This window comes from Leisingera sp. SA215, assembly GCF_055902035.1.
On record NZ_JBVVXU010000002.1, the window covers coordinates 168,149 to 223,017 of the forward strand.

Below are 54,869 nucleotides of genomic sequence, written 5' to 3' on the forward strand. Positions count from 1 at the left end.
GCGCCCGCGGCTGACCGGTTGCTTCTGAAAGTGGAACAGGGCGGTGCTGCGAAGCACCGCCCATGTGTTTTGGGACGCTTCCGCCGGATGCGGGACGTTCAATCCCAGCGGCCATCCTGCAACTCCCGGTGCATGTCCTTGGCGGCCTCTGCCATGTCAGGATTGGGATGTTCGCCAAGCGCAATGAGGGATTTCTCCATCCAGCGCATCACCGAAGGGGCATCGCTGCCGCAGCGGGCAATCGGCGGAAAGGCGCAAGCCAGCAACTGCGGCGCTGTCACTGGCGGCACGTTGACATTGGGATAGGTGGCCTCGCGGGCGTCACTGACCCCATCCGCAGGTGTGTTTTCCCACAGCAGCCGTTCCAGCCGGCCCATGACCTCAACCGCTGTTCCGGGATCATTGACACCGGGTGACAGCGCCTTTTGCGCGGTTTCGGCCAGCAGCGACAGGCCAAAGGACGGGTCCTGATCAAAGCTGCGCACATCGCCTATATCGATCGCGGCAGAGGCCGCCTTGCTGAACTTGTTGTCCCCGGCGGTGGCCCAGGCCACCGGCTGGCCGCGTAGAATGTACTCGCCCGGTGCCCGCGCCAGGGTGATCTGCACCTTGGCTTCGGCGGCCAGCTCATCCAGCTGGGCGAGCCCGGCAAAGCGTACAAAGCCGCTTTCGGCGGCGGGAATATCCACTGCGTCATCGGGTTTGGAAGCTTCCAGCGCGCATACCCCGCCCAGGCAGGGCTTCTTTATCCGGGCGCGCAGGCTGGCGCGGGTGCGGTCCTCAATCAGCCGCAGGGTATGGTCCATGCTGCCAAGGCTCGACAAGTGATCAATCCAGCGCACGATGGCGCCAACAATCAGGATCACCACGATGATTGTCAGCCCGAAGACCACCAGCGCGCCCTCAGGCGTATAATACCGCGCCCGGAACAGGATCACTGCACTCAGCGAATAGATGAACCCGCCCACAAACGTGGCCAGAACCCGGTGGGTGATGGTGTCTTCCAGCAGCAGCCGGTAAACCCGCGGAGTGGCCATCGAGGCCGCAGTACGGTAGGCGCTGACCATGACGTTAAGGGAAAATGTCGTGACTGCCAGCATGCCGGAGGCAAGGATTGTCAGCACCGGCAGCACTGCTTCACGCCCGAAATCTTCGCTAAGACCGTTCGGCAGCAGCGGTTTTGCCAGCGGTGCCAGCAGCAGAAGCAACAAGGAAAAAAGGGAAATCAGTACAACTCTGAACCAGAGCTGCCGTGCAATCCGGCCGAGGTGCAATAGCGCCTTTTCTAACATGCCCCCGAGACTACCCGGCGGGCGCCTGTGCTGTCGATCAGTTCATCAAACAATTTGCGTTCGGCCGCCGTCACCGGCTGGTGCCGGGGATAGCGCGGCGCGGCCCGGTCGTTCAGCACAGGGGCGTCCCAACCATCGGTGGTTGCGGCAAAGCCCTGCAATCCAGCCTCGCCAAAGACCCGCAGATAGCCCTGCAGCACCACATCCAGATAGCTGAGCAGGATGGGATGCCTGTCCGTAACACCTTTCTGCTGTCCCGGTGCCACGGCATAAACGGATACTTCCGGCGTCCCCGCCAGCCCATGCAGAACCCTGTCTGAGGCGGGCAGCCGTTCGTAGGCAAATTCCCGTTCGTCCAGCGCAGCCCAGTCTGCCTCTGGCACCTCTGCGATCAGCCCGTCAATCACGCTGTCCCGGCAAGGCACAGCCGACAGAAACGCCACCTCTCGCAGGTCCGTATGCACCCAGGCGCGGCGCCAGCCGCGCAGCTGCGCAGGCCGGGCGCCGCCATAGTCATGCGTTGCCGTGTTCACCAGGCTGCCGTAGCCAAAGAAATAGGGGGCTGTCATCCGCTCCGCCTTTCTGCCGTGTTTCCGGGTATTGATGTATGTCAAACCGCTTTTTCCCGCCATGTGCAATAAGCGATGCACCATAGCTGCGGGAGCGACCCATGCGCATTACCAAAAGGACCAACATTGCCGTGCGGCTGCTGATGTATTGTGCCGCGCATGAGGACCGCCTGGTCACCAAGTCCGAGATTGCCGAATGCTGCAACATCTCGGAAAACCACTTGGCGCAGGTGATCAACCAGCTGAGCCAGCTTGGCTATCTGACAACCCTGCGGGGCCGCAACGGCGGCATGAACCTCGGCAAGCCCGCAGTCGAGATCCGGATCGGCGATGTGTTCCGCGATGTCGAAGGCAGCCTGCCGATGGTGGAATGCTTTGCCGACGCGGACAACACCTGCCCGCTGACCGATGCCTGCCGTCTCAAGGTGGCACTGGCCGACGCGGCGCAGGCGTTTTACACCGCGCTGGATGCCATTACCCTGGAAGCGCTGCTGTGCGGCAACCACGACCTGATGCGCATCCTGCAGCCGGTGTCCTGCGGCGCTCGCTGAAGCCGCCGCCGCAGGTCCGGTTACTCTCTGGCGCGCAGGATGCGGGCAGGCTTTGCTGCCAGCGGGCGCATGGCAAAGACCAGCCCGGCCAGAAGGGTTGTCAGAATGCCGCCTGAAACCACCATCAGCGCATTGGGCCAGATCACTGCATAGCCGGTCTCAAACACATAGGCATTGATCGCCCAGGCCCCGGCAATGCCGGCCGCCAGCGCAACCAGCCCGGCTGCCGCTCCCAGCAGGGCGGAGCGCAGCGCAAAGCTCAGCAGGATCTGCCTGCGCGGCGCCCCCAGCGTTTTTAAAAGTGCGGCCTCGTAACGGCGGGCAGGCTCTCCGGCAGCCGCAGTCCCCAGCAGCACCAGGAAACCCGTCAGCAGTGTCGCCGCAGCGCCATATGCGGTGGCGGCCGCGAGCTGCCGCAGAATGTCAGAGACCCGGTCAATGGCGTCGCGCATCCGGATCGCAGTGATGTTGGGCATCTCGCGCGCCAGATCGCGCAGGATCGCGGCTTCGGCCTGTTCATCGGCATAGACGGTGGCAATGAAACTATGCGGCGCACCGGCCAGTGCGGCCTCGTTCAGAACCATCACAAATCCCATGCCCGCAGTGGAGAAATCCACGTTGCGGAAGCTGGTGATGGTGCCGGTGATGTCCCGGCCCAGGATGTTCAGGGTCAGCGTGTCGCCCAAGGACAGCCCCAGTTCTTCTGCCTCTTCCGCGGCAAAACTGATTTGGGGGTCGCCGGTATAGTTCGCTGGCCACCATGTGCCGGCAGTCACTTCGGTTGCCTCCGGCCGGGCCGCGGCATAGGTGATACCGCGGTCGCCGCGCACCACCCAGTGATCGCCCGCAACCTCGGCAGCGGACTGGCCATTGATGCGGGTCAGCACCCCGCGCAGCATTGGCGCATTCTCTACCCGGTTCACGGCCGGATCATTCCCGACCCGCTCCAGGAAGCCGGGCATCTGGCTGCGCTGGATGTCGACAAAGAAATAGCTCGGTGCCACATCCGGCAGGTTGCCGGCAATCGCCCGGCGCATGTTGCCATCGATCTGGCCGATGGCGGCCAGAACCGTCAGCCCCAACCCGAGCGCCAGCACCGCCGGCACTGCGCCATCCCGCGCGCTGCCGATGGAGGACAGCGCCCAGCGAAGAGCAGGGCGCCCGCGCGAGGCAGCGGTGCTGCGGCGGGCCAGGAACCCGATCCCCAGCGCGGAAACCAGCAGTACCATCAGCGCCCCCATCAGACCGCCTGCGGTCCACAGCGTCAGCTGTGCCGAGCCGCTGAACCAGGCCGCCAGCCCCACCAGCGCCGCCAGCGCCAGCGCAGTGGCCAGCAAGTAGCGCGGTGCCGGCAGCCGGGTGCGGCTGGTAAAGGCATCGCGGAACAAGGAGGCCGCGCGGATGCGCTCGGCCCGGGCCAGCGGCCACAGGGCAAAGATGAAAGCGGTCAGCACGCCATAGAGTGCCGCCTCTGCCAGTGCCGACGGGTAGATCGAAAACACTGCTGGAAACGGCAGCTGCGCCGCAATCAGCGGCCCCAGCAGCATCGGCCCCAGCCCGCCCAGAACCAGCCCGATGCCGACCCCGATCAGCGTCAGCGCGCCGATCTGCAGGAAGTAGGTCAGGAAGATTGTCTGCCGCTCGGCCCCCAGCGTGCGCAGGGTGGCGATGGTGGCGGTCTTGGTTGCCAGATAGGCGCGCACGGCGGCGGAAACGCCAACCCCGCCCACCGCCAGCCCGGACAGGCCCACCAGCACCAGAAACCCGCCGAGACGTTCCACGAATGAGGCGATCCCTGGCGCCCCGTTCCGGGCATCGCGCCAGCGCATGCCGGTGGTTTCAAACAGACCCTCGGCCTCGGCCTGCAGTGTGTTCAGATCGCTGCCCGCCGGCAGCTCCATCCGGTATTTGGTGTCAAACAGCGTGCCGGGCGCCAACAGGCCTGACGCCGCCAGATCCCCGGTTCTCACCATAGTGCGCGGCCCCAGTTCAAAACCCGAGGCCGCGGCATCCGGTTCCAAGGCAATCACCGCCATCAGGCGGAAATCCTGGGTGCCCAATCGGAAGCTATCGCCCGGCTGCAGCCCCAGCCGGTCGGCCAGCACCCGGTCCATCACCCCGCCGGGCAAGCCCTCCGCTCCGGCCAAGGCGGTCTCCAGCGGCATCTTCGGCGCGAGGTCCATCGCTCCCTTCAACGGGTACAGCCCGTCCACCGCCTTCACCTGGGTCAGCCCGCGTTCCTCACCCACCGTGGCCATTGAGCGGAACTCGGCAATCTCGGAATAGCGCAGCGCGTTCCGGTCCAGCCAGGCACGTTCATTTTCATTGGCAAAGCGGTAGGTGAAATTCAGCTCGGCATCGCCGCCCAGGATCGTTGCCCCTTCACGCGACAGGCCGGTTTCGATCGAGGCCCGGATCGAGCCGATGGCGGCAATCACCCCGACGCCCAAAGCCAGACAAGCCAGAAAAATGCGAAACCCCTTCAGGCCGCCGCGCAGTTCACGCAAGGCAAACCGCCAGGCGAGACGAAGTCTGCCGGCATTCATTCGGCAGCCTCGCGCGCGGCCTCTTCATCGATCCGCCCGTCACGCAGCCGGATCACCCGGTCGCAGCGGGCGGCCAGTTCCGGCGCATGGGTGACCATCACCAGCGTCGCGCCAGAGCGGTCGCGAAGGCCGAACAGCAGGTCCATCACCGCGGCGCCATTGGCCTCGTCCAGATTGCCCGTCGGCTCATCCGCCAACAGGATCGCGGGCCGCGGCGCCAGCGCGCGGGCCAGCGCCACCCGCTGCTGCTCGCCGCCCGACATCTGCGCCGGGAAGTGGCCGGCGCGATGGCCAAGACCAACCGCCTGCAGCTCCGCCTGGGCGCGCTCAAACGCGTCCTTGGCGCCCGCCAGCTCCAGCGGTGTGGCGACATTCTCCAGCGCGGTCATTGTGGGGATCAGGTGAAAGCTCTGGAACACCACTCCCATGTTGTTGCGGCGGAACCGCGCCAGCGCGTCCTCGTCCATCACGGTAAGATCCTGGCCAAGCGCTGTGATTGTGCCGCCGGTGGCCTGCTCCAGCCCGCCCATCAGCATCAGCAGCGATGACTTGCCCGACCCGGACGGCCCCACCAGCCCCAATGTCTCCCCTTGCCGCACATCCAGCGAGATGCCGTGCAGAATCTCTACCGGGCCGGTATTGCTATTCAGGGTCAAAGACGCATCTAACAGATGCAGAGCGGGATTGTTATTGTCGGTCATCTGGCCTGCCTGTTGGGTCCATCTAACGGATATGGAGTGTTTGCGGCGATGCACAAGATACTGGCGCTGTTGAGCTTGCTGCTTTTTTCAAGCTCCGCCTGGGCTGAAACGCTGCGGATCACTGTATTGGGTGACAGTCTGGTGCAGGGCTACGGGCTGCCGCAGGACCAGGGCCTGGTGCCGCAGCTGGAGCGCTGGCTGAACGGGAATGGCGCCGAAGTGCGGCTGCAGAACGCCGGTGTGTCCGGCGACACCACCGCCGGCGGGGCGGAGCGCGCCGAGTGGACGCTGTCAGACAACCCTGACGGTTTGATCGTGCTTTTGGGCGGCAATGACCTGTTGCGCGGCTTGGCGCCGGAACAGGCGCGGGCGAATCTGGCCCTCATCCTGCAGGAAGCCGGAACCTTGGGAATTGAAACCCTGCTGATTGGCATGAAGGCGCCGGGCAATTACGGGCCAGAGTACAAAACCGCCTTTGATGCAATCTACCCCGGTTTGGCTGCCGAATTCGGGGCAGTGCTGCACCCGGATGCCTTTGCAGGCGTTGCAGCCAAGGCCGGAGGGGATCCGGCTGCGGCGCAAGTCTATATGCAGGACGACGGCATCCATCCCAATCCCGCCGGCGTTGCACTGAACGTCGCGGCGCTGGGGCCAGCGGCCTTGCAGCTGGTCAAAACAATACGTCAGTGAAAACAGCCCCGTCGGGCAGGGCTGTTTGAACGCTGTCAAGCGTGATCAGAAGATCGGATCAGGAGGCCAGTGCGATATCAACCGCGGACTCGCGGCCGTCCCGGCCGGCTTGCAGTTCGTAAGTCACTTTCTGATTGTCGGCCAGGCCGGTGAGGCCGGATCGCTCAACTGCGGAAATGTGGACAAAAATGTCCTTGCCGCCATCATCGGGTGCAATAAAGCCGTAGCCTTTGGTGGTGTTGAACCATTTGACGGTGCCAGTCGCCATCGTCGTATTCTCCTAAGTCGTCTCAATTCTCTGCCCGCTTTATGCGGCAGAACGGCAACGGTCTGCCGAGGGTCATGACCGCGCCGGTAAGGCAACAATGATGATACTCGCGTTACGCTGCGATGACAGATTTGAGTAGGAATCACCCGTGGTGCAAGAAAAATACGGAGTGACGCGCGGTTTTCGGGCTGATTCCGGCGGGACCGTGCCTAAAGAACTGTCACAACCGTACCGAGCGGAACCCGCTGATACAGGTCCATGACATGCTCATTCATCATCCGGATGCAGCCGTTGGATACCGAGTGGCCGATGGTCTGCGGCTGGTTGGTGCCGTGGATGCGGAAATAGGTATCGATGCCGTTCTGGAACAGATACAGCGCCCGCGCGCCGAGCGGATTTTCCGGACCTCCCGGCTGGATGTAGTCGTTGTCGACGAATTTGGCATAGGCCCGCGGATCACGTTCGATCATCTCGTCGGTCGGGCGCCAGGTGGGCCAGACCTTCTTGCGTTCGATCACCGCTTTGCCGGTGAACTCCAGACCGGCCTTGCCGACACCCACGCCATAGCGCATCGCCTGACGCTTGCCGGTGACAAAATAAAGGTAGTAGGAGCGCGGCAGCACCAGAATCTGCCCCGGGGCAAAATCCTTGCGGATCCGGACCTCCTGCGGGGCGGGATCAAAAGGGGCTGGTTCTTTCTTGCGGGCCAGCGCGGGCAGCGGAAGCAGGCTTGCCGCGGCCGCTGCGGTGCCAGAGCTCAGAATTTTCCGGCGTGAAATCATGGGTAAATCTCCGGATGTCTGTTGTGTCTCCTTGCCATCTTCCAGCGCGGAATACGCTGGGTCAACGGGATTCCGCAGACGGGCCGGCAAGTGTTGCAAGCGTGGCAGCAGCCGGGGTGCAATCGGCAATCCAGCCAAAGTATCGCAATTTCCCGGCCAGCAGCCCCGGCCAAGGGTTCGGCGCATTGCGCCTTGCATGCCCTTGCAGGTGAAGCAGCGGCCTGACGCCCCCCAATGCGGATTACAGGTTTGTGAAGCTCTGGCTGCGTCCCTTGCGGCTTGGCCGCCGTCGTCTATATCTGGGCAAGATTGAAGCAAAGGAGCCATCATGGGCGCCAAGACCCTGACCTGCCTGGCCTGTGCGCAGCTGAACCGGGTGCCTGAGGACAAGCTGGGCAAAGGCCCCAATTGCGGCAGCTGCGGCGCGGCACTGATGCCGGGCAAGCCGGTGGACGTGAATCCGGCCGTATTGCAGAAAGCGGCGCAAAATGACGATCTGCCGCTGGTGGTTGATTTCTGGGCGCCCTGGTGCGGGCCCTGCCGGACGATGGCACCGGAATTCGCCAAAGCCGCCAAGGCGCTTGGCGGCAAGGCGCGGCTGGTCAAGCTGAACACCCAGGATCATCAGTCCGCCGGCGCGCGCTACCGTATCCGCGGCATCCCGACCCTGGTTGTTTTTGAGCGCGGCAAGGAGAAAAAGCGCCAGGCCGGCGCGATGCGGCAAGGCCAGATCGTCAGCTGGCTGCGCGGTTAGGCGCGGTTGCCGCAGGCTTGCCCGAGGGCCGGCTGCGACTGCATCCAGCAACGCAGGGAAAGCCCCGCAATCATCAGAACGGTCGCGCCCAGACCTGCTGCCGGATACAGCATCAGGCTCTTCCACAGCGGCAGCGCGGCCGCGAAAAACCCATACGCCGTGGCGCACATCCCGGTGATCATACCTGCGAACAGTCCAGCCCAAACCATGGCAACTCCTCCTCCGGGAGCAATCTAGCCTGACCGCCCCCGTGTCTCTCAAGCCTATCTTGCGGACAATTTTGCTGAAAAAAGGTTCAAAAAGTGTCAATAGGCTGAGCGGCGCTGCGCGAAGGGAGGGGGCAGGATTACTTTGAGGTCAGCGCCACGCCGTCCTTGGCCTTTGGCATCTTGCCCTTGCCCTGTTGCAGCACATGAGTCAGCTCATGCGCCAGCAGGCCGGTATCCTTGGCGAATGCGGGCTTCATCACATAGATATTGTTGCCGACGGTAAAGGCCTTGGCTTTCAGCTCCTTGCAGACGTCCTTGGCATTGCCGCCGACATGCACCCGCACTTTGCCCAGATTGCCGCCGAAATGCGCCTCCAGCCCTTTACGCAGATCGCCGGGCAGTTTTTTCTCGGTGGTGCCTTCTGGTTCGGTCTTGAGCTTCTTGCGCTTGGCCTTCTTGCCCTTTGTTGCCTCGACCTGTGCCTTCACCTCTTCCGGTTTCAAAGCCATGCGGGGATCCTTTCCAATGCACAAACCAACAGTGGGCGCCAGGGCGCCCGCCGTGATGGTAGCGCAGAGTTGGGGAAAGGGCAAAATGGAGAGGGTCTATCCCTTTGGGAGGTGGCGCGCAGCGGCCCGGCCCGCGCCTGACCTTCCGTCACGCCAAAGGCGTGCTTTCCGCATGACGAAGGCGCATTCGCACCTCCCCAAGGTCAGGCGCGGGCTTTGTGTTGCTTATCAGCTGGCAAAATAGGAAGGGCGGCCAATGGCCGCCCAACTTCAAAGGAACAATCCGATGATAGTCAGCAAGAGTGCAATGGTTCCGATTACGTCACCATATGACACTCGCCCTTCCAACTTGAATGAAAACCGCATTAGCCAAAAGCCTCTAGCGATGCTCATCCGGATGAGCGTTAAAGTTCGCTCAGTAGATTATACTGCCCTTTATAGCAGTTTGGCCTGCTCCTATGATCACTTGGAGCAACCTGTCGGCGGTTGTCCACCAGCATCCCGCTAGTGGGCCACCTTAGCAAAGCCGGGCTAGGGCTTCACATAGCACCGCTAAGCGCTGACCTGCAAAAGGGTTGCCGCCAAGGCGGGCCTTGTGCAGGCTTCGAACAATATGGGAACATCAGCCTGTTCTTGCAAGTGGCAATTCCTGCTAATCTAAAGAGCTGCCCCCAATGCAGGGCCGCTCTTCACCAGCGCTTACCGCACAAACTTCTTGTGCTTCAACCGCTTGGGCTCCAGCGCGTCCGGTCCCAGACGGCGCTTCTTGTCCTCTTCGTAATCCTCGAAGTTGCCCTCGAACCACTCCACATGGGCGTCGCCCTCGAACGCCAGGATGTGGGTGCAGATCCGGTCGAGGAAGAAACGGTCGTGCGAGATCACCACCGCGCAGCCGGCAAAATCGACCAGCGCGTCTTCCAGCGCCCGAAGGGTTTCCACGTCCAGGTCGTTGGTCGGTTCGTCAAGCAGCAGCACGTTGCCGCCTTCTTTCAGCAGCCGCGCCATGTGGACCCGGTTGCGCTCACCGCCCGACAGCAGAGACAGTTTCTTTTGCTGGTCGCCGCCCTTGAAGTTGAACGAGGAGCAATAGGCGCGGGAATTGACCTGCGCATCGCCCAGTTCGATGATCTCGGCGCCGCCGGAGATCGCTTCCCACACGGTGTCGCCATCGTTCAGGTCATCGCGCGACTGATCCACATAGGACAGTTTCACGGTATCGCCATAGGTGACAGTGCCGGCGTCGGGCTGCTCCTGGCCGGTCAGCATGCGGAACAGGGTGGATTTACCGGCGCCGTTGGGGCCGATCACACCGACAATGCCGCCGGGCGGCAGATCAAACGACAGGCCCTCGACCAGCTGCTTGTCGCCGTAATGCTTGGAGATGCCCTCGACGTCGATCACCTTGGATCCCAGACGCGGGCCGTTGGGGATGACGATCTGGGCGCGGGTCAGCTTTTCACGCTCGGACTGGCTGGCCAGATCGTTATAGGCGTTGATCCGGGCCTTGGACTTGGCCTGGCGCGCCTTGGCGCCCTGGCGCATCCATTCCAGCTCGCGCTCCAGCGTTTTCTGCTTGGATTTGTCTTCGCGGGCTTCCTGCTGCAGGCGCTTGGCCTTCTGCTCCAGCCAGGCGGAATAGTTGCCCTCGTAGGGAATGCCGCGGCCGCGGTCCAGCTCCAGGATCCAGCTGGTGATGTCATCCAGGAAATAGCGGTCGTGGGTGACGCAGAGGATGGTGCCCTTGTAGTCGATCAGGTGCTGCTGCAGCCAGGCGATGGTCTCGGCATCGAGGTGGTTGGTCGGCTCGTCAAGCAGCAGCATTTCCGGCGCTTCCAGCAGCAGCTTGCACAGCGCCACGCGGCGGCGCTCACCGCCCGACAGGTTGGCGATCTCGGCATCGTCCGGCGGGCAGCGCAGCGCCTCCATCGAGACGTCGATCTGGCTGTCCAGATCCCACAGGTTCTCGGCGTCGATCTTGTCCTGCAGCTCGGCCATCTCCTCGGCGGTCTCGTCCGAGTAGTTCATCGCCAGCTCGTTGTAGCGGTCCAGAATGTCCTTCTTGGCCTTGACGCCCAGCATCACGTTTTCCCGCACGGTGAGGCTCTCGTCCAGCTTCGGCTCCTGCGGCAGGTAGCCGACCTTGGCACCCTCGGCGGCCCAGGCCTCGCCGGTGAAATCGGTATCGAGGCCGGCCATGATTTTCATCAGGGTGGATTTACCGGCGCCGTTGACGCCGACCACACCGATTTTCACACCGGGCAAGAAGGACAGGTGGATGTTTTCAAAACATTTCTTGCCACCGGGGTAGGTCTTGGAGACACCCTGCATGTGGTAGACGTACTGATAGGCGGCCATGTGACTGCTCCATGATGGGGGAATTCTAGCTGGCTGGTGTGATAACGGATGGGCGGCGGCGGGGCAATGAGGGATGCGGAGGGCAGGAACCGGCGTCCGAACCGTGCCTCTTGCCCGACTCACCCGTCCTGCCCCACACTGACGGGTACCGGAAACTTCGGGGCGCCCCGGCTTGCCGCTTGCTGCGCCCAGACCTGACAACGCCGCCCTTTCAGTGATCGCAAACACATCAGCGGCGTCCCAGACCTGCGCTGCAGCGGCCGGGGGCCCCTCCTAACACAGGAGGACCCTTTGATGATTGCCTCACGCCTGAAACATCATCTGGAGGCACAAGGCCTGCCATTCGGCACGGTCCGCCATCCCTATACTGCCACGTCCGCCGAATGCGCCGAAAGCGCCCATGTGCCGGGCGACCATCTGGCAAAATCAGTGCTCATCCACATGGAGGAAGGCCCGGTGCTTGCCGTGCTGCCCTCCAATCAGACCGTTGATCTGCACGCGCTGCAATCGATGATGGACCGCCGTCTCGGCCTGGCGCCGGAATATGAGCTGAACCAGGTCTTTGACGATTGCGATCCCGGTGCTGCCCCCTGCGTGGGCCAGGCCTATCATGTGCCGACGGTAATCGACGACAGCCTGAGCGGCCTGGACAAGGTCTGGTTCGAGGCCGGCGACCACAAGACATTGGTGGAAATGAAGGGCAATGATTTCGACACTTTGATGAAGGATGCCAAACACGGATCCTTCTGCATCATGCATTAGCCCCCCGTGCCAATGGCCTGCCGCCACCGCGTCACCGGGGCGGCGGCAGATGCGGGTCAGAAATCGAACAGATCTTCGAGAAAGTTCTTTTTCTTCTTATAGGGCTTTTTGCCATAGCGCGGATCGTAATCGCCGCCCCGGTCGTCATACCGCTGCGGCTGCTGCTGGGCTGCAGCCCGGACCGGCTGGGCAGAGCGTTCGATGATCTTGTCCAGCTCGCCCCGGTCCAGCCACACGCCGCGGCATTTCGGGCAATAATCAATCTCAACACCGGCGCGGTCGCTCATGACCAGCTGGGTTCCGTCAGTCGGGCACTGCATTTGCGTCTCCTTGCACAACTCATACGGCTCAGGTGGGCAGCGCCGCTGGCTTGCGCAAGGCACCGGCGCCGCAAATTCGGGTAATTTGCAGAATTCCGCCCATTCCCAAGGACCTGACCCATGGTAAGCTGCCTGCAAACCATGGAGGCGCACATGAGCAGCAAAACCATCCAGGCCGGTTTCCTGGCCCTGATCCTCGCCAGCACCCCCGCCTTTGGCGGCGAAGGCGGCGGCGGTGGCGGCAACCGGGACAGCGGTGCAAGCAGCGGCGGCGGCCAGCGCAGCGGGCTGAGCTCGCGGGCGACAAAGACCGTTGTCACCACCCTGACCCGCGGTTTTGACCGCTGCGGCACCTTGCCCAAGGTTTACAGGTTCGACTGCTTCCGGCACACTTACAAGCTGGCGGTGCAGCAGTTGGACGGCAATCATTCCTATGCCGAGGCAACCCAGGCGCTGGAACTGGTGCAGGACACCCTGACCCGGGGCGTTCAGAATAACCTGGACCCGGCCCAGAAACCCAAGCGCAAGGGGCTGAACCTCTACCGCGCGGTGAAACCCGCCGCGGTGCCGCAGATTCAACGGCAGACCGAACGGGCGATGAAACAGGCTGAAACCATCCTGCTGCGCTCTCCCGCGGACAAGCAGGTGCATTATGCCCGTATCGCCGAAGCGGTGAATTCCAACAAGGTGCTGCTGCGTTCAGCCATGCTGCCGGGGGCGGCGATCCGGCTGGCCTGGACGCTGCTCAAGGCGGCGGTCCCGGCCTGACCGGGGCGGTGTCAGCGCACCACATGCACCGCGCAAGCGGCGTGGCGCACCACATGGCCTGAGGTAGACCCCCAAAGCAGGTCCTGCATCGAAGGGCGGTGCGAGGCGAGGACGATCAGATCCGGCTGGTTCTGTTCGGCCCAGTCCAGAATGGTGCGCCCTGAATGCCCTTCGATCAGCATGCCTTGGGCATTGGGCAGCGTCTTTGCCAGCCCGTCCAGCTCGGCCTGCAGCGCGCTGCGGGTGCCTTCCATGAAATCTGCCGGGATATAAGAAATCGCATATGCCGGAACCTGTTCGATCACATGCAGCAAGGTTACCTGGGCTCCGGGTGCGGACAGCAGCCGCGCCACTTTCAGCGGCCCGGTCACATCCCGCTCCGGATCAAATGAAATCGGCACCAGGATATTATGGTACATAGCAAACCTCCATCGGTTGATGTTCCTGTCAAGAATAGCCCTGATGGTGGCAGCCTGCCATGACCGGGGTCAAGGCAGGTGCCGTTCCGGGTGGAATTGGAAGGCGCTAGGTGCCGAACACCTCCGCCACGTCATACATCACCGGCTCGAAACTGCGGCACAGTTCATTGATCTTGCGGTTGCGCTCACGCATTTCAGGGCTGCGCAGCATTGCCATGAAATCCTCGCGGCGGCGCCATTGCGAGTAATTGGCGATACGGGTCTGCGCATCGTTCACATGCAGCCCGGCCGCAACAAAGCCGGGTTGTTTCGAGATGAACTCCGCATAGGCGTCCTGCAACGCCTCCAGCAGGTCCTGGCAGGTCCCGGGCGACATCTCAAATGTGGTGATAACGGTTTGGATATCAGCGGTTTTTGCTATTTTCGGCATTGGCCCCTCCGTTGACTTTCCCCAGCCTACGCCCGTTCGCGCATAAAGCGCACGACCTTTTTTCGGGCAGCAATCAGTACGTGTTCTGTTAAAATTTAATACAACCTTAACTATAAGTCGAAACCCTTGCCGAACTGTTCTGGGGGTTTTGGGATGAAACCTGTCTGTGCCGTCTGTCTTGCCCTGGCGCTGGCCCAACCAGCGGCTGGCGGCGCTTGGCTGGAGCCGCCGGGCAGGGGGTTTGCCTCTGCCAGCGCCACCTACCGGCAAACCGGCGGTGAGGCCGCGCAAGAGCTGAGCTTTTACGGGGCGATTGGCCTGACCTCCGAACTCTCCCTTGGCATTGACCTGAACCGGAATTCGGCTGGCTCCGGCCATGCCTTGATCTTCGCCCGCCTGCCGCTGCACACAGGATCCCGCTACCGGCTGGCGGCAGAGGCCGGGTTCGGCGGCAATCATTACCACGGGGGTTGGCAGATGATGCAAAAGACAACCCTGTCTTACGGGCGCAATTTCGAGACCGGCCAGAATACCGGCTGGCTGGCGGTGGATGCCGCCTATGAGCTGCGAAACCACGGTCTGGAGGCGACCTGGAAACTGGACGCCGCCATCGGCCTGAACCGACCCGGCAAGATGGCGCCGATGCTGCAGGTAGAGACGTCCAAGCCGGTGGGCGGCCGGTTTTCTTATGCGCTGACCCCGGCCCTGCGGGTTCCGCTGGACAGCAGCCGGGAGCTGATCCTGGGACTGGAATACCGCAACACAGGCCGTCGCAGCCTTGGTCTGGAGCTGGGGGTGTGGCAAAGATTTTGAAACCCTTCACTGATACCAGAGATGCAGATGCCCGATCCGGTCCGCGCCGCAGATGACGGCGCCCGCGCCTGGCCCGGAGCCTGATGGCAAGCGCCCGCTTGTTTCGCATCCGCGCCTCAGCCTGATGTGCCGGGCAGATTTCATCTTTGTGCGGTTTGCTGTGACGGGCGCGCATCTGAATGGCGGCTTTGGCAAGGCCTTCCGCCTTGCCGCCGCCGATCTGCATCCGCCCGGCAGCATTGGTTAGCTGTCCATCCGCATGATGACCTGAACCTCACCCTTGACCGCTTCGCCCCAGCGCAGCCGGATTTCGTCGTTGTCCGGCCCTTGCTGGGTCTCGATATACGGCACGATGTAGCGGGTGCTGTTGCCGCTGGTTTTCAGCGCGCCCAGCGGCACCACGCTGTCGGCATAGCGGGCAAATCCTTGGAACGGCAGCAGCCCTTCGGCCCGCACCGACCAGGAGGCTGAGGCCGAAGACTGATCATGCCGGACCCGCAGCGGGTTGGCGGTTTGGGCCGAGACGTTGTGGTACATGTTGCCGCTGAAATCCACATTCTTGGAGCGGCTGAAGTCCAGATCCGAGAAACTGGTATCCACCCGTTCCGCCCGGTCGATACTGCCATTGAGCGAGCGGAATTTATTGCCGGTGACAGAAAGCCCGTTCAGGAAATGGCCGCTGCCAAAAGGTTTGACCACGATGTAGCTGAACCAGGGGGCGACATCGCCGGACAGGAACACATTGCCGGTTACCGACAACGCGCTGAAGGAGAAACCGCCGGTGAAATCCGGCGTCGGGTCCCCCTCGTTGGTCCATTCGATGAAGCAATTGTCGATGTAGTTGTCGGACACGGTCGAGGTGCAATTGTTTGACGCCAGCACCAGCCCCGCGGTGCGCACGCCGCTGGCGATACTGTCGCCCTGAAAGAAGTGATTGCCGGTCACCGTGTTGCTGCCGCCCGCCAGCAGCGCGAAATGGCGGAACCTGGTGGCCCGGTTGCTGCGCAGTTTGGCGTCATTCGCGTTGACGTTCAAACCGATGCTGACCCGGTCTGGCACATCCTCGCCGTCCTCATTCGACAGGAACTGGCAATTGTCCACCAGAATCCCCTGGCAGCCGGTTCCGGTGGAGGTGATGCCGCGGTCCTTGGGCCGGGAGAAGAAACAGCTGTCAAACGCGTTCACCGACCCGGCCGGCGCCAGCCGCACTGCGCTGCAACGGCCATTGCACTGAAACTCGATGCCTTCCATGCCAAATTTGCTGAGCGCACTGAAACCGCTGAAATCCACCAGGTATTTGAAGTTCCTGAAAGTGAAGTTCTGGGTGCCATCGGCATCATAAAGCGCTGCGCTGAGGGTCAGCTCTCCGGCGCCGGTGTTCTTGGACTTCACATAAATTTCGCGGCCCACTCCGGCGCCTTCCACCAAAGAGCCAACAGCAATATTGGCGATATTGGCCACATTGGTCAGCTTTTTGGAGTCCGAAACGCTGTAGGTTGCTTGCGAGGTCACCACCTCTGTGTCCCAGGCCGCATTGCTGGCGGCCTCCAATTGGCCGTTGCGGATGACCCGGCGGGTTGCATAGGAGCTTTTGTTCGGCACCGCCGCCTGCATATCGATCGGTCCGGTGACAGTGATCTTACGGCCCTTCAGGTCGAGGGATTCATGGTCTGCGTTGTTGATCAGCGCCTGAAACGCCTTTTTGAACCCCAGCTCCTCAGAGCCGAACGCCGCCGCATATGCGGGAAAATCAAAGTTCTTTGTCAGCAACAGCATTTGGCTGCCGGGCATGGAAACGGTGCCTTCGAACACGGCCTCATGGTTCAGCGAAACGGTGCTGTCCAAGCGGAATTCCCCGGCGGGCACCAGGATGCGGCGCCCGTCCGCGGCTGCGTCAGCGGCCTCAAAGGCTGCGCTGCAGTCGGTGCTGCCATCGCCCACGGCACCATAGTCGGTCACATCCACGAGGCTGAGCATATCGCGCAGAAAGGCGCTGGTGATGTCGGTGATCTCGATATCATCAATCCGCACCACACCGCCATTGGCGCCGGTCAGGTCCAGCCCGAAATGACCGTAATCCGCGTCGCGTCCCCAGGGCATGTCCACCCCGCCGCGGCTGCCGCTGCCGACGATGCCGGTGACCTCCGCCACTGCGCCGTATGTTGTCAGCGCAACCTGCGGAGCGGTTTCATCGACGCCGCCGATATGGCTGCCGTTGCCCGCTGCCGCCCAGCCGGCGATCCGCACCGAGGGCAGTGCGCCGCTGACCGCCTTCACCCGTGCCTTGATCTGCAAATAGCAGCCCGGTTCCAGCGGTGTCTGCCCCATGAAGCGCAGTTTTTGCGTGTTGGCGGTCTTCTGCAGCTCCAGGCAGCCGCCAAAATCCGCATCCGCCGCCACAAAGACGGCATTGGCCGCGCCGTCATAGGTGTCTGAGCCGGGGGTGCCGTCGCCGCTGGACCAAACGTTCAGACCATTCGAAAATGCCGGCGGCATCAGCTGCAAACCTTCGGTGATTGCCTTGTTCATGAGAGTTCCTTTTCCTGCTGCGCATGTCGCGTTCGGGAAAAAGGATTTACAGATGCCGCGTTAATTTCCGCCCAGCGGTGCGTGCGCAGGTCAGGCGTCAGGCGCCCTCAGCCTGCCCATTTAGAAGTTGTACAGCATTGATTTTCCATTCACTTCCTGGCTTAACCATTTGGTAATCCAGCAGGTGCACGCGGCCCTTTGTGTCGGTGATCATCACCCGCTGCCAAAGGCTGCCCGCCATCTCGCGCAGCTGCAGATAGCGCACATCGGCAGGCCGCCAGACCATCGGGTAGCCCTGCCGCACCATTTCGCCAAACCGTTCTGGCGTGCCAAAGATCCGGCGGATTGCTGGGGAGGCATGCGCAAAGGCGGCGTTGAAATCGTCGTTCAGGAAAGCCGTGATCTGGGAACTGATCACCCCGGTGACCGGTTCCTTTTGCGCGATGGCCGGGACGGCCAGAAGAAAAACACTTACCCCCGCAAACAGAACACTGCGCATCTGCCCCTCCCGGTTCGCCCGACTCCAGTTAGAGCGAAGTGACGCCGCGTCAAAAAAATACCGGGGGAAGAATAGGCTGACGCGGACAGGCCGGGCAACGCCCGCCCGCGGGGGGCCTGTCTTTGGACAGTACAGATACCGGAACAGAAAAGGGCGCGGAAATCCGCGCCCTTTATGCAGAGAAAACAGGGAAGGGCTTAAGCCAGCTCGCCCGCCAGTGCCTTTTCAATCAGTGCGATGGTGTCCTCGACGCCGTAAAGCGCGATGAAGCCGCCGAAACGGGGACCCTGGGAGGCACCCAGCAGCACTTCGTAAATGGCCGAGAACCAGGCGCGCAGAGGCTCGAACCCATGGATCTTGCCGATGGCAAAAACCACGGACTGCAGGAATTCCTCGTCCGTGAAATCGGCCTCGGGCAGGGGGTCGTCATTGCCTGCCAAATCGTTCTTTTTGGCAATCGCGGCCAGCGCGGTTGCCGGTGATTTCAGCGCATCGGCCAAATCGGTAAGTGCCGCGCGCTCCTGATCGGTGGGCAGGCGGAACACCTTGGACGGCTTTACGAAATCGTTGAAATAGGCGACGGCAAAACCTGCCGCCTGATCCATTGCCGGGTTGCTCTCGGGGGTGGCATCGGGGGCGTATTTGTTGATGAAACCCCACATGGTCGCTTTGTCCTCGGCGCTGGAGGCGCTGGCGAGGTTCAGCAGCATCGAGAACGGCACCACCATATCCGACTGCGGCACGTCACCGCCGTGGATGTGCCAGACCGGGTTGTTCAGCTGCGCCTTCAGGTCCTGGGTGTGATAGGCACGCAGCTGCTGGTGGTATTCATCCACCGCCTTGGGGATCACGTCAAAATGCATCCGCTTGGCGGTTTTGGGCTTTTGATACATGAAATAGGCCAGGCTCTCGGTCGAGGCGTAGGTCAGCCATTCGTCGATAGAGATACCATTGCCGGAGGTTTTCGAGATCTTCTGGCCGTTGGCATCCAGGAACAGCTCATAGGTGAAATGCTCCGGCGCGCGGTGACCCAGCACCCGGCAGATGCCGTCATAGATCGGCGTGTTGGTGGAATGGTCCTTGCCGTACATCTCGAAATCGACCTGCAGCGCCGCCCAGCGGGCACCGAAATCCGGTTTCCACTGCAGTTTGACATTGCCGCCGGTGACCGGCAGGGTCCATTCCTTGCCGTCCTCGTCGTCAAAGGTGATGGTGTAGGTCTCGGCGCAGACCTTCTTCATCGGCACATAGAGGACGCGGCCGGTTTCCGGGTGGATCGGCAGGAAGATCGAATAGGTCTGGCGGCGCTCCTCGCGCAGGGACTTCAGCATGATCGCCATCACGTCGTCATACTTGTCGACGGCGCGTTTCAGCACCTCGTCGAACTGGCCGGAGCGGTAAAACTCCTGCGCCGAAATGAACTCATACTCGAACCCGAAGGTATCGAGGAAGCGGCGCAGCATGGCGTTGTTGTGGTGGCCAAAGCTTTCGTGCGTGCCAAAGGGATCCGGCACCGAGGTCAGAGGCTTTTGCAGATGCTCGTGCAGGCCCTCGGGATTGGGCACATTGCCCGGCACCTTGCGCATGCCGTCCAGATCGTCCGAGAAGCAGATCAGTTTGGTCGGGATGTCCGAGATGGTCTCGAATGCCTTCTTGATCATAGTGGTGCGGGCCACTTCGCCGAAGGTGCCGATGTGCGGCAGGCCTGACGGGCCATAGCCGGTCTCAAAAAGAACATAGCCCTTTTCCGGCGCGCCCTTGGCATAACGTTTGAGAACCCGGCGGGCCTCTTCAAACGGCCAGGCTTTGCTCTTCAGAGCTTCTTCGCGCACATCAGACATTGTGTTCTCCATCGGCGGCGTCATTTCCGGTTTTCCAGTGGCCGCAAGATCAGTGCGGATGCCCCATGCATCCAGCCCTTTCCTCTATTGTGCTGACGCAGCATGAGTCAATAATCACTGGCCCTCCGGATCGGTCTTTTGCCGCGGCAAAAGGGATAAAAACACCGCGCAGGCACAGCCTGTTGTTGAACCTCACCGCCGGGGTACCTATCCTGATTGGGTCATATTGCGCAAAGAAGGATTTCGTCCATGAGTGAGCAAACCCCGCACCCGATGTCCCCGCAGGACTGTCTGGTGGCGCTGATGGTGGCGGTTTCGGCCTCGGACGAGAACATCCGCACCGCCGAGCTGGTGAAAATCCAGTCGGCCGTGAACATGCTGCCGGTGTTTGCCGAATACGACATGGACCGCGTGGCGCGGGTGTCGCGGACCGTGTTCGACCTGTTCGAGCAGGAGGACGGGCTGGAAGCGCTGTTCGGTCTGATCCGCGACGACCTGCCGGAGCGGCTGTTCGAGACTGCCTATGCATTGGCCTGCGACGTGGCGGCTGCGGACGGGATCCTGGGCGAGACCGAATTAGAGTTCCTGGCCGAGGTCCGCTATGAGCTGAACATCGACCGGCTGCATGCGGCTGCGATCGAGCGCGGCGCGCGGGCGCGGCACATGGTCTGAGCAATCTAAGGGGGGCGTTGTCGCCGGCCTTGCGGCTTCCCGGCCCTCTGGCCGGTCCAGCAGCCAAGCGCGAGCGGGACCGGTTGCATAGGGTTCGGCGATATCAGCCCTTCCGTCTGGCTGCTGCGATCACGGTGCCGAGGCTTTGCTTTTGCTGCCCGTCCGGACCGAAATTCGCGGGCTCCAGCCAGAATTGATAGGCTGCTTCAAGCGACCGCCACTCGCGATCCAGAAGCGAATACCATGCGGTGTCGCGATTGCGGCCCTTATAGACAATGGCCTGCCGGAACAGCCCTTCATAGGTAAAGCCGAAACGTTCGGCCGCGCGGCAGGAGGGCGCGTTCAGGGCGTCGCATTTCCATTCATAGCGGCGGTAGCCCAGGTCATTGAACACCCGCGCCATCATCAGATACATCGCTTCGGTTGCGGCCCGCGTCCGTTGCAGCGCCGGGGCAAAGGTGATGCCGCCGACCTCGATCACGCCATGGGCAGGCTGAATGCGCAGGAAGCTTGCGATGCCTTCAGCCTTGTCGCTGTCCCGGTTGATGACCGCGAAGTAGGGCTGTGCATCAACACTGCTGGCCGCCTGCACCCAGGCGTCCAGGGCTGCCGGCGTTTCAAAGGGGCCATAGGGCACATAGGTCCAGATCGCACCGGTGCTGTCCTGCCGGTACGCTTCGAACAAATCCATGCTGTGGCGATCGGCATTCAGCGGCTCAACCTGGCAATAGCGCCCGCTCATTCCTGTATGGCCGGGATGCGGCGCACCGGCCCAGCCGGGCAGCGGCGCGCCAATCGGCTGGCCATGCTCATTTGTCAGGTCGGTCATGACAGCATCCTTTCCAAAGCAAAGCCCTGCCGCGGCTTGCCTGACCAGATCTGCCAGCTTTCCGGTTTGCGGGAAACGTCCAGAACCCGGCAAAAAGCCCAGACCAATCCAGTCTTGCCGGCCTGCCGGGTGTCAGCTGCCGTAGACGGCCCCCCAGCGCTCGATCAGCTGCTGCTGCAACCGCTTGGCGCGCCGGTTCCAGTCGCGCGCGCCCTTCGGGCGTTCGCGCTGCGAACGGGGAATGCGGCCGCGCGTTTTCTGGTCGGCGGTGAAAATGGCAAAGGCCAGTTCGGTCCCGTCTGCCGCGGTCATGAAGCCGCCAAGGCCGGAGACAAAATTCAGGGTGCCGGTCTTGGCTGCAACCTTAATCGGGTGCCCCTTGACGATACCGCCTTTGGAATCCAGCAGCGGAAAGCGTTTCAACAGCGGCTTGAGGCGGCCCGTCTTGTGGGCCGCGACCAGCGCACGGGTCAGATCGCCCGGGGTCATCCGCGAATCCCCGCCAAGGCCGGAATGATCCACCAGCCTGGTGCCGGTCAGGCCATATTCGGCAGCGGCCCAGCGGCTCATCCCGCTTGCGGAGGCCTGGAGGGAGGCAGGCCGCCCGCTGCGCGCCGCAGAGGCCGACATGCCGATCATCTCGGCCATCAGATTGTTGGAGTATTTCAGCATCGCCTTGAGCATCACATCCATCGGCGGGCTGAGGTGCCGGGCCAGCAGCTGTGCCTGCGGCAGAGATCCGGCCTGCTGTGCCTTTTCCAGCTTGATCCCGTTGGCCCGCGCCAGGGTGCGGAACACATCGCCGGCATAAGCCGCAGGGTTGCGCACCGGCAGCCAGCGGGATCCGCCCTTGCCCAATGCCTTGCTGGCGACGGTCCAATGATCGACACCTGCCTTTTCGGCATAGGTATAGACCGGCCCCGCACGCGAGGCGATTTTCATCTGCGCATTGACCACTTCGGGGCGGTATTTCGCGGTCCTTGCATCCATTGTGATTGCCCAGCCGCCGCCGGGCGCAGGCTTCCATTCGAAATGCACCCGGTTGAAATTCAGCGCGATGCCGGACACGGCAGGGGAATAGCCGAGGTGATCGGGCTGTTCCGGGTCGATTGTTGCTACCCCTGGCAGGCTGTTGTCCCAAACCAGGAATTTACCCCGCACTTCGCGCACGCCTGCGTTTTTCAGTGCCGTGGCGAGCTGCGCCAGGTGATCGGTGCTGAGCACCGGATCACCGCCGCCCGCGAGGATCAGATCGCCCTTGACCACGCCGCCTGATACGCCGCCGGTCGCCAGGATGCGGGTTTCGAACCGGTGGTCCGGCCCAAGCACATCCAGCGCGTAGAGGGCGGTCAGCGCCTTGGCCACACTGGCAGGCGGCAGCGCCTGGGCGCTGCCCGCGCTTTCCAGCACCTCACCGGTCTTTACGTCGGCGACAGCGCAGACCGCCTGGCCGCTCAGCCTGGCCCGCTCCAGCAGCGCCTTGAGTCCGTCGGCACCGGCCGCCAGGGAGCTGACCTTGCGGGCCACAGGCCGCAGCGAAACGGCCGGCGCATTGGCCAGCGCAGAAGAGCCAGCCAAAGCGGCAAGCCCGGAAAGGAGGAATGTCCGGCGTGAAGTCATCTTGTTCATTTTTAGGGTCAGGACCTGTTCTTCTTCAACCCCGGTTTCCCGGCAATCCGCCGTAAGGTCCGGGCTTTTGCCTCATGGAAAGTCCTGCTACCGCTGGCAGCCATGTTGCAGCCAGTCATCCTCATGTTCGTCGCCATGTCAATGATCCCCGCGGGCGATCTGTGCGGGAAGCTGCTGACGGGCGGCGGGCTGGCCACACCGGCGTTTGTCGCATGGTCGCGGTTTGCCATTGGCACCGCGCTGATCCTGCCGTTTGTGCCGCGCCGGGCTTATGCGCTGCTTGGGGATTGGCGGCTGTGGCTGCGGGCCGGGCTGCTGACGGGGGGAATCTTTTCGATCCAGCTGGCGCTGGCGACGGAACCGCTGGCGAATGTCTTTGCCGCCTTCTTTATCGGCCCGGTGGTGAGCTATGTGCTGTCCGTCCTGTTGCTGCGGGAACAGGCGACGCTGCTGCGCAGCCTGCTGATGGCATTGGGGTTTGCGGGCGTGCTGATGGTGGTGCGGCCCGGGTTCGGCGGGTCCGTCAATCTGCTGTGGGCAGTGCTGGCGGGCTGTTTCTATGGCAGTTTCCTGACCAGCTCGCGCTGGCTGGCGCATGTGGGCTCCCCGCTGGAACTGAGCCTTACGCAGCTTCTGCTTTCAGCCATTCTGATGCTGCCCTTGGGTCTTAGCAGCCTGCCGGAGTTTTCAGCCGCCACCGCCGCGCTGACCGTGGGCAGTGCTGCGTTTTCGATGACCGGCAACCTTTTGCTGCTGGTTGTCTATGGCCGGGTGCAGGCGGTGAAACTGGCGCCGATGGTGTATTTTCAGCTGGCGGCTGCCGTGGGTCTCGGCTGGGCGGTGTTCAGCCAGCTGCCCGATGGCTGGACCTGGGCCGGGCTGGCGGTGGTGCTGTCTGCCGGGTTGGCCTCAGCCGTGCTCCGCCGCTGACCATTCGCCGCGGGCGCGGATTTCGGTCGAGCTTACATCCACCATCGGCACGTTGACAAAGCACCAGGCGGGGGCTGCGGCCCGTGCCAGCAAGTGGCTTTGGCTGCCTTTCAGCAGTGCGTGGCGGTAGATCCGGGCGGCGGGCGAAAACCGGGCCGAGATCCGGTCGTTGGGCCGTGCCAGCACCCCCACCGGCACCGTGTTCAGGATCTGCTGCCAGTCTTTCCAGCGGTGGAAGTGGGTCAGGTTGTCAGCCCCCATCAGCCAGACGAAACGCACGCCCGGGTGGCGGCGGCGCAGGTGGCGCAGAGTCTGGGCGGTGTAGCGGGTGCCAAGATCCGCCTCGATGCCGCTGATGTGGATGCGCGGGTGCTGGATCAGGCCTTGCGACGCTGCAATCCGCCGCTGCAGGGCCGCCGGCTGACGCGCTTTCAGCGGATTGCCCGGAGACACCAGCCAGAACAGGTGGTCAAGTCCGAACCGTTTCAGCGCCGCATGGGAAATCGCCATATGGCCGCGGTGCGGCGGGTCAAAGGACCCTCCCAGCAGCCCGACGCTTTGGCCCGGGCGGATATGCGGCAGCTTGCAAACCATGGCCGCCTTGATGCGCATAGTTTCCCCGGGAGATCAATCGGCTGCGGTGCGGAGAAGGCTGCGGCACATGCCTGACCTGCCTGTCGGGTTTCCCAGCGAATTCCCTTCAGCGCTATTTGCAATAACATCGTTATCCGGTGCCGCTGACGACGGGCTCTGTGTCGTTTGATCAAATATTGCGGGAATGAGCTGCAGCCGCTAAGCATGAACCGGAACACACAGGCGCCAACAGAGAGGACTGCCCATGACCCCGCTAGCCGGCCTTAAGGTGATTGAACTTGCCCGTATCCTGGCAGGGCCCTGGATTGGCCAGTCGCTGGCGGATCTGGGCGCCGAGGTGGTAAAGGTGGAAAGCCCGGACGGCGACGATACCCGCAAGTGGGGGCCTCCGTTTATTGAGCGCGAGGGCGACAAGACTGCTGCCTATTACTATTCCGCCAACCGGGGCAAGGACTGTGTGACTGCCGATTTCCGCACCGAGGAAGGCAAGCAGTTGGTGATCGAGCTGATCCGGGATGCCGACATTCTGATCGAGAACTTCAAGGTCGGCGGGTTGCAGAAATACGGGCTGGATTACGACAGCCTGGCGCAGATCAACCCGCGGCTGATCTATTGCTCGGTCACCGGCTTTGGCCAGGACGGGCCCTATGCCAAGCGGCCGGGTTATGACTTCCTGCTGCAGGGGATGTCAGGGCTGATGTCGATCACCGGCGCGCAGGACGGCCAGCCGCAGAAGGTGGGGGTGGCGATCACAGACATTGTTACCGGGCTTTACGGAACCATCGGCATTCTTGCAGCGGTGGAGCAGCGCCACACTACGGGGCGCGGACAGCATCTGGACATGTCGCTGATGGACTGCGCGACGGCCGTGCTGGCGAACCAGGCGATGAACTATCTGGCGACTGGCGACAGTCCTGTGCGGCTGGGCAATGACCATCCGAATATCGCGCCTTATCAGGTGATGGCGGTGAAGGACGGGCATGTGATCCTGGCGGTGGGCAATGACGGGCAGTTCCAGCGGTTGTGCGATGTGCTGGGGCTGGCGGAGGCCAAGGCGGATGCGCGGTTCCAGACCAACCAGTCGCGGGTCGCCAGCCGCAAGGCGCTGACGGCGGTTCTGGAGGACGTGCTGGCGGCGTGGACGCAATCGGATCTGCTGGCAGCGCTGGAGGCGGCAACAGTGCCCGCCGGGCCGATCAACACCATCGGTCAGGCCTTTGAAGATCCGCAAATCCAGCACCGCGGGATGCAGATCGCGCCAGAAGGCGTGCCGGGGGTGCGGGGGCCGTGGAAATTCTCGGATGCGGAACTTGCGCTGGAAAAATCGGCGCCGAAGCTGCCGAAGTAGCCCCCAGCCCCCAGCCCCCAGCCCGCAGCCCGGTAGCGCGGCGGACCCGGTGCGATCAGTCCTGAAGGCCTGAACTCAGGCTCAACGGCGGTTGTTCTCCCAGCAGGCGCCGTACCTTCGGGTCAATGCGGGGACTGGCCTCGGCGTAGGCGCCGGTTGCGGCGAGCGCCTCGCGGGCCGCCGTTCGTTCGCCGATCCGCACCCAGACGGTGTTTGTGGCAAAGGGTGCCTGGCCGGGGCCTGCGGAAATTCCCAGGGTCAGCCCCTGCAAGTAGGAGACCTGCTGCGGATGGGCGGGCATCAGCACTGTTTCCGACAGGTAGCCGCCGCCGCGGCGGGGCGTTTCATACATGCAGATCCGGTTGTTGCGGAGGGTGGCCATGCCGGCATAGCGGCTGCGCTGGCGAATGCTGCCGTCGCGGGCAATGGCGCGCTCAAACGTGTGAGTGACGGCGCAGCCGTCCTGCGGGCGCAGCCAGATCAGCGTGCGCACGATCCGGCCGGGCCAGGTCGGGGTGCGGAAATAGCCGTGGTAGAAACCCATGAAACGGCGCAGGCGCCGGGCCTGATCGCGGAACAGGCTGCCGAATTGCAAAGCCGGGGCCGAGACCGCGGTGGCTGCGCCCCTTTGCTGCCGAAAGTCCTGATGGGGGGTAAACAACGCCTCCTCCTCCAGCCCGAAATAGCGCGCGATGCAGTGCAGATTGAAGGCTGAAGGCAGGCCGTGGCCGTTGAGATAGCGGTTGAACTGCTGCCGGTTCATGCCGATCTCGCGGCAGACTTGGGCGATGCTGCCAGTGCCGGCGCACAGCCTTCGCAAGTTGCGGGAAAAATCTTCTGACATCGGTGCGGACTTTCACGGATTGGCGGTCTGACTGCGTACAACTGCTTACATCTGCGTACAAGTGCTCACTTTTCATATGATGCCAGTTTGGCAAGAGTGCCGCCAAAGGGCACCGCCCGGAACATAAGACAAGGAAGACCAAATGCCCGGCGCATTCAGAATCATTGAGAACACCTGGATCCCCCTGCCGGACGGGCGCAAGCTGTCGGCGCGGATGTGGATGCCCGGCGGCGAGGGACCGTTTCCGGCAATCCTGGAATATTTGCCCTACCGCAAGCGCGATGGCACCGCGCCGCGTGATGAGACCACCCATTCTGTATTTTCTGCCGAAGGATATGCCTGCATCCGGGTGGACATTGCCGGCACTGGTGACAGCGAGGGGGCGTTCGACGACGAATATTCCGAGCAGGAACTGAGCGATGGCGAGGCGGTGCTGGCCTGGATTGCGGCGCAGAGCTGGTGCGACGGCAAAATCGGCATGATCGGCATCAGCTGGGGCGGCTTCAACGGGCTGCAGCTGGCGTTCCGCCGTCCGGAGGCATTGAAAGCGGTGGTTTCCGTGGCCTCGACCGTGGACCGCTATGCCGATGACATCCACTACATGGGCGGCTGCCTGCTGAGCGACAACGCCAATTGGGGCAGCCAGATGTTTGCTTATCAGTCGCGCCCGGCGGACCCGGAACACCGGCCGGACTGGCGTGAGGACTGGATCAAGCGGATCGAGGAGATGCCCTTTATGGCCGCTGATTGGCTGCGGCAGCAGACACGGGGGGATTTCTGGAAACACGGCTCGATTTGCGAGGACTGGTCAGCAATTCAGGCGCCGGTGCTGGCGATCACCGGCTGGGCGGATGCCTATGTGAACGCGCCGCCTGCACTGGCCGCGAACCTGAGTGCTCCAGCCAAGGCGATGATCGGCCCGTGGGAGCACCGCTATGCCCATATTGCCAAGCTGGACCCGGCGGATTTCCATGGCGAGGTGCTGGCCTGGTTCGGCAAGTGGCTGAAGGGGGCGGAGACTGGCGCCGGGGATCTGCCGGATTACCGCGTCTACATGCAGGAGCATTTCAACCCGACGATGCAGAACAAGCCGCGCCAGGGCCGCTGGGTGGCAGAAACCGCATGGCCCTCGCCCAATGTGCAGGAGCGGGTGATGCATCTAGGGGCGGGTGTGCTGGCGGATGCGGCGGCGAGCGGCACGCTGGCCGTCAGCAGCCCGGCGACGGTGGGTCAGGCCGGGGGATATTTCTGCCCGGGCATGCGGTTTGACAATGAGCTGGCGGGCGATCAGGCAGGCGACGATGCGTTCTCGGCCTGTTTCGATACCGCGCCGCTGGCCGCGCCGCTGGAGTTGCTGGGCCGCCCGCGGGTGAGGGTGGCGTTCAGCGTCGATAAGCCGGTGGCGCAGCTGGTTGCGCGGCTTTGCGACGTGTCGCCGGAAGGTGTCTCGCAGCGGATTACCTTCCGGCCGCTGAACCTGACTTGCCGCGACGGGTTCGAGGCGCCTCGGAAGCTGGTTCCGGGGCAACGCTATGAAGCGGAGATCGAGCTTAATGAATGCGCGCACCATCTGAGGGCGGGCCACGTGCTTCGTTTGGCGCTGTCGACGTCTTACTGGCCGGTTGTCTGGCCCGCGCCCGAGGCGGCGGAGGTGACACTGCATCTGGAAGACAGTGCGCTGGTGCTGCCGGTGCGGCGGGTTTCGCAAGAGATCGACCCGCAGGCCCCCGGCGCGCCGCGCGGCTATCCGGTGCTGCAGGCGGAGCAGCTGCGGGAACCAGGCGGCACCTCCAGCACCTGGACGCGGGAAGATGGTGCGCTGGTGCTGGATACGTTCGACGATTACGGCAAGGCGGTGGATCCCTATCACGGGATGTGTGCCGGCAGCCATGTCGCCATGCATTACGAAGTTCATCCGGATGATCCGGCCACGGCCGCCTTTGCCAGCGACTGGAATTTCGAGTTCGAACGCGGTGGATGGCAGGTTGCGATCGGTACCGAAAACAAGGTGACCTGCGACCGGGAGAATTTCTATCTTTGGCGCCGGGTGACGGCCTTTGAGGGGACCGGAAAGGACGTGGTCCTGACCAAGGAGTGGCAGGAGGTGATTCCACGCGGTGTCTTGTAAACCGGGGTGGGACGCGGGCGGATTTTCGGCAATTCGCCCGCATTTGTCTTGGATTTGACATAGTGCGTTACCGAAAGCACACAGGCCCTTAACTATTTCATTGCAGGTTGGGCCCTCAGCGGGCTGCCGTTGCCTTGACCGTGCCGGATCGGCCAATGTCCTGGTTAACGAGCGGTTAACAAACACTATTGGGGGCGAAAAAGTGCAGCTTTCCGTTGTTGTGCCCTGCTACAATGAAGAAGAGTCGGTCCCCATGCTGGTGGAACGGCTGGTGCAGGCCATCGAACCATGGGTGCAGGACGCCGAGATCATCCTGGCGGATGACGGCTCCAGCGACGAAACCTGGGCGGCGATCAAGGCGGCCCACGCCAAATACCCCGTGGTGCGGGGCATCCGCCTGTCGGCGAACCGCGGCCATCAGGTGGCGCTGACCGCGGGGCTGGAGGCTGCGCGGGGCGCGCGTATCTTCATGCTGGATGCCGACCTGCAGGACCCGCCGGAAATCCTGCCCGATATGATGATGATGATGGACCGCGGCTATGACGTGGTTTACGGGCGCCGGGCCGAACGGCAGGGCGAAACCCTTTTCAAGAAGGCCACCGCCTATCTGTTCTACCGCTTTCTGAACACGCTGTCGGATGTGGATATCCCCAAGGACACCGGCGACTTCCGCTTGGTCAGCCGCCGCGCGCTGCAGGCGGTGCTGGCGATGCCCGAGCGCGCGCGGTTCATCCGCGGCATGTTCGCCTGGGCAGGGTACAAGCAGATCGGACTGGAATACGTGCGCGATGCGCGGGTTGCGGGCGTCACCAAATACCCGTTCCGCGCCATGCTGCGCTTTGCCACTGATGCGCTGACCGGGTTTTCCACCAAGCCGCTGAAAATGGCCACGCGGCTGGCCTTCCTGAGCCTTTATGTGACCTTCCTGATGGCGGTCTATGTATTCCTGTCGCTGATCCTCTACAACACCGCGCCCGGCTGGGCGTCGATGCTGCTGGCGATTTCCTTCTTCTCGGGCATCCAGCTGCTGACGCTGGGGATCATGGGGGAATACATCGGCAGGCTTTATATGGAGAGCAAGCAGCGGCCGATGTACTTCCTGTCGGAGGAGACCGGTGCTGCTGCGGCGGCTGATCCGGTGAACATCGAAACTGCCCCCCGGCACAAGGAAGCGTCGTAAGTTGGCTGTTTTCGGGAGCGATGGCGGTCAGGTTCTGCGGTTCTCGGTTGTGGGCGCGGCGGTCGCCGGGCTTTATGTGCTGGGTTATACCGGGCTGCTGGCAGCGGGGCTGGCGCAAGCCTGCGCCAATGCGCTCGCTTTTGCGGCTGCTGTGGCGGTTCAATACGTGCTGCAAACGGCATGGACCTTCCGCCGCCCGTTGGGCCTGCCGGAACAGATGGCGCGCTTTGCCTGCACCATTGCTGCGGGATTCGCCGTCTCGATGGTGATCACCGGCGTGATCGGCCCGGCGCTGGGCTGGGGGGATTGGCTGTCCGCCGCTGCCGTCACGGTGATCCTGCCGGTTCAGAATTTCATCATCTTCCGCCTCTGGGTGTACGCCGCGGCTGGCTGACTATCGATCGGAGCAATCATGTCTCATGTCTATTCCAACGAGTTTTATGACTATATCGACCAAGGTGCGCGGACTTCGGCGCAGGCAATGATTTCAGTGGTGCAGCCGCATCTGCAAGCGGGCAGCGTGCTGGACCTGGGCAGCGGCCGCGGCGTTTGGCTAAGTGAATGGATCAAGGCCGGGGTTCAGGACGTGGCGGGGGTTGATGGTGACTATGTTGATCGCGACCGGTTGGCGATCCCGAGCGAGCAGTTTCATGCTGCAGATCTGACCCGCCCCTTTGATCTGGGCCGAAAGTTCGATCTGGCGCAAAGCCTTGAAGTCGGGGAGCACCTGCCCGAGGCGGCCTCGGAGAAATTGGTGGACAGCCTGACTCGTCATGCCGACCGGGTGCTGTTCTCGGCTGCCGTTCCGGGGCAAGGGGGTGAATACCATGTCAACGAAAAGCCGCTGTCCTTCTGGCAAGAGTTGTTTGCGGCGCGCGGCTTTGCTGCCTTTGATTTTGCCCGGCCCCATCTGAAGGACATGGACGGTATTGAACCCTGGTACCGCTACAACACCGTGCTTTATGCCAATGAAGCCGGGCGCCATGGCCTGCCGGAGGCAGTGCTGGACGCCGAAATTCCGGCAGGTCAGAAAGTGCCGCTGGCGGGAAGCCTTGGCTGGCGGATGCGGCGCGGGATTGTTTCGCTGATGCCGCAGCCGATGGTGACCAGGATCGCGCAGGGCCGGGCAGCTATTTTGGCCCGCCGCGCCCGGCGCTTGCAAAAGGTTTCGGGATGACCTTTGCCTCTGCCATCAGCACCGTATCACAGTGGCGCAGCCTGCCGCAGCTTGCGATCACGGTGGCAGCAATCTTCGCCATTCTGCTGCTGAGCGCGTTGTTTCAGCTGCCGGACCCGATGATCCGGCATGACGATTACCCGGCGCTGCTGGCAGATCCTGAGCTGTTTTATTCCAAAACCCTGACCGAAGGGCGCTGGGTGAATTACCTGTGGCACCTGCGCGGCGTGGTGACGCCGGCCTGGCTGAACTTCCTGGTCTATCAGTTGCTGTGGGCCATCTACCTGGGAAGCCTGGTTCACAATGCCTTTGACCGCGAGGCAGAGGTCTGGCAGCAGGTGATGGTGGCATTGATTGCCGGTCTCAGCCTGCCTTGGGTGCTGATTTCAATGTGGTTCAACACATTGATCCCGGGGCTGGCCATTCTGGCACTCTACGGCTGGCTTGCTACCCGGTTGAGCGAGCGGGCGTGCCGCTGGCTGATGCTGGTCTTTGTGCCGGCGGCGCTGATGTCTTATACGACATATCCATTTCTGATCCTTGCGATGAGCCTGACCCGCGCTGATACCGCACGTTCCGCCAAGGATCTGGCGGGCTTGCTGGTGCTGTTCATTGCCAGCTTTGCCCTGGGGATGCTGGCGATATATTCGCTGAACTATGCCGAGCACGGGGTGTTCGGCGTGCCGATGGCAGACTGGCGCAACCCCAGCCCGGCAACGGATCTGGCCTCGGTGTTGAGCAATTCCAAACTGGCGGCGGATTTCCTGGGGAAGCTGGTGCTGAAGGGCGGCGGTTACAGCATCACCTGGCTGGCGCTTCTGCAGGCGGCGCTGCTTGGCTGTGCCGTATGGGCCGTGCTGCGCCGGGACAGATGGCGGGCGCTGTACATGCTGTCCGGGGCCGGGCTGGGGCTGTTGCTGCTTTGCCTGCAGGTCCTGCGCAGCGGTATTGACATGCCGGTGCGGTCCGGCGGATTTCTGTGGGCGTTCGGCGCAGTCTTTGTCGGGTTGTTCGCCCTTCAGCTGCGTGATGGCGGGCGGGCCCGGCTGAGCCGCAATCTGCTGTTCTCCGTCACGGCCCTGTATGTGATCTTTGCCGGGCTGACGCACTATTTCTCTACTGAATGGAACCGCTTGAGCCGGCATATGGCGGCAGAGCTGGCTGGCCGGGAGGGGCCGGTTTATGTCACTGGCACTTATCTCTCGCTGGAAGCGGCCAGCAAGTCGGACCTGCAAGCGGAACGGTCCGTCGAATTCCGGCTGAATTATCTGACAGGGCGGGACATCGTGATCTGCGAAAGGCGGCCTGAAGCCTGTGCTGGACTGCCGGAGGAGTTGCGCGGCGGGCTGCTGGAGGGCCGGGGTTATGAGGTGCGCCATATTGAAGGCGGATCGGTTCTGATGCTGTCGCCCGAGGCGCTGCGGGAGGGCAAGCTGGAGGCCGCCCGGAAAAACCGCCAGGCTGACGGCTAACGCCGGGCATTGGCCCGGCGGTATGATACGGCGGTTCGGAGCTGTCTTAGAAGTCGAGGCCCAGATCCAGGGTGCGCGCCGAATGTGTCAGGGCACCGGAGGAGATGTAATCGACCCCCGTGGCGGCCACTTCGGCAATGCGGTCCAGACGCATGTTGCCGGAGGCCTCGGTCACCACATGGCCCTTGGCGAGCTCCACGGCCTTGACCAAGGTGGGAGTGTCCATGTTGTCCAAAAGCACCACGTTGGCGCCGCCAGTGGCGATGACTTCGGTCAACTGGTCCAGGGTGTCGACCTCGATTTCCACCTTCATCATGTGGCTGACGCTGGATTTGGCGGCCTCTAGAACGGCGCGTATCCCGCCTGCCGCGGCGATGTGGTTGTCCTTGATCAGGATCGCATCCGACAGACCGAAACGGTGGTTATAGCCGCCGCCATGCAGTACCGCCTGCTTCTCGGCAATGCGCAGGCCCGGCGTGGTCTTGCGGGTGCAGGTGATGCGTGTGGCGGTGCCCTTGGTCTCCGTAGCAAAGGCCGCTGTCAGCGTGGCAATGCCGGTCAGCCGGCCTGCAAAGTTCAGCGCCACGCGTTCACCCGAGAGGATCGAGGCGGCGGAGCCTTCGATGGTCATCAGCGTGTCGCCCTTCCGGCATGGGCTGCCGTCCGGCAGGAGCGTTTCCACCTTCAGCCCGGCATCCACCAGGTGAAAGGCGATGCGGGCGATCTGCATCCCGGAGACCACGCCGTCCTCGCGGGCGTTCAGCCGGGCGGAGTAGGTGGCGGAGGCCGGGATCACTGCGCGGGTGGTGATGTCACCGTTCTGGCCCAGGTCCTCCATCAGCGCTGCACGCACCATCGGTTCCAGTATCAGGTCGGGCAGGGTGGCGAATTGAGTGCTCATGTCAGCTCCTTCACGGCCTTGGCACGGATCGCCATGGCCTCGTCCAGGGTGATGCGGGTGCGATGGGCCTGCGCGGGGTCGGCCGTGGGGAAATCGTCCCGGAAATGACCGCCGCGGCTTTCCTCGCGCTGAAGCGCAGCAGCAGTGATCAGCGTGGCCGTGGCGCACATATTGGTAAAGTTCTCGTCCGCGGCCTGCTCGTCTTCGAGCTGCGCAATGGCTGCCAGTGCTTGTTTCAGGCCGTGGGCGGTGCGGCGTACCCCGGCATGGGCGGTCATGGCCTGCCGCAGGTTTTTGACTGCTGCAGCGTCCAGATCCTGACCGCCCGGCGGGAAGCTGGGATGGATCGCATCCACATTTGCAGGAGGATCCAGCGACGCGATGTCATGCGCTGCATTGCGGGCATAAACGAGCGCTTCCAGCAGGCCGTTGGAGGCCAGCCGGTTGGCGCCATGCAGGCCGGTGGAGGAGGCCTCGCCGCAGACCCAGAGGTTCTGGAGGCTGCTGCGGCCCTGCAAATCGGCCTCGACCCCGCCCATGTGGTAATGCGCGGCAACAGCGACCGGGATGGGGTCTTGCACCGGGTCGATGCCAGCACGGGCGCAGGTTTCCGCAACTGTGGGGTAGCGGGTCAGAACCTCGGCGCCAAGCGCATCGCGGGTGTCAAGCATCGGGCGGCGGCCGCTTTGCGTTTCGGAAAAGATTGCGCGGGCAACAATGTCGCGGGGCGCAAGCTCGGCGTCCGGGTGCTCTGCCAGCATGAAGCGTTCCCCATGCGCGTTGATCAGCACCGCGCCTTCGCCGCGCAGCGCCTCGGTTGCCAGCGGGGCGGGATCCTCGCCAATGTCAATGGCCGTGGGATGGAACTGCACAAATTCCGGGTCGGCGATGCGGGCGCCTGCGCGGGCGGCAAAGCCGATCACCTGCCCGCGAATGCGCGGCGGGTTGGTGGTATGGGCATAAAGCCCGCCGGAGCCGCCGCCGGCCAGCAGCACGCCGGGGCATTTGATCAGCACCGGGGCAGACGCCGCATCGGCGCGGGTGATCCAGATTCCCGTGACAGTGCTGCCTTCGGATTCAAGCCGCACTGCCTGAGTGTTTTCCAGCACCTGTACGGAGGGAGCTGCGCGCACGGCAGAAATCAGTGTCTGCATGATTTTTTCGCCAGCCTGATCGCCCTTTACGCGCACCACGCGGGCGGCGGAATGGGCGGCTTCGCGGCTCATCACATAGTTGCCGTCCGGATCGCGGTCAAACGGCGTGCCGAGGTCGGTCAGGTCCAGGATGTGCGCGCGCGCGACCCGGGTGACCATCGCGGCAACCTCTGCGTCGACCGTGCCGGCACCCGCCTGCAGAGTATCGGCTGCGTGGGCCTCGGGCGTGTCGTGATTGGCCATGGCCGCCGCAACGCCGCCCTGCGCCCAGGCCGAGCTGGCGCCTTCCCCCAGGGTTTCCGGCGAGATCACCAGAACCGGCCGCGGTGCCAGCTCAAGCGCGGCGTAGAGCGCGCCAAGGCCTGCGCCGGCAATGACAATGCGGCCGGTTTCGATCACAGATCAGACGCCCAGCTTCTGGCTGAGATCGATCATCCGTTGAACAGCCACCCTGGCCTTTTCGGCCACTTCCAAGTCCACCACGACCGGTTCGGTCATTGTGTGCAGCGACCACAGGATCTTCTCCAGCGTGATCTTCTTCATGTAGGGGCACATGTTGCAGGGGCCGACAAACTCGACCTCGGGCAGCTGGTCTGCGATGTTCGAAGCCATCGAACATTCGGTGATCAGCATCGCCTTTTCCGGCTTCTCGTCGGTCACATATTTCAGAATGCCGCTGGTGGAGCCTGAGAAATCGGCCTCGTTCACCACATCGGGCGGGCATTCCGGGTGCGCAATCAGCCGGGTGCCGGGGTTCCATTCGCGGAAATCGCGAAGATCCTGCGCGGTGTACCGCTCGTGTACGATGCAGGAGCCTTCCCACCAGACCACGTTTTTTTGCGGTACCTGTTTGGCGACGTTCTGGGCCAAATACTGATCCGGTGTCATGATGACCGTGTGGCTGTCTTGCGCTGCGACGATCTGAGCCGCGTTAGACGAGGTGCAGCAGATGTCTGACGCTGCCTTCACCTCGGCCGTGGTGTTCACATAAGAGACCACTGGCGCACCTGGATATTTGGCGCGCATCTGCTCGATGCCCTCGGCGGTGATTGATTCCGCCAGCGAGCAGCCGGCTTCCATGTCGGGAATCAGCACGGTTTTATCCGGGCTGAGGATCTTGGAGGTCTCTGCCATGAAGTGCACACCGCACTGGACGATCACATCGGCCTCGACATTTGCGGCTTCGATCGCCAGCTGCAGGCTGTCGCCAACCACATCCGAGACACCGTGATAGATCTCGGGGGTCATGTAATTATGTGCCAGGATCACCGCGTTGCGTTGCTTTTTCAGCTCCAGAATGGCCGCGACATAGGGCGCATGGGTGGCCCATTCGATGGGATTCACCACGCGGTCCATGCGCGCGTAGACATCCGTCATCTGTTCGGCAAGGGCAGGATCGGGTGCCAGATCATACTGGCTGGCGAGTTGATCCCGCATGGATTGCAGGTCGAACATGGCAAGTCCTCAAAGTTGCGTCCAGGGGGACACTTTGGACGGGGGTTGTTTCATGTTCATTTCGCGCACGCAAGCATGCGTGAGCGGAATTGCTGCTAAAAGCGGTGATTTGGCGCTAACAGACGGCATCCTTGGGAGGCCGTTCTTTTCCAGATGGGTATCGGGGGTAGAATTTTCCAGCCGGATTGCCGTTTTTGGCTGTCCCGGAGTCTTCTCCTGTGATTTGGAGCCGCGCAAAGCCATGTTAGACCAGCGCCGTATGTGGCCCCTGGGAGAGTGACCGGACGCAATGAATGATCTGTGGGCAGGACTGAGCCAGGCCATTTGGCTGCTGGTGACGCTGGATGCGGACCTGGTGGAGATCACTCTGCGGTCTTTGCGCGTGACGCTGACGGCGCTGATCATCGCCTGTGCCATCGCGTTGCCGCTGGCGGCTTTTCTCGCGGTCAAACGGTTCCGGCTGCGCCGGGCCACGATTGCTGTGCTGAACGCGCTGATGGGGCTGCCGCCGGTGGTGGTGGGGCTGGTGGTCTATGTGTTCCTGTCGCGGGCCGGGCCGTTCGGGGTGTTCGGATTGCTGTTCACACCCACAGCGATGATCATCGCGCAGGTGATCATCGTTGTGCCCTTGGTGGCCTCGGTCGCGCATCAGTCGCTGCGCGAGCTGTGGAGTGACTACCACGATCTGCTGATCTCGATGAACGCGACCCAGTTGCAGCGCATTCAGGCGCTGTTGTGGGACGGGCGGCGGGCGCTGCTGACCGCGGCGCTGGCAGGATTTGGCCGGGCGATTGGCGAGGTCGGCGCGATCATGGTGGTGGGCGGCAATATCGACCACGCCACGCGGGTGCTGACCACGGCAATTGCGCTGGAAACCGGCAAGGGCGAGTTCGCCATGGCGCTGGGGCTGGGCTTTGTGCTGATCGCGCTGGCAATTGCGGTCAACCTGGGGATCCACTGGCTGGGCCGGACCGAGAGCGAGGGGCGGTGGTGATGCAGATGTTCCCGCTGGTGGCCCAAGGCGCGCAGGTGCGCCGCCGAAGCAAGGTTCTGGTCGGCCCGGTCGATCTGACCCTGGGCGGGCAGGGCACATCAATTGTCATTGGCCCCAACGGGGCGGGCAAGACCACGCTTTTGAAGATGCTGCATGGGATTATCCGGATGAACGGCGGCAGCTTGGACTGGGCCTGCCCGCTGGAGGAGGCGCAAAGGCGCCAGGCCTTTGTGTTCCAGACCCCGGTGATGATGCGGCGCACGGTGATCGAAAACATCGCCTATCCACTGAGGCTGACCGGGGTGGACCGCAAGGAAGCGCGTGCCCGCGCGGCGGATTGGGCCGCACGCGTGGGGCTGGGAGAGATCCTGCAGCGCCAGGCCACCATGCTGTCGGGCGGCGAGCGGCAGAAACTGGCCCTTGCCCGCGCCTTGGTGCGCGAGCCGGAAGTGTTGTTCCTGGACGAGCCTTGTGCAGCCTTGGACGGGCGCGCGATGCGGGAGATCGAGGAAATCCTTGCCCATGCCTCAGGCAGCGGCACGCGGCTGATCATGTCCACCCACAACATGGGCCAGGCGCGGCGGCTGGCGGATGAGGTGATCTTTGTCCTGCATGGCCGCATTCACGAATTCAGCCCGGCAGGGGATTTCTTTGCCGGGCCCCACACCGCGCAAGCGCGCGCATTTCTGAACGGAGATATTGTCGAATGAAACGTCTGATTATTGGTGCCGTTGCATCCATGGCTTTGACTACAGCCGCGCTGGCGGAAGAGATGAAGATGGCGGTGACCACCTCCTTCCACAACTCGGGCCTGGCGGAAATCCTGCTGCCGGAAATCAAAAAAGACCTCGGACTGGATGTGCAGCTGCTGGTGGTTGGCACCGGCCAGGCGATCCGGCTCGGCGAAGCGGGGGATGTGGATGCGATTCTGGTGCATTCCCAAAAGGCTGAAGAGAAGTTTCTGGCGGGCGGTTACGGCACCCACCGCCGCGAGATCATGTATAATGATTTTGTCTTCATTGGGCCTAAGGCGGATGCGGCTGGCGTGTCCGGCGCCGCGGATGCAGCAAGCGCGTTGCAGAAGATTGCCGGAGCAGAGGCTGCCTTTGTCAGCCGTGGAGATGACAGCGGAACTCATAAGAAAGAGCTGAGCCTGTGGGCTGCGGCCGGCGTCGATCCGGAGGGGTTCGGCGACTGGTACCGCGCAGTTGGTGCGGGGATGGGGGCTGCGCTTAATACGGCGTCGGGCATGGACGGTTATATCATGTCCGACCGGGCGAGCTGGCTCAACTTTGGCAACAAGGGCGGCTTGGCGCTGCTGTTTGCAGGCGATCCGGTGCTGTTCAACCAATACGCCTATATCCCGGTGAACCCGGAAAAGCATGGCCACGTGAAGAACCGCCTGGCAATGCAGCTGGAGGATTGGCTGGTTTCGGACAAGGCTCAAGATCTGATCAATGACTATCAGATCAATGGCGAGACATTGTTTGTGTTCAACGCCAAGCAGTAAAACCGTTTGGTTTGCACGCTGAGCCCCTGCTGTCCGCAGGGGCACTTTTTTTGGGCGGTGCTCCCGCCCTTTCGAGGCATTGAAAATACCCTGCAAAGGATGAGCGTAGCAGCTGTGCTGCCCACGGCTGGGGGGCGGAAATTCAGCAGGCTGCAGTTGAAGCTCCAGCAGTTGCGCGCCGCGTGTCAGCGTGGCGCCAGGTCCAACTGAGCGGCGCATTCTTACAATGTGCCGGAATGCGCTGCTGATTGGCTGGGCCGGGCGGCGATTTTAGGCAACCGTATTGATGACCGGCCTGCGGCTGGTGTCTATGGTGGCGACGAGAGGCGGCGTGGAAGTCTCGGTTCAGGTTCGGATGTTGGAACTCTTGCAGGGCCCCGCAGCGTGAAGGCTGAAGGCTGATGGCGCCAGCGCCGGGCCGCGTTAGTATCGGGCGTGGCGCCGCAAGACACGGCGGCCCAGCAGCTTGCGCGGCTGAACATCCCGGAACGGCTGTGGAGATTGACAACAGCGGTGCGATCGGCTTGGCGGTGCAGGCCGCGCTGACTGCCGTTCAGCCGGAAAGGGCGTAGCGTTGGATCAGGTGGAAGCGGCCGTCAGGTGCCTCGCCCATCAGCGCCAGATCCCCGATTGCAAAGGGCGCTGGCAGCAGCGGGAGGAGAAACGTGTTGAGCGCCTCTTCCACCGCAGGCAGCTGCGGCTTGGGCAGTTTGCCGGTCAATGTGATGTGAAAGCGGAACTGGTCCAGGACATAGGGGAAACCCCAACGGCTGAGGTTTGCGTCCTGCTCCGGGTTCAGCCCTGCGCCGCGGCGGCGCGCGACCTCAGTTTCGGATGCCGGCGCGCGGAACCGGTCAAGCTCTGTCACGCAGGCGGCGGCCAGCGCCTTCAGCGCGGTCTCGTCCCCGGCTGGGCGCAGGGCCAGGAAACGGCCGAGCCGCACCAGCTGCAGACCGTCCAGCGTGACCGGTGCTTGCGAGGCGGCCAGCGCCGCACAGGCATCTTCAAGCGCCGATTGGGTCTGCCCCTCGGCAAGGCGCATCGGCGGCTTCAGGGTGGCGTGCAACCCGTATTTGCGCGGCACGCCGGTAATGGCTGCCACATCCAGCCCGTGAACCTGCGGGTGGGGCAGGTCCAGACCCGCTTCCATGTCCCAGCCCAGCCAGCTGGCTGCAAACCGGCTCCACGCTGCACCGGCAGGCGGGGCGTAATAGATCGCGTATCGCGTGAATGTCACGTTGGCCTCCTGAACGCGGCCGTCCATAGCTTGAGAGATGTGAAGGTCAGATGACAGATGAATTGATCCTTGCCAATGCCAAGCTGGTGCTGGCGGGCGAGCCGCGGACCGGGATCAGCCGGCCCGGTAGAACATATAGCGTCCCGGCGGGATGCCGTCCGGGCCGTCCAGCTCTTCGAACCCGATCAGCGGCTGGCCCGAAACGATGATGCCGCCAGGGACCATGACTTGCGCAATGACGGGGGAGAGGATTGCGGCTTCGGCGACGTCTTTTTCCTTGATGCCAAAGCCAAAATCATAATGCGCCAGGGCAATGCTGCGCCCCTCAGCCGTTAGCCGTTCCAGCATTGGCTTTGCCTCGCCTTGCAGGAAATCCTGTTCCGGCGGCACGCAGGAGGGATGGCATTGCAGCAGCCGGTCTATGACCCATATCCGCCGGCTGGACAGCGTTTCACGCAGGTGATCATAGGTACGGCCGTTGCCCAGGCCCATGTCCAGCACATCGCCTTGCAGCGGGCTGATTTGCCCCGCGGCCCAGTTCAGCCCGTCGCGCTGGGCAGTGAGGCGGCGCAGCATGGAATCCAGACGGCTCATTCAGGACATCCTTTCGTCATAGATCCAGGCCTCGGCAGGGCCAGCAAGCAGGCGTTTGGCAAACGCAGCAGTGAACTCCCAGACCGCCTCGTCATGCACCAGGTGGTGGGTCAGCAGGCCGTATGGTTCCGCGTTGTCGGCCTCGCCAAGGCGGCGGTCGCGCAACTGGCGCACCACCTGCGCAATCAGCTGGTCGGGCGGCACCAGGCTGCGGGCGCCTTTCCAGTCGATCGGGTCGAGATGCGTGTTCACCCGCAACAGGCCGGAGGCGGGTTTGGCGTTTTTGCGCGGTGCAAAGGTCGAAACTGCGGTGAAACCGGCACCTGCCAGCCATGTCAGCATTTCCGGCGAAATCCGGTTCCAGGGCGGCACGAACATCGGGCGCAAGCTGGTGCCGAACATTTCCTGCAGCGCGGTGAGGCCGCGCTCGGCATCGTCCAGCAGTTCCTCCAGCGGGCGGTGGGCACCGAACTCGGCTTTTTTTTCACCGGCGGGCGCGTGGTTCTGATGCGCCCAGCCATGTACCACCGGGATCAATTGCGGATGATCTGCAACATAGCGGCCAAGGTCCGGTGTGACGCCCTGCGGGATCACTGCGAGATGCACCGGCAGGTCAAGCTGCGCAGACAGTGCTGTCAATTGCTCCAGCTCGATTGAATGGGACATCGCGTCATCGTCCCGCCACCACAAAGGCAGTTTCAATCCTGCCGTTTGCCAGTGTTCCAGTTCCCGGTCCAGACTGCTCCAATCCGGTGTCATTCGCGCCCTCCCGCAAGTTCAGCGGCAATCTTCACACTCCGGACGGCGCCGTCAAACCTGAAACCGCCCGCTACCCGCGGCGGTGCGTGCAATACCGCCTTGACCGCAGCGCATAGCGACGCAGCCGAGAGGTTCGCGGTCTTAACCACCTGGACGCCGTTCAAGGGCGCAAGGCTGGCAGCCCGCAGACCCTGTTCGGTTTCATTTCCGGCATCAAACGGGATCAGCACAGCGGGCGTGCCGGCTTGCAGCAGGTCCAGCGCAGTGTTGTAGCCGCACATGCTGACCGAGGCCGCTGCATGGGAGAGCATCTGGCGGAAGTCCTTGCGCGCCGGTTCCAGCAGGACGGGGGAGCCGGCCTTGGCAAATTCTGCGATACGCTGGCGGGCGTCCGATCCGCCAACCAGCAGCCGCCAGGGCGTGTCCGGCATCAGCTTTGCCGCGTCAAGTGCTGCCCGGTAAAGCGGTGCGCCGACGCTGCCGCCGCCGGCACTGACCAGCACCTCGCCGCTGCCTGCCTGCTCCGGGTGCAGGCCGGCAGCCGGAGGGGCAACGTAGCCGGTGTAGCGCAGCTTGGCTGCCAGCATGCGGGAGACCGGCCAGCTGGCCTCCAGCTTTGTGGCCGCAGGGTCGGAATGGACCAGCACTGCGTCGTAAAACCGGGCGATCACGGCATCGGCTTTGTCCGCTTTCTCTGGTTTGGAGGGCGGGGCGAGAATGTCACGGATAGAGGAAAGGATCACTGGCCGCCGGGGTATCCCATGGGCGGCGTCAAGCAGCGCCAGGAACTCCTTGCGCAGGGAGCGGCGGCCAAAGGGGTACAGTTCGGTGATCAGCACATCGGGCTGCATCGCGTGCAACGCGGAGCACAGCGCCTTTTCGCGGCGGGTCAGATAGGTCTCATCCGCCAGAGAGCCGTCCGCTGCCAGCAGACGGGTGAAATTCACCCCGTCGGAACGCAAGGGTGGCAACTGGACGAGAGCGATTCCATCGATGTTGAGCTGGGGGGCAGGAAAGCCGCCGGAAACCACCTGAACCTGATGCCCTGCAGCGGAGAAGGCCCGGGCGAGTGTCAGCGCCCGGGCCAGGTGGCCGGTGCCAAGCAGATGGGTAACGGCGATCAGGACCTTCATGGTGCGGCCTTGCGGATAAGGCGGACCGGCTCGGGCCGAGGTGTCAGGGCAGTTCCGCTAAGTTCGACCAAGAACAGCCGGTTGCGCTTGATACGGAAGGGGGCGGGGCTGTCGAAATCCCAGCCATGGGCGCGTGCCAGAATCACCCGCATAATGCCGATGTGGCAGACCGCCAATGTATCCTGTGTCAGACCGCGCAGCCAGGGTTCGATACGGGTCCAGACCTCCGCGGGGGTTTCACCTCCCGGCGGGCGGTAGTGCCAGCCCCAGTCCTCGATGTCGCGGAAGCCGCTGATTGGATCAGCCTTCAGGTCCAGCCCTTGCAGGCCTTCCCAATCGCCCCAGTCCATTTCAATAAGTTCCGGCGCGGTGCGGGGCGGGCGGCCCGCAACCAGCTCTGCGGTTTCAGCTGCACGCAGCAGCGGGCTGGAGCAGAGGTCTGCCTGCAGCCAGTCATCGGGCAGGGCATAGCCGCGCAGCGATTCGCGGGCTTGCTCATCCAGCGGGATGTCACTGCGGCCCTGGATGCGGCCTGCGCGGTTCCAGACGGTGTGGCCGTGACGCAATAGGGCGAGGCGGATCATCAACGGGTCTCCATCAGCGGCAGAACAGTTGCCCAGAACCGCCGGGCAGCGGCAGGGGCAAGGTGGCGGGACGAAATGAGGTTGCGCACATCCTTGCCTGCCTCAACGCGCAGTGCGGGGTTTGCAAGCAGGCCCGCGGTAAAGGCTGCGAGAGCTTCGGGCCCCTGTTCGGGAGCAGGGTAGCCTGCAGGCAGCAGCACATCCCGCACGCCTGGCCGGTCCTGAGCTGCGATGGGCAGACCGTGGGCCTGGGCTTCCAAGTATACCATGCCGAACGCTTCGTTCACGCCGGGCCAAAGGAACAGGCTGGCCTTGCCATAGGCGGCTGCCAGTTGCGCACGGGAAAGCTGGCCAAGGAAGCGCACTTTGTCGCCATAAGGGGCCATCAGTGTTTCGACATCGAGGCGGGCAGGACCGTCGCCTGCAATGTCCAGCCGCCAATCGCCGTGCAGATGAGAGAGCATTGCGGAGATGATTTGGTAAGAGGCCAGCTTGTCACCCTGACGCATCATGCCGGCCGTCAGCATCGGGCCGTCCAGCGGCGAGGCTTCGGGCAGCCGATCCAGCGGCAGGAAGGGGGGCAGGTAGGCCACTGCCTGCCCGCCGCAGCGATCACGGTCCAAAGCAAAATGATCCTGTTCCGTGAAGTAGAAGATCGCCGCGGCAGCATCGGCAGCGGCGTGGGCAGCGTCCGCAAATCCGGCCCATGGTCCGGTCAGGCGCTTCTTGGCGCGGGTGGATTCGATTTGCACATAAGGAATGCCGCGGGCACGGGCAACGGCAGGGCCGATCAGATCGGGCGCCTTGTAGTAGTTGTGATAGCTGACCCAAAGGTCCGCTTGGGGCAGGCTGCGGATAAGCCTTTCAGCCTCGGCTTCGGCCTGATTGCGCAGGCTTGCCTGCAGCGCCGCGTCGCCGTGCTTGTCATATATCCGCTGGTCGGAAACCAGCTGCACCTCCGCACCGCTGGCGGTGAGCAGACCTATCAAGTTACGGGCAATCTCGCGGTCGCCGGAGGGTACCGGGTGATGCGGCGGTTTCATCGGTGCATAGAAGGCAACCCGCTTTCCGGCTCCCGGCTGCATGTCCAGTCAGTTGCCCTGCAGCATCGCGTTCAGCCGTTGGGAAAGCTGGGCAATGCCGGGATCCATGCCGAAATCCGTGCGCAGGCGGGTCAGTGCGGCCTGGGCCATTTCTGCCAGGCTTTGGGGATGCCGGACGGCGTAAAGAAGGCTTTCCGCCAAAGCTTCGGGGGTGTCCGCGCTCAGCAGGCCATGAGTTCCATGGGTGATGAATTCGGGAATGGCGGAAACCGGGGACGACAGGATCGGCAGGGCCTGCGAGGCGGCCTCCATCAGCACATTGGGCAAGCCGTCGCGGTCGCCGTCCGCGGCGACCCGGCTGGGCAGCACAAACAGGTCCGAGCGGCGCATCGCCTCGATCACCTCGGGCTGGTCGCAGGCGCCGCGCCAAGTGATCCGGTCGGCGATACCTGTATCCTCGGCAATGCCCTGCAGCAGATCGCCTAAACCGCCGCCGCCGATGTGGGTCCAGTGCCAATCCAGGCCTGCGGGCAACAGGGCCAGGGCAGCCAGCAGCCGGTCAAAGCCTTTCTTTTCCACCAAGCGGCCGACGGACATGAAACGGACCGGGTCTTGCGGCTGGCGCAGCTGGCGCTCAGGCGGTGCGGGGAAGCGCGCGAGGTCGAGACCGTGATAGACCAGATCAACCCGGTCCGGCGTATCGGCCATATCCTGCAGGTGCCTGGCGCCGAAACCGGTGCAAGTGGCGCCGAAGGCCGCGCCGTGATGGGCGGCGGAGAGCTTTTCTTTGATTTCCCAATCGGGCGAGGTCCAGATGTCTTTGGCGTGAGCCGAAAAGCTCCAGGGCAGTCCCCGCATGATGGCGGCATAGCGGGCAACCGAGGACGGCGTGTGCAGGAAGTGCGCGTACAGCCCCAGCACTGCGTCCGGCATCTCCGCGGCCAGCACACAGGCTTGGCCAAAACGGCGGATGCGGTTGGGTGTCGGGTCGCGGCGCAAATCGGCGCGCCAGATGCGGTAGGCCTCAGCATAGCCGGGCAGTTGCTGAGCCTTGACGCGCGCGCGCCAGACCCGCTCCGGCTCTTCATAGAGGTACTCTGGAAGGTAGTTCACCGGTGCCTGCAGCCGCGCATGCAGCGGGTGGCGCTTGATGTCGGTGGGGTGGCGCAGAGACCAGATCTCGAACGCGTGGCCGGTGGCCTCCAGGGCAACCAGTTCCTGTGCAATGAAGGTTTCGGACAGCCGCGGCCAGCCCTTGACCACCACCGCAAGGGGCGGGCGGGCAGAGGTCATTCAGCGACCTCTTTCCGGGTGTCCTGAAGCAGCGCAGCGACCCGGCGGGTGACGTAATCCAGCCCGTCCAGCAGCCCCTCTGATCCGGCGGCAGAGGGCGGCGGCTGGGTGGCCAGCGCGCGGATCGCCTTGGCCAGCGCCGTCGCGGTCCAGCCGTCGCGGGTTTCATCCAGCATGGTTGCAAGGCCGATTTCCTCGGCCCGGCTGGCGCGGATCCATTGCTCCAGCCGCGGCGTGGTGCGGGGCACGATCACCGCGGGTTTGTCAAAGGAAAGAACTTCGCAGAAGGTGTTGTAGCCGCCCATGCACACGACGCCCTGAGCGCCGGCAAACAGGGTTTCGATCTGTGATTCAAAGCCGACAGCGGTAACACGGCCATCGAGCCGGGCAACGCGCGCCTCGAAATCCTCGCGGGTTTCGCCGGACAGGAAAGGGCCGTAAACCAGCACCGCGCGGGGAGACAGCCCCGGGTCGGCTTCATAAGCCGACAGCACCAGGTCCACCATCATCTCGCCATCGCCGCCACCGCCGGGGGTGACCAGCAGATAGGGCTGTTCCGGCGGCTCCCCCACCTGGCCAAGATCGCGGCGCAGGTAGCCGGTCCAGTGCATCCGGGCCTGCATTTGCGGTGTGAACGGCAGCCCCGCAGTAGGGTCGTATACGGACCGCGGCCCGTAGACCCAAATCTCATCATAGAAATCCCGGGTGGCCTCAACCGCGTGTTTGCGCTCCCATTCGGCGGCCAAAACCTCGGGTTCATCCAGCACGTCACGCAGGCCCAGAACCATCTTGCAGCGGCCCTGTGATTTCAGCAGGTCCAGTGCCGGCATCAGCTCACCGCGAAAGCCGGTGGGTTCTTTGTCCGCCACCAGCACATCGGGGTCGTATTGCTCCACTGTCGAGCGGATCAGGGCGGCGCGCAAGTCGGCGGTTTCCTCTATGCTCATACCCATCGTGCGTGAGGCATAAGAGCCGTCAGAACGCTTGATCACACCCGGCAGGCGGACATGATCGACCCCGGTCGGGAAAGAAAACCGCCCCGCAACCGGCGAACCTGTCAGGATCAGCGCCGAGGTGTCGGGGTTGGCAGCCGTGAGGGCACCCGCAAGCGCACGTGAACGACGCAGATGCCCCAACCCGAAAGTGTCGTGGCTGTAGAACATGATCCTCGGCCCGCGCGTGCCGGTGTCTGCCGCTGTCTGGCTGGCGATTGCGATCCTCATTGGATTGCCTGATCAGGTTGCCGGGCGGCGGATGGCCGTAATGCCGGACCTGCGGCGCAGTACCCAAGCCAGCCGGAATTGCCGCTCGTCCCCGGGCGCCTGCTGTTGTGCTCCGCCATCGTCCGCCTCAGTTTGCGCGCCCCTTTTTGCCAGCTGCGGCGGGAGCACGGACAGTATTTGCCAATGCTGCTGTATTCGCCCGGATGGTATTCTGCCAGTCCAGGAGCTGCAGCTGTCCGCCCGCTAGGCGGAAGTTTGAATTTATATAACCCGGAGCCTGTGCGCATGCAATCATGTGCCTTTGTTGCCTGTTGCACTGCAAATTGCGCCCGCGCCATTTGCGCAACGTTCCGTCGCGTGGTTAATTTGACGCAAGTTTCCAGAAGGATAAGCGTTCATGCTGCAGCAACTGTTCCGGGTATTGCTTTGCGCTTTGCTAAGTTTCGGGCTGGCGGCTCACGCTGGCGCGCAGGAAAGTGACACGGGCGGAGCGGATGCGCTGTCCAGGGCGATCGAGAAGGCGGCGGAAAGCGGCGTCAGTGTCGTCGTGGTCGACAGCAGCGGCCAGCTGATGAATGCGCCGCCGGACCAGGCAGAGGAAGCCGGCCGCCTGGCATCCGGCACGAAGGAACAGCCTTCGATGCTGATGAGGGCGCAATCCAGGGTGGGGGCGTTCCGCGCAGAACTGAACAGCCGGCTTGAAGCGCTGCCATACTCGATCTTCGAGATGCAGTACATCCTGCGCCAGACCAGCCCGGACGGCCGCATCATGACCTATGTCGAGGTGCTGGGCTGGAGTGTCTTGTTCCTGCTGGTCGGGCGCTGGCTGTCGACAGAGATTTACGGCAAGCGCATCGCCAAACGTTTTGTGGTCGCCCGGATCCAGGCCAACCCGGAAGGCTATCAGGACAAAATGCCCTTCCTGGTGTACCGGTTCCTGATGGGGATCGGGGCCACCGTTTTTGCGATGGTTTTTGCAGCCCTTACGTCCTATCTGATCTTCGGAGCCTCGGGTGATCCGTCAATCGAATTCACGGCAACGGCTGTCTACACGGCTTTTTTCCTGGCCCGCACGGTGTCCGATCTGTGGCGGATGGTGCTGTCGCCTTTCCTGGCCCAGTACCGCATACCGGTATTTTCGGACCGGGACGCAAAGCGGCTCTATATCTGGGCATCCTTGCTGGCGACCTATGACATTTCGTCGACACTGTTTGCTACCTGGGTTGGCGATTTCGGCCTGAACTATAATGTTTATGCATTGGTCTACGGGGTTTTGGCGCTGGCGGGGATGCTGGGCAATCTGCTGATGCTGCTTGTCAACGGGCGCGCCATTTCCAACGCCATCCGCGCAGGCCGCGCACCTGAGGAATGTTCCTGGCTGGTACGTATCCTGTCGGTTGCCTGGGCGCCGGTGCTGATGGCCTATATGGCTTTTGGCTGGTTCAAGCTGGCCTTTGACCTGGTGCTGGAACAGGAAATCTCGATCCCGCTGATGGCGGGAAGCTATATTGTGCTGACCACGATCCTGATCGTCTATGGGGCGATCAATTACTTTATCGAACGCTATTTCAGCCGCAACAGGATGGTTCAGGCAGCGGCAGACCCGGATCAGAATGAGGCACCTGCCGAGGCACAGGAAGCAGACCCGGCCCAGATGACCTTGGCGGAGATATCTGCAGAGGGTCCAGGGGCCGGCGAAGATGATACCGCCGCATTGCCTGCAAAACACCCGATCGCCACCTACGAGGATCTCGCCCGCCGGGTTGCGGGGATCCTTGCCTTTGTCGTTGGCGCCTATTCGCTGGTGATTGTCTGGAACCCGGATGCCCGCTGGACCGAAACGATGGCGGCTGACCGGGTGATTGATGTCACCGTGATCCTGTTCATCGGTTATATTGTCTATCACCTGTTCCGGATCTGGATAGACAGCAAGATCGACGAGGAGGCCGGTGAAGTGGAACCCGGGGAACTGGGGGATGAAGGCGGGGCTGGCGGTGCCAGCCGCCTGGCCACCTTGCTGCCGCTGTTCCGCGGAGCAATTCTGGCGGTGGTGCTGGTCTCGATCGTTCTGATCGTGCTGCTGGAACTCGGCATCAACGTCAGCCCGCTGTTTGCCGGTGCCGGTGTGGTCGGCTTGGCGGTGGGCTTTGGCTCGCAGACTTTGGTGCGGGATATCTTCTCCGGCGCTTTCTTCCTGATAGATGATGCCTTCCGCAAGGGCGAATATATTGATATCGGCGATGTGAAGGGCACGGTCGAAAAGATCTCGGTGCGTTCTTTCCAGCTGCGTCATCATCTGGGTGCGCTGCACACGATCCCCTTTGGCGAGATCAAGGTGCTGACCAATTACTCGCGTGATTGGGTAATGATGAAACTGCCGATGCGCGTGACCTATGACACTGATGTGGAGAAGGTTCGCAAGCTGATCAAGAAGCTTGGCCAGAAGCTGATGGATGATCCGGTAATCGGACATACCTTCATTCAGCCGCTGAAGTCCCAGGGTGTGATCGAAATGCAGGATTCGGCGATGATCATCCGTGTGAAATTTATGACCAAACCAGGGGATCAGTGGATTGTCCGCAAACGGGTGTACCAGGAGATCCGTGAATTATTTGCCCGCGAGGGCATCAGATTTGCCCATCGTGAGGTCACCGTGCGGCTGGCGCCGGATCAGGCTGAAGATATGACGCCGAAGCAGAAAGAAGCAGCCGCAGGGGCAGCGCAGGCGGCGATTGACGAAGATCTTCTGGACGAGATGGGCGGACCGGGCGGCGATGACCGCTGAGCCAATGCCAGGCCGGCGCCCTCCCGCCCCCGTGCTGGATCGCTTACGCGCTCCGCTTGGGGTTTGGCATGGCGCCGCGCCGCCGCCTGCGGCGGGAGTATTTCTCGCAGAAAGAACTCCGGGGTGAGTTGGCTGCAAGCCAAAGGGGCAGCGCCCTTCTCCAAAGGCTATTGCAGCCAGCATGCGGGGGCGCTGCCGCAACGGGAAGCGGGCCGGTCCCATCGCATTCGGCTGGTATCCAGACCGAGCGGTGCAGCAAGGCGGCGGCCCGGACCCCAGCCGCTGTTTTCAATCTCCGGATTATAGTCGCTGTCCGCCGGTTTGGTGAGCTCCAATCCTTCGGCATGTTTCTGCAGTCCGGCAATCAGTTCTGCGGTGCGGGCAAGCGACAGACGGGCCACGGGCACTTCCTCTCCACGGGCGGCGGCTGCCAAGGCCGAAAGGGCTGCTGCTGCCATCAGATAGCCCGTGGCATGATCCAGCGCTTGCACCGGTAAAGGGTGCGGATTGTCCGTCCTGGCCTGGACGCGGCCTGTATCGGCGATACCTGCACTCATCTGCACCAGGCTGTCAAAGCCGCGCCGCAGGGCCCAGGGGCCGGTCCAGCCATAGGCATCCAGAGTCACTTCAACCGCATTGGGAGCGATCCGGCGGCGGGCGTCCGCACCGTAGCCCAGACCATCCAGTGCACCCGGGCGGTAGCCATGCACCAGAACATCGGTGTTGGACAGCAACGTCTCGAACCGCTGGCGTCCCTCGTTGCTGCGCAGGTCCAGGAATGCCATGCGCTTGCCCAGTGAAATGTCGGATATGACCCCCGGTTCGTCCCAGCCGGGGGGATCTATGCGCAGCACCTCTGCCCCGAAGCCAGCCAATGTGCGGGTCGAGACCGGCCCGGCCAGAACCCGGGTCAGATCCAGCACTCTGAGACCGGCAAGCGGGCGGTCAGCCGTCGCCTCGGGCCTGTTTCGCAGCTGGATCTTGCGGGGGGAGATCCAGTGGATCAGCGGTTCGGCCGCCACAGCGCTGCCTTGAGGATGCGCCAGCCAGTCCGCGCGGCTGCGCATGGCGGCGGCCGCGCCGCCTGCGGTCACGATCTCCTTTTCGAGAATACCGGCCTGCCAGTGCCTGACTGCGGCTTCTGCACCGGAGCGATTTCCCTCACAGCCGAGCACCTGCAGCGCGGCCCGGCGGTGTTGCGGCAGGTTGGTGTGCAGGCGGATCCAGCCGTCTGCGGTTTTATAATTGCCGGCAATCGGATCCCACAAGCTGGGAAGCTCCCAGCCCACGGGGCGCAAGCTGCAGCTGAACCAGAGCGACGCCAGGCGCTGGTCCACTGTGACCTCCGGCGCAGCGGGTGCCAGGTTCAGCGCCGCTATCAGCTGCGCCAGTTCCAGCCCAGCTGCGGCGATTGAGGCATTGGCAAGTTCGGTAACCGCGAAGGCGCTGGACCATCGCCCGGTGCCCGCCAGGCAATAGCTGCCAGGCGCGGGGAGGGCGGTCAGCAGGGTCATTGCTCGTAAGGATCGAGGCTGTCGCGCAGCCCGTCGCCGAGAAAGTTGAAGGCGAGCACGACGATTACAATCGGCAGCATCGGGACCGCGGTCCAGGGGTAGATCTCGATCGAGGCCAGGTTTTGCGCATCGTTCAGCATCACGCCCCAGCTGACCGCCGGCGCACGCAACCCAAGGCCGAGGAAAGACAGCGCGGTCTCGCCCAGAATCATCGCCGGGATCGACAGCGTGGCCGAGGCAATCAGATGCGACATGAAGTTTGGCAGCAGATGCTTGCGGATCACCCGGCCGGGAGAGGCACCCATCATCTCTGCGGCGCGCACATATTCCTCTTCGCGCAAGGACAGGAACTTGGCCCTCACGGACCTTGCAAGCCCTGGCCAGTCAAGAATCCCGAGGATGATTGAAATGACAAAGAACACTGCAACCGGAGACCAGTTCGAGGGCACCGCGGCAGAAAGCGCCAGCCACAAAGGAAGCTCAGGCAGGGACCGCAGGATTTCGATCACCCGGTTTATCAGCCAATCGGTCTTGCCGCCGAGATATCCTGCCAGTGAACCAAAAAAGATACCAAGCACAAAGGACACGGAAATGCCGATCAGCCCCACAGTAAGCGACAGCTGTGCGCCATAGGAAACGCGGCTGAAGATGTCGCGGCCGAGCCGGTCGGACCCCAGGATAAAGATCGTTGCCTCTTCGGTTGCGCAGAACAGGTGGCGGTTGCTTTCGATCAGACCTGCCAGCTTATACGTTTTGCCCTCGCAGAAAAATTCAAGCTTCAGCGGGCGCGAGGTGTCCGGACTGAATTCCCACTGGAAAGTTTCCAGATTGGCCTCGGATGTCATCGGGTAAACGAAGGGACCCACGAACGCGCCCTCGTGGAACAGCTTTATCGATTGCGGCGGGGAATACAGGTGCTCTGAAAAGCGCTGGTTTGGACCGTAAGGCGCGATGAAGCCGGCAAACGGGATCATCAGATAGGCGACCAGCAGAAAAAGGCCCGAAATCAGCCCCAGCCTGTGGGTCCTGAATTTGCGCCAGACCAGCAGCCAGTTGGGCGCGTCGAGGTCCTTGCGCTCCAGCTCCAGCAGCGAGGCCTGCGGGTCGAAAGGCTCATCATCGACGTAACGTCCATCAGGCAGCCGGGTCATGCGCCGCGCCCCTCATACCGGATCCTCGGGTCAAGAAGCACTAGCAATACATCTGAAACCATGGTGCCGATCAGCGTAAGCAGCGCGACGAACATCAGCACGAAGCCCGACAGGAACATGTCCTGGGTCTTGAGTGCGGTCAGCAGGGTCGGCCCAATGGTTTGCAGCCCCAGCACCACCGACACCAGTACCGAGCCTGAGATCATTGCGGGCAGCAGGTTGCCGATGTCTGCGACAAAGGGGTTGAAGGCCACCCGCAGCGGATATTTGGCCAGCATCCGCGCCGGCGCCATGCCCTTGGCGATGGCGGTTTCCACATAGGGTTTGCCCAGTTCGTCCAGCATATTGGCGCGCAGGCGCTGCATCATCGCGGACGCACCGGCAGTGCCGATCACGAAAGTCGGCACAATCAGGTGGACGAGAATGGATTTCACCTTGTCCCAGTTCATCGGCACGCCTTCGTATTCAGGCGCCATCAGCCCGCCGATGGGCAGATCAAACCAGCGGTGGCCATAGTAGAACAGGATCAGCGCCAGAAGGAAGTTTGGCGTGGCGAGGCCTAGATAGCCGATGAAAGCAGAGGTGTAATCAATCCAGGTGCGGGCCCGCGCGGCAGCCAGCACCCCCAGCGGCAGCGCTACCGCATAGACAAAAACAACGGCGGACAGGTTTACCAGAACTGTAAGCCAGAGGCTGTCGCCGACAATATCGGCAACCGGGCTGTCGAACTCGAATGACCAGCCGAAATTACCCTGTATCATGCCGGAGAACCCGTGCGGGCCGGGCATGAAGCCCATCCAGATCATGTATTGCTGCCACAGGGGTTTATCGAGCGCATATTCCTGCCGCAGGAATTCCGCCTTAGCGACACCTGCGGATTGGCCGGTGGCCTGCAGCTCGGCAATCTGGTTCGATAAATAATCACCCGGCGGCAGGTTGATGATGGCAAAGACCAGCACGGACACCACCAGAAGCGTAAGCAGCATGGTGCCGAACCGGTAAATGGCGTAGCGCAGAATTTCCATCAGCCCTGGCCATCCTCGAAAAAGAACTCATCCGGCCGGTAAACGCCGAAATGGGCACCGGGATCCCAGGCCCATATGGCCTGTTCCGGCACGTTGCGCAGGCGGTTGCTGACCACGACGGGCTGCGGCGCGGCGGCCACGACGCCGATGGCATAAACTTGATCAGCGTGGATTTTCAGCATGGACCGCCAGGCGGCAGCCCGCTCGGCATCTGTGGCGGCCATGTTCCAATCCTGCATCAGATCCATCAGCTGCTGCGCCGGAGCCATGTCAGGCGGCTCACCCGCGTCACCGCCGGTTTGATAGTATTGGCCCCATTTCGGCCAGGACAGGAACACCTGATCCGTTGGCGCCAGATAGGCGGGCGAGGTGTAGACCTGCGGCAAGCCATTGTCCCAGCCGAACCAGGCAGAGGCCAGGGTCCTGCCGGAAAAGACCCGGTTGCGCAGGATGTCGCGGTCCAGCGGGCGCATGACCAGTTTGACCCCGACATCACGCCAATCGTCCGAGATTATCTGAAGAGCATTTTCGACTTCCTGACGTTCGCCCGCTGTTTCCACGACAAGTTCCATCAGCCGCCCGTCGGCCAGATAGCGGATACCGTAGGCGTTTTTCTCTGTCAGGCCGGCCTCGTCCAGCAGCAGATTGGCCTGCTCCGGGTCGAAATCCGCCCAGGCGGCACGCAGGCCAGGGTCGAAAAATTCGCTCTGCTCCAGCACGGTCATGGCGCCGGGCTTGGCCAGATTGAAATAGAGCGCCCGGTTAATGGCGCGGCGGTTGATGGCCAGCGACAGCGCCCGGCGCACCCGGACATCGCGCAACACCTCGCGCCAGACCGGATCCCTGGCATTCAGGTTCGGATAGATCGCAATCTGCGAAGCGGCACCGGACCCCCAGAGATATGTCTTGTAGTTTGCGCCATCCTTCTCGCCCTTGCGCAGGATCGGAATATCGCGAAAGTCCAGGCCGCGGGCCTGCAGATCGGCCTCGCCGGCGTTCGACTTGGCCGCTACCAGGCCGGCGGTCACGATCTCCATTTCCACGGTGTCGATATAGGGCAGCTGCACGCCGCGGCTGTCGATCCGGTGGTAATAGGGATTGCGCACGAACTGGTGGCGGATCTTCTTGCCGGGCGAGGCATTGATCCACGGCTGCAGCGTCGGAAGCTCGTGGTTATCGAACTTGTACATATTGTCGTATTTGTTGTGCAGCGCGGCCCAGCTTTTGACGCGGGCGTAATCGACTTCCTCTTCCAGCGTATCCGGGTCGGCGTAATCCGCGTGGAACTGTTTCAAGTATTCCGCAGGCCGGTAGATGAATGGCGGGCGCGCCTGGGCCAGCATGTGCAGGAAACTGGGGTTGGGGTCGTCCCATTCATAGATGATTGTGGTTTCATCCGGGAAGCTAACCCGCGGCAGCTTGCCGTTTACGCGCAGGAAATCCGGCGGACCGGCCGGGCTGAGCAGTTCTTGGTTGGCGACATCCTCCCACCAGTAGCGGAAGTCGGCTGAGGTGAAGGGATCGCCGCTGGACCAGCGGTGGCCGGGCCGCAGTTTCAGGGTGTAGCGCCGGTTCCCTTGGTTCTCATAGCGCAGCAGAATATCAGGCTGCAGCCGGTAGCTATCGTCATAGCCCGCCAGCCGCGCATAGCCATAGACAACCATCTGGCGGATATCCTTGGAGCGGGTCACCATGGTGTTCAGCGTGCCGCCTTCGATGCCATAGCCCCGGCCCTTGGCAGCCAGGTCGACCACCAGCGGCACCTCTGGCAGGCGTTTGGCCACAGGCGGCAGGTAGCCCGCATTGACTTCGGCGCTCCAAAATTTGCTTTCCTGAACCTCGGGGCCGCACAGGGCAGAAAACGGGGCAAGGCAGAAGGCAGCCGCCAACAGGGGTTTCAGGGCATCAAGCATGGCAGCGCACCTTATGGCCGGGTTCCAGGTTTTTCAGGTTTACCAGGCGCGGGGCATCAAACCCGTTAAAGCGGAATTCTTCGGGCCAGCAATCCGGCGCGCCTGCGCCCTGGGCCACCAGATTCAAATCTATGGGCCGGTCAATATCGGGTTCCGGCTGAGCCGCGATCAGCGCCTTGGTGTAAGGGTGC

55 protein-coding genes (2 of these 55 running past the window's edge) are annotated in these 54,869 nt (G+C 62.9%); 20 read left to right on the top strand and 35 right to left on the bottom strand.

What is annotated here, in order from left to right:
• Positions 1–14, top strand: partial view of a glutamate--tRNA ligase gene (gene gltX, locus AC0KW6_RS05270; protein WP_474034318.1) — the final stretch only. Its footprint begins 1,312 nt before the window's first position; the window shows 14 of its 1,326 coding nt (coding positions 1,313–1,326); its start codon lies beyond the left edge, outside the window; it ends in the stop codon at positions 12–14.
• An 84-nt stretch (positions 15–98) separates the two neighbouring features.
• On the opposite strand, the gene AC0KW6_RS05275 is transcribed toward gltX, so the two are convergent.
• Both AC0KW6_RS05275 and AC0KW6_RS05280 read right to left on the bottom strand, forming a co-directional pair.
• Positions 99–1,292, bottom strand: coding sequence for a DUF2254 domain-containing protein (locus AC0KW6_RS05275; protein WP_474034320.1), 1,194 nt, complete (start codon positions 1,290–1,292; stop codon positions 99–101).
• Entirely contained in the window at positions 1,286–1,861 is a 576-nt protein-coding gene (locus AC0KW6_RS05280; protein ID WP_323777232.1) for a gamma-glutamylcyclotransferase family protein, read from the bottom strand. Before AC0KW6_RS05280 ends, AC0KW6_RS05275 begins: the two co-directional genes overlap by 7 nt.
• A 101-nt stretch (positions 1,862–1,962) precedes the next feature.
• Here AC0KW6_RS05280 and AC0KW6_RS05285 point away from each other — a divergent pair, with 101 nt between their 5' ends.
• Entirely contained in the window at positions 1,963–2,412 is a 450-nt protein-coding gene (locus AC0KW6_RS05285; protein WP_323777234.1) for an RrF2 family transcriptional regulator, read from the top strand.
• Positions 2,413–2,432: 20 nt separating this feature from the next.
• On the opposite strand, the gene AC0KW6_RS05290 is transcribed toward AC0KW6_RS05285, so the two are convergent.
• A complete protein-coding gene (locus AC0KW6_RS05290) occupies positions 2,433–4,958 on the bottom strand; it encodes an ABC transporter permease (protein ID WP_323777236.1) in 2,526 nt (841 codons plus the stop codon).
• Positions 4,955–5,659 carry an ABC transporter ATP-binding protein gene (locus tag AC0KW6_RS05295; protein WP_323777238.1) on the bottom strand — a complete coding sequence of 235 codons (705 nt, stop codon included), beginning with the start codon at positions 5,657–5,659 and terminating at the stop codon, positions 4,955–4,957. The genes AC0KW6_RS05290 and AC0KW6_RS05295 overlap by 4 nt, the downstream gene beginning before the upstream one ends.
• Before the next feature lie 48 nt (positions 5,660–5,707).
• Here AC0KW6_RS05295 and AC0KW6_RS05300 point away from each other — a divergent pair, with 48 nt between their 5' ends.
• Positions 5,708–6,349, top strand: a complete 642-nt coding sequence (locus AC0KW6_RS05300) for an arylesterase (RefSeq protein WP_474034321.1) — start codon at positions 5,708–5,710, stop codon at positions 6,347–6,349.
• Positions 6,350–6,407: 58 nt separating this feature from the next.
• Here AC0KW6_RS05300 and AC0KW6_RS05305 read toward each other — a convergent pair whose 3' ends face one another.
• Both AC0KW6_RS05305 and AC0KW6_RS05310 read right to left on the bottom strand, forming a co-directional pair.
• Positions 6,408–6,617 (bottom strand): cold-shock protein, encoded by a 210-nt coding sequence (locus AC0KW6_RS05305; RefSeq protein ID WP_024088679.1) that lies wholly within the window; start codon positions 6,615–6,617, stop codon positions 6,408–6,410.
• Between the two features lie 209 nt (positions 6,618–6,826).
• The gene (locus AC0KW6_RS05310) at positions 6,827–7,399 is read right to left on the bottom strand and encodes a L,D-transpeptidase (RefSeq protein WP_323777782.1); all 573 of its coding nucleotides are present in this window, start codon (positions 7,397–7,399) and stop codon (positions 6,827–6,829) included.
• Positions 7,400–7,727: 328 nt separating this feature from the next.
• Here AC0KW6_RS05310 and trxC point away from each other — a divergent pair, with 328 nt between their 5' ends.
• On the top strand, positions 7,728–8,153 hold the full coding sequence (gene trxC / locus AC0KW6_RS05315) for a thioredoxin TrxC (RefSeq protein ID WP_323777780.1): 426 nt from the start codon (positions 7,728–7,730) through the stop codon (positions 8,151–8,153).
• Here trxC and AC0KW6_RS05320 read toward each other — a convergent pair.
• The 3 genes from AC0KW6_RS05320 to ettA all read right to left on the bottom strand — a co-directional run bounded on the left by AC0KW6_RS05320 (position 8,150) and on the right by ettA (position 11,226).
• Complete coding sequence (locus tag AC0KW6_RS05320) at positions 8,150–8,335, bottom strand: hypothetical protein (protein ID WP_323777778.1); 186 nt, start codon at positions 8,333–8,335, stop codon at positions 8,150–8,152. The genes trxC and AC0KW6_RS05320 overlap by 4 nt on opposite strands.
• A gap of 164 nt (positions 8,336–8,499) precedes the next feature.
• Positions 8,500–8,871, bottom strand: coding sequence for an eCIS core domain-containing protein (locus AC0KW6_RS05325; RefSeq protein WP_323777777.1), 372 nt, complete (start codon positions 8,869–8,871; stop codon positions 8,500–8,502).
• 699 nt (positions 8,872–9,570) lie between these two features.
• The gene (gene ettA, locus AC0KW6_RS05330; protein ID WP_323777773.1) at positions 9,571–11,226 is read right to left on the bottom strand and encodes an energy-dependent translational throttle protein EttA; all 1,656 of its coding nucleotides are present in this window, start codon (positions 11,224–11,226) and stop codon (positions 9,571–9,573) included.
• A gap of 294 nt (positions 11,227–11,520) precedes the next feature.
• Between ettA and AC0KW6_RS05335 the strand changes: the two genes are divergently transcribed.
• Positions 11,521–11,988: an aminoacyl-tRNA deacylase gene (locus AC0KW6_RS05335; RefSeq protein ID WP_323777771.1), complete on the top strand. Its 468-nt coding sequence runs from the start codon at positions 11,521–11,523 to the stop codon at positions 11,986–11,988.
• 56 nt (positions 11,989–12,044) lie between these two features.
• On the opposite strand, the gene AC0KW6_RS05340 is transcribed toward AC0KW6_RS05335, so the two are convergent.
• Positions 12,045–12,308 (bottom strand): TFIIB-type zinc ribbon-containing protein, encoded by a 264-nt coding sequence (locus AC0KW6_RS05340; protein WP_323777769.1) that lies wholly within the window; start codon positions 12,306–12,308, stop codon positions 12,045–12,047.
• Between the two features lie 153 nt (positions 12,309–12,461).
• Between AC0KW6_RS05340 and AC0KW6_RS05345 the strand changes: the two genes are divergently transcribed.
• On the top strand, positions 12,462–13,076 hold the full coding sequence (locus AC0KW6_RS05345) for a hypothetical protein (RefSeq protein WP_474034323.1): 615 nt from the start codon (positions 12,462–12,464) through the stop codon (positions 13,074–13,076).
• An 11-nt stretch (positions 13,077–13,087) separates the two neighbouring features.
• On the opposite strand, the gene AC0KW6_RS05350 is transcribed toward AC0KW6_RS05345, so the two are convergent.
• Both AC0KW6_RS05350 and AC0KW6_RS05355 read right to left on the bottom strand, forming a co-directional pair.
• Positions 13,088–13,495: a universal stress protein gene (locus AC0KW6_RS05350; protein WP_323777765.1), complete on the bottom strand. Its 408-nt coding sequence runs from the start codon at positions 13,493–13,495 to the stop codon at positions 13,088–13,090.
• A gap of 106 nt (positions 13,496–13,601) precedes the next feature.
• Positions 13,602–13,925 carry an antibiotic biosynthesis monooxygenase family protein gene (locus AC0KW6_RS05355; RefSeq protein ID WP_323777763.1) on the bottom strand — a complete coding sequence of 108 codons (324 nt, stop codon included), beginning with the start codon at positions 13,923–13,925 and terminating at the stop codon, positions 13,602–13,604.
• A gap of 153 nt (positions 13,926–14,078) precedes the next feature.
• Here AC0KW6_RS05355 and AC0KW6_RS05360 point away from each other — a divergent pair, with 153 nt between their 5' ends.
• Complete coding sequence (locus AC0KW6_RS05360) at positions 14,079–14,738, top strand: hypothetical protein (RefSeq protein ID WP_323777762.1); 660 nt, start codon at positions 14,079–14,081, stop codon at positions 14,736–14,738.
• Positions 14,739–14,790: 52 nt separating this feature from the next.
• Positions 14,791–14,985, top strand: coding sequence for a hypothetical protein (locus AC0KW6_RS05365; RefSeq protein ID WP_323777760.1), 195 nt, complete (start codon positions 14,791–14,793; stop codon positions 14,983–14,985).
• On the opposite strand, the gene AC0KW6_RS05370 is transcribed toward AC0KW6_RS05365, so the two are convergent.
• The 3 genes from AC0KW6_RS05370 to AC0KW6_RS05380 form a co-directional block, all read right to left on the bottom strand.
• Positions 14,982–17,267, bottom strand: a complete 2,286-nt coding sequence (locus tag AC0KW6_RS05370) for a glycosyl hydrolase family 28-related protein (protein WP_474034324.1) — start codon at positions 17,265–17,267, stop codon at positions 14,982–14,984. The genes AC0KW6_RS05365 and AC0KW6_RS05370 overlap by 4 nt on opposite strands.
• Positions 17,268–17,364: 97 nt before the next feature.
• Positions 17,365–17,766 (bottom strand): DUF4864 domain-containing protein, encoded by a 402-nt coding sequence (locus AC0KW6_RS05375; RefSeq protein WP_323777756.1) that lies wholly within the window; start codon positions 17,764–17,766, stop codon positions 17,365–17,367.
• Between the two features lie 197 nt (positions 17,767–17,963).
• Complete coding sequence (locus AC0KW6_RS05380; RefSeq protein WP_474034325.1) at positions 17,964–19,607, bottom strand: lysine--tRNA ligase; 1,644 nt, start codon at positions 19,605–19,607, stop codon at positions 17,964–17,966.
• Between the two features lie 249 nt (positions 19,608–19,856).
• Between AC0KW6_RS05380 and AC0KW6_RS05385 the strand changes: the two genes are divergently transcribed.
• Positions 19,857–20,279, top strand: coding sequence for a tellurite resistance TerB family protein (locus tag AC0KW6_RS05385; RefSeq protein ID WP_323777752.1), 423 nt, complete (start codon positions 19,857–19,859; stop codon positions 20,277–20,279).
• A 103-nt stretch (positions 20,280–20,382) separates the two neighbouring features.
• Here AC0KW6_RS05385 and AC0KW6_RS05390 read toward each other — a convergent pair whose 3' ends face one another.
• Together AC0KW6_RS05390 and dacB are read right to left on the bottom strand one after the other, a co-directional pair.
• Complete coding sequence (locus AC0KW6_RS05390; protein ID WP_474034326.1) at positions 20,383–21,108, bottom strand: GNAT family N-acetyltransferase; 726 nt, start codon at positions 21,106–21,108, stop codon at positions 20,383–20,385.
• Between the two features lie 132 nt (positions 21,109–21,240).
• A complete protein-coding gene (gene dacB, locus AC0KW6_RS05395) occupies positions 21,241–22,728 on the bottom strand; it encodes a D-alanyl-D-alanine carboxypeptidase/D-alanyl-D-alanine endopeptidase (protein ID WP_474034365.1) in 1,488 nt (495 codons plus the stop codon).
• A 111-nt stretch (positions 22,729–22,839) separates the two neighbouring features.
• Here dacB and AC0KW6_RS05400 point away from each other — a divergent pair, with 111 nt between their 5' ends.
• Positions 22,840–23,667, top strand: a complete 828-nt coding sequence (locus tag AC0KW6_RS05400; RefSeq protein WP_323777748.1) for a DMT family transporter — start codon at positions 22,840–22,842, stop codon at positions 23,665–23,667.
• Here the strand turns inward: AC0KW6_RS05400 and AC0KW6_RS05405 are convergent.
• Positions 23,647–24,279 carry a nicotinate-nucleotide adenylyltransferase gene (locus AC0KW6_RS05405; RefSeq protein ID WP_323777746.1) on the bottom strand — a complete coding sequence of 211 codons (633 nt, stop codon included), beginning with the start codon at positions 24,277–24,279 and terminating at the stop codon, positions 23,647–23,649. The two genes, AC0KW6_RS05400 and AC0KW6_RS05405, sit on opposite strands and share 21 nt — an antisense overlap.
• 226 nt (positions 24,280–24,505) lie before the next feature.
• Between AC0KW6_RS05405 and AC0KW6_RS05410 the strand changes: the two genes are divergently transcribed.
• Positions 24,506–25,609 (top strand): CaiB/BaiF CoA transferase family protein, encoded by a 1,104-nt coding sequence (locus tag AC0KW6_RS05410; protein WP_474034328.1) that lies wholly within the window; start codon positions 24,506–24,508, stop codon positions 25,607–25,609.
• 55 nt (positions 25,610–25,664) lie between these two features.
• Here the strand turns inward: AC0KW6_RS05410 and AC0KW6_RS05415 are convergent, their stop codons facing one another.
• Positions 25,665–26,453 (bottom strand): helix-turn-helix transcriptional regulator, encoded by a 789-nt coding sequence (locus AC0KW6_RS05415; protein ID WP_474034330.1) that lies wholly within the window; start codon positions 26,451–26,453, stop codon positions 25,665–25,667.
• A 142-nt stretch (positions 26,454–26,595) separates the two neighbouring features.
• On the opposite strand from AC0KW6_RS05415, the gene AC0KW6_RS05420 reads away from it, so the two are divergent.
• From AC0KW6_RS05420 to AC0KW6_RS05440, 5 genes are all read left to right on the top strand, one after another.
• Entirely contained in the window at positions 26,596–28,581 is a 1,986-nt protein-coding gene (locus tag AC0KW6_RS05420; protein WP_474034331.1) for a CocE/NonD family hydrolase, read from the top strand.
• 202 nt (positions 28,582–28,783) lie between these two features.
• Positions 28,784–29,761, top strand: a complete 978-nt coding sequence (locus AC0KW6_RS05425; protein WP_474034332.1) for a glycosyltransferase family 2 protein — start codon at positions 28,784–28,786, stop codon at positions 29,759–29,761.
• A 1-nt stretch (position 29,762) separates the two neighbouring features.
• A complete protein-coding gene (locus AC0KW6_RS05430) occupies positions 29,763–30,155 on the top strand; it encodes a GtrA family protein (RefSeq protein ID WP_323777736.1) in 393 nt (130 codons plus the stop codon).
• Between the two features lie 18 nt (positions 30,156–30,173).
• Positions 30,174–30,938: a methyltransferase domain-containing protein gene (locus AC0KW6_RS05435; RefSeq protein ID WP_474034333.1), complete on the top strand. Its 765-nt coding sequence runs from the start codon at positions 30,174–30,176 to the stop codon at positions 30,936–30,938.
• A complete protein-coding gene (locus tag AC0KW6_RS05440; RefSeq protein WP_474034334.1) occupies positions 30,935–32,410 on the top strand; it encodes a hypothetical protein in 1,476 nt (491 codons plus the stop codon). The genes AC0KW6_RS05435 and AC0KW6_RS05440 overlap by 4 nt, the downstream gene beginning before the upstream one ends.
• A 46-nt stretch (positions 32,411–32,456) precedes the next feature.
• Here AC0KW6_RS05440 and nadC read toward each other — a convergent pair whose 3' ends face one another.
• The 3 genes from nadC to nadA are packed head-to-tail and all read right to left on the bottom strand — an operon-like array spanning position 32,457 to position 35,920.
• The gene (nadC, locus tag AC0KW6_RS05445) at positions 32,457–33,311 is read right to left on the bottom strand and encodes a carboxylating nicotinate-nucleotide diphosphorylase (protein WP_474034335.1); all 855 of its coding nucleotides are present in this window, start codon (positions 33,309–33,311) and stop codon (positions 32,457–32,459) included.
• Positions 33,308–34,864, bottom strand: a complete 1,557-nt coding sequence (locus AC0KW6_RS05450; RefSeq protein ID WP_474034336.1) for an L-aspartate oxidase — start codon at positions 34,862–34,864, stop codon at positions 33,308–33,310. The genes nadC and AC0KW6_RS05450 overlap by 4 nt, the downstream gene beginning before the upstream one ends.
• Before the next feature lie 3 nt (positions 34,865–34,867).
• On the bottom strand, positions 34,868–35,920 hold the full coding sequence (gene nadA / locus AC0KW6_RS05455) for a quinolinate synthase NadA (protein WP_323783562.1): 1,053 nt from the start codon (positions 35,918–35,920) through the stop codon (positions 34,868–34,870).
• A gap of 289 nt (positions 35,921–36,209) precedes the next feature.
• Between nadA and AC0KW6_RS05460 the strand changes: the two genes are divergently transcribed.
• The 3 genes from AC0KW6_RS05460 to AC0KW6_RS05470 are packed head-to-tail and all read left to right on the top strand — an operon-like array spanning position 36,210 to position 38,424.
• A complete protein-coding gene (locus tag AC0KW6_RS05460; protein WP_323783564.1) occupies positions 36,210–36,914 on the top strand; it encodes an ABC transporter permease in 705 nt (234 codons plus the stop codon).
• The gene (locus AC0KW6_RS05465) at positions 36,914–37,624 is read left to right on the top strand and encodes an ATP-binding cassette domain-containing protein (RefSeq protein WP_323783566.1); all 711 of its coding nucleotides are present in this window, start codon (positions 36,914–36,916) and stop codon (positions 37,622–37,624) included. The genes AC0KW6_RS05460 and AC0KW6_RS05465 overlap by 1 nt, the downstream gene beginning before the upstream one ends.
• Positions 37,621–38,424, top strand: coding sequence for an ABC transporter substrate-binding protein (locus tag AC0KW6_RS05470; protein WP_474034338.1), 804 nt, complete (start codon positions 37,621–37,623; stop codon positions 38,422–38,424). The genes AC0KW6_RS05465 and AC0KW6_RS05470 overlap by 4 nt, the downstream gene beginning before the upstream one ends.
• A 553-nt stretch (positions 38,425–38,977) precedes the next feature.
• Here AC0KW6_RS05470 and AC0KW6_RS05475 read toward each other — a convergent pair.
• The 8 genes from AC0KW6_RS05475 to AC0KW6_RS05510 form a co-directional block, all read right to left on the bottom strand.
• Complete coding sequence (locus AC0KW6_RS05475) at positions 38,978–39,661, bottom strand: DUF1045 domain-containing protein (RefSeq protein WP_323775883.1); 684 nt, start codon at positions 39,659–39,661, stop codon at positions 38,978–38,980.
• Positions 39,662–39,775: 114 nt separating this feature from the next.
• Complete coding sequence (locus AC0KW6_RS05480) at positions 39,776–40,255, bottom strand: class I SAM-dependent methyltransferase (RefSeq protein ID WP_474034339.1); 480 nt, start codon at positions 40,253–40,255, stop codon at positions 39,776–39,778.
• Positions 40,256–41,014, bottom strand: a complete 759-nt coding sequence (locus AC0KW6_RS05485) for a polysaccharide deacetylase family protein (protein ID WP_474034340.1) — start codon at positions 41,012–41,014, stop codon at positions 40,256–40,258.
• Positions 41,011–42,147, bottom strand: coding sequence for a glycosyltransferase family protein (locus tag AC0KW6_RS05490; protein WP_474034341.1), 1,137 nt, complete (start codon positions 42,145–42,147; stop codon positions 41,011–41,013). Before AC0KW6_RS05490 ends, AC0KW6_RS05485 begins: the two co-directional genes overlap by 4 nt.
• Entirely contained in the window at positions 42,144–42,731 is a 588-nt protein-coding gene (locus AC0KW6_RS05495) for a histidine phosphatase family protein (RefSeq protein WP_474034342.1), read from the bottom strand. Before AC0KW6_RS05495 ends, AC0KW6_RS05490 begins: the two co-directional genes overlap by 4 nt.
• Positions 42,731–43,816, bottom strand: a complete 1,086-nt coding sequence (locus AC0KW6_RS05500; protein WP_474034343.1) for a glycosyltransferase family 4 protein — start codon at positions 43,814–43,816, stop codon at positions 42,731–42,733. Before AC0KW6_RS05500 ends, AC0KW6_RS05495 begins: the two co-directional genes overlap by 1 nt.
• A 6-nt stretch (positions 43,817–43,822) precedes the next feature.
• A complete protein-coding gene (locus AC0KW6_RS05505; protein ID WP_474034345.1) occupies positions 43,823–45,067 on the bottom strand; it encodes a glycosyltransferase family 4 protein in 1,245 nt (414 codons plus the stop codon).
• Positions 45,064–46,290: a glycosyltransferase family protein gene (locus AC0KW6_RS05510; RefSeq protein ID WP_474034346.1), complete on the bottom strand. Its 1,227-nt coding sequence runs from the start codon at positions 46,288–46,290 to the stop codon at positions 45,064–45,066. The genes AC0KW6_RS05505 and AC0KW6_RS05510 overlap by 4 nt, the downstream gene beginning before the upstream one ends.
• A gap of 397 nt (positions 46,291–46,687) precedes the next feature.
• Between AC0KW6_RS05510 and AC0KW6_RS05515 the strand changes: the two genes are divergently transcribed.
• Positions 46,688–49,075: a mechanosensitive ion channel family protein gene (locus tag AC0KW6_RS05515; RefSeq protein WP_474034347.1), complete on the top strand. Its 2,388-nt coding sequence runs from the start codon at positions 46,688–46,690 to the stop codon at positions 49,073–49,075.
• A gap of 167 nt (positions 49,076–49,242) precedes the next feature.
• Here AC0KW6_RS05515 and AC0KW6_RS05520 read toward each other — a convergent pair whose 3' ends face one another.
• The 5 genes in view from AC0KW6_RS05520 to AC0KW6_RS05540 are tightly spaced (each overlapping or abutting the next) and all read right to left on the bottom strand, a layout consistent with a single transcriptional unit that may run on beyond the window.
• The gene (locus AC0KW6_RS05520) at positions 49,243–50,589 is read right to left on the bottom strand and encodes a CoA transferase (RefSeq protein WP_474034349.1); all 1,347 of its coding nucleotides are present in this window, start codon (positions 50,587–50,589) and stop codon (positions 49,243–49,245) included.
• The gene (locus AC0KW6_RS05525) at positions 50,586–51,740 is read right to left on the bottom strand and encodes an ABC transporter permease (protein ID WP_323775893.1); all 1,155 of its coding nucleotides are present in this window, start codon (positions 51,738–51,740) and stop codon (positions 50,586–50,588) included. The genes AC0KW6_RS05520 and AC0KW6_RS05525 overlap by 4 nt, the downstream gene beginning before the upstream one ends.
• Positions 51,737–52,765: an ABC transporter permease gene (locus AC0KW6_RS05530; RefSeq protein ID WP_323775894.1), complete on the bottom strand. Its 1,029-nt coding sequence runs from the start codon at positions 52,763–52,765 to the stop codon at positions 51,737–51,739. Before AC0KW6_RS05530 ends, AC0KW6_RS05525 begins: the two co-directional genes overlap by 4 nt.
• Positions 52,765–54,678, bottom strand: coding sequence for an ABC transporter substrate-binding protein (locus tag AC0KW6_RS05535; RefSeq protein ID WP_474034351.1), 1,914 nt, complete (start codon positions 54,676–54,678; stop codon positions 52,765–52,767). Before AC0KW6_RS05535 ends, AC0KW6_RS05530 begins: the two co-directional genes overlap by 1 nt.
• Positions 54,671–54,869, bottom strand: partial view of an ABC transporter ATP-binding protein gene (locus tag AC0KW6_RS05540; RefSeq protein ID WP_323775896.1) — the 3' end only. Its footprint extends 1,583 nt past the window's final position; 199 of the gene's 1,782 nt are visible here — the last part of the coding sequence; its start codon lies off the right edge, out of view — the gene reads right to left on this strand; the stop codon is at positions 54,671–54,673. The genes AC0KW6_RS05535 and AC0KW6_RS05540 overlap by 8 nt, the downstream gene beginning before the upstream one ends.

Coding starts and splice junctions, on each gene's coding strand:
- AC0KW6_RS05275 (WP_474034320.1), bottom strand. CDS start 1,292: ATGTTAGAAAAGGCGCTATTGCACCTCGGCCGGATTGCACGGCAGCTC.
- AC0KW6_RS05280 (WP_323777232.1), bottom strand. CDS start 1,861: ATGACAGCCCCCTATTTCTTTGGCTACGGCAGCCTGGTGAACACGGCA.
- AC0KW6_RS05285 (WP_323777234.1), top strand. CDS start 1,963: ATGCGCATTACCAAAAGGACCAACATTGCCGTGCGGCTGCTGATGTAT.
- AC0KW6_RS05290 (WP_323777236.1), bottom strand. CDS start 4,958: ATGAATGCCGGCAGACTTCGTCTCGCCTGGCGGTTTGCCTTGCGTGAA.
- AC0KW6_RS05295 (WP_323777238.1), bottom strand. CDS start 5,659: ATGACCGACAATAACAATCCCGCTCTGCATCTGTTAGATGCGTCTTTG.
- AC0KW6_RS05300 (WP_474034321.1), top strand. CDS start 5,708: ATGCACAAGATACTGGCGCTGTTGAGCTTGCTGCTTTTTTCAAGCTCC.
- AC0KW6_RS05305 (WP_024088679.1), bottom strand. CDS start 6,617: ATGGCGACTGGCACCGTCAAATGGTTCAACACCACCAAAGGCTACGGC.
- AC0KW6_RS05310 (WP_323777782.1), bottom strand. CDS start 7,399: ATGATTTCACGCCGGAAAATTCTGAGCTCTGGCACCGCAGCGGCCGCG.
- trxC (WP_323777780.1), top strand. CDS start 7,728: ATGGGCGCCAAGACCCTGACCTGCCTGGCCTGTGCGCAGCTGAACCGG.
- AC0KW6_RS05320 (WP_323777778.1), bottom strand. CDS start 8,335: ATGATCACCGGGATGTGCGCCACGGCGTATGGGTTTTTCGCGGCCGCG.
- AC0KW6_RS05325 (WP_323777777.1), bottom strand. CDS start 8,871: ATGGCTTTGAAACCGGAAGAGGTGAAGGCACAGGTCGAGGCAACAAAG.
- ettA (WP_323777773.1), bottom strand. CDS start 11,226: ATGGCCGCCTATCAGTACGTCTACCACATGCAGGGTGTCTCCAAGACC.
- AC0KW6_RS05335 (WP_323777771.1), top strand. CDS start 11,521: ATGATTGCCTCACGCCTGAAACATCATCTGGAGGCACAAGGCCTGCCA.
- AC0KW6_RS05340 (WP_323777769.1), bottom strand. CDS start 12,308: ATGCAGTGCCCGACTGACGGAACCCAGCTGGTCATGAGCGACCGCGCC.
- AC0KW6_RS05345 (WP_474034323.1), top strand. CDS start 12,462: ATGAGCAGCAAAACCATCCAGGCCGGTTTCCTGGCCCTGATCCTCGCC.
- AC0KW6_RS05350 (WP_323777765.1), bottom strand. CDS start 13,495: ATGTACCATAATATCCTGGTGCCGATTTCATTTGATCCGGAGCGGGAT.
- AC0KW6_RS05355 (WP_323777763.1), bottom strand. CDS start 13,925: ATGCCGAAAATAGCAAAAACCGCTGATATCCAAACCGTTATCACCACA.
- AC0KW6_RS05360 (WP_323777762.1), top strand. CDS start 14,079: ATGAAACCTGTCTGTGCCGTCTGTCTTGCCCTGGCGCTGGCCCAACCA.
- AC0KW6_RS05365 (WP_323777760.1), top strand. CDS start 14,791: ATGACGGCGCCCGCGCCTGGCCCGGAGCCTGATGGCAAGCGCCCGCTT.
- AC0KW6_RS05370 (WP_474034324.1), bottom strand. CDS start 17,267: ATGAACAAGGCAATCACCGAAGGTTTGCAGCTGATGCCGCCGGCATTT.
- AC0KW6_RS05375 (WP_323777756.1), bottom strand. CDS start 17,766: ATGCGCAGTGTTCTGTTTGCGGGGGTAAGTGTTTTTCTTCTGGCCGTC.
- AC0KW6_RS05380 (WP_474034325.1), bottom strand. CDS start 19,607: ATGTCTGATGTGCGCGAAGAAGCTCTGAAGAGCAAAGCCTGGCCGTTT.
- AC0KW6_RS05385 (WP_323777752.1), top strand. CDS start 19,857: ATGAGTGAGCAAACCCCGCACCCGATGTCCCCGCAGGACTGTCTGGTG.
- AC0KW6_RS05390 (WP_474034326.1), bottom strand. CDS start 21,108: ATGACCGACCTGACAAATGAGCATGGCCAGCCGATTGGCGCGCCGCTG.
- dacB (WP_474034365.1), bottom strand. CDS start 22,728: ATGACTTCACGCCGGACATTCCTCCTTTCCGGGCTTGCCGCTTTGGCT.
- AC0KW6_RS05400 (WP_323777748.1), top strand. CDS start 22,840: ATGTTGCAGCCAGTCATCCTCATGTTCGTCGCCATGTCAATGATCCCC.
- AC0KW6_RS05405 (WP_323777746.1), bottom strand. CDS start 24,279: ATGCGCATCAAGGCGGCCATGGTTTGCAAGCTGCCGCATATCCGCCCG.
- AC0KW6_RS05410 (WP_474034328.1), top strand. CDS start 24,506: ATGACCCCGCTAGCCGGCCTTAAGGTGATTGAACTTGCCCGTATCCTG.
- AC0KW6_RS05415 (WP_474034330.1), bottom strand. CDS start 26,453: ATGTCAGAAGATTTTTCCCGCAACTTGCGAAGGCTGTGCGCCGGCACT.
- AC0KW6_RS05420 (WP_474034331.1), top strand. CDS start 26,596: ATGCCCGGCGCATTCAGAATCATTGAGAACACCTGGATCCCCCTGCCG.
- AC0KW6_RS05435 (WP_474034333.1), top strand. CDS start 30,174: ATGTCTCATGTCTATTCCAACGAGTTTTATGACTATATCGACCAAGGT.
- AC0KW6_RS05440 (WP_474034334.1), top strand. CDS start 30,935: ATGACCTTTGCCTCTGCCATCAGCACCGTATCACAGTGGCGCAGCCTG.
- nadC (WP_474034335.1), bottom strand. CDS start 33,311: ATGAGCACTCAATTCGCCACCCTGCCCGACCTGATACTGGAACCGATG.
- nadA (WP_323783562.1), bottom strand. CDS start 35,920: ATGTTCGACCTGCAATCCATGCGGGATCAACTCGCCAGCCAGTATGAT.
- AC0KW6_RS05460 (WP_323783564.1), top strand. CDS start 36,210: ATGAATGATCTGTGGGCAGGACTGAGCCAGGCCATTTGGCTGCTGGTG.
- AC0KW6_RS05465 (WP_323783566.1), top strand. CDS start 36,914: ATGCAGATGTTCCCGCTGGTGGCCCAAGGCGCGCAGGTGCGCCGCCGA.
- AC0KW6_RS05470 (WP_474034338.1), top strand. CDS start 37,621: ATGAAACGTCTGATTATTGGTGCCGTTGCATCCATGGCTTTGACTACA.
- AC0KW6_RS05480 (WP_474034339.1), bottom strand. CDS start 40,255: ATGAGCCGTCTGGATTCCATGCTGCGCCGCCTCACTGCCCAGCGCGAC.
- AC0KW6_RS05485 (WP_474034340.1), bottom strand. CDS start 41,014: ATGACACCGGATTGGAGCAGTCTGGACCGGGAACTGGAACACTGGCAA.
- AC0KW6_RS05490 (WP_474034341.1), bottom strand. CDS start 42,147: ATGAAGGTCCTGATCGCCGTTACCCATCTGCTTGGCACCGGCCACCTG.
- AC0KW6_RS05495 (WP_474034342.1), bottom strand. CDS start 42,731: ATGATCCGCCTCGCCCTATTGCGTCACGGCCACACCGTCTGGAACCGC.
- AC0KW6_RS05500 (WP_474034343.1), bottom strand. CDS start 43,816: ATGCAGCCGGGAGCCGGAAAGCGGGTTGCCTTCTATGCACCGATGAAA.
- AC0KW6_RS05505 (WP_474034345.1), bottom strand. CDS start 45,067: ATGACCTCTGCCCGCCCGCCCCTTGCGGTGGTGGTCAAGGGCTGGCCG.
- AC0KW6_RS05510 (WP_474034346.1), bottom strand. CDS start 46,290: ATGAGGATCGCAATCGCCAGCCAGACAGCGGCAGACACCGGCACGCGC.
- AC0KW6_RS05515 (WP_474034347.1), top strand. CDS start 46,688: ATGCTGCAGCAACTGTTCCGGGTATTGCTTTGCGCTTTGCTAAGTTTC.
- AC0KW6_RS05520 (WP_474034349.1), bottom strand. CDS start 50,589: ATGACCCTGCTGACCGCCCTCCCCGCGCCTGGCAGCTATTGCCTGGCG.
- AC0KW6_RS05525 (WP_323775893.1), bottom strand. CDS start 51,740: ATGACCCGGCTGCCTGATGGACGTTACGTCGATGATGAGCCTTTCGAC.
- AC0KW6_RS05530 (WP_323775894.1), bottom strand. CDS start 52,765: ATGGAAATTCTGCGCTACGCCATTTACCGGTTCGGCACCATGCTGCTT.
- AC0KW6_RS05535 (WP_474034351.1), bottom strand. CDS start 54,678: ATGCTTGATGCCCTGAAACCCCTGTTGGCGGCTGCCTTCTGCCTTGCC.